The sequence below is a fragment of the uncultured Brachyspira sp. genome (genome assembly GCF_949287625.1).
Lineage (GTDB): Bacteria > Spirochaetota > Brachyspiria > Brachyspirales > Brachyspiraceae > Brachyspira.
The window spans coordinates 1-49,294 of the sequence record NZ_CASEGO010000015.1 but is presented as its reverse complement, the minus strand read 5'-3'; the positions used below and the strand labels follow the sequence as shown (position 1 = coordinate 49,294).

Genomic DNA, 49,294 nt, shown 5'->3' with positions numbered 1-49,294 from the left:
ATAGATAAAGGTGCTGATATAAATGCTAAAGATGAATTTGGTAATTGGACAGCTTTGATGTTTGCTTCAGAGAATGGGCATTTGGAAGTAGTGAAATATTTGATAGATAAAGGTGCTGATATAAATGCTAAAAGTAATAATAATGTAACAGCTTTGATGGTGGCTTCTGAATATGGTTATTTAGAAATAGTGAAATATCTACTAGATAAAGGTGCTGATGTAAATGCTAAAGATAATGATAATAGAACAGCTTTGATATATGCTTCAGAGAATGGGTATTTGGAAGTAGTAAAATATTTGCTAGATAAAGGAGCTGATATAAATTTTAATGATAAAAAGGGTATAACTGCTTTTGGATATGCTATCAAATATAGTCGTTTAAAAGTAGCAGAATTTTTAAAATCAAAAGGGGCTAAATAATAAAATATATTTAAAATTTTGTTCTTTGACAATTTACTTTAATACTAGTATAATAAGCATACAACTATTTTTAAAGGCTGGTATGGAATATTCAGAGTATCTTGAAAAACTTAAAAAAGAAATTATCACTGTTGATAATATGAACAGAATAAATGACTGCTATATAAGGTATTTATTTTCAGAGAAAGGTAATGAGAGAATAATACTTAGTTTTATAAATTCTGTTATGAAAAATATGAATTTCAAAACTTTTGTAAAAGCTGAGATTCTTAATCCCTTTAACCTAAGCAAATATTTAGAATCTAAAGAGTCTGTGATGGATATAAGGTGTACCACTGACAGCGGAGAAGTTGTTATTATAGAGATACAGTCTCAGGGCAATATTGAGTTTATTTACAGGAGTTTGTTTTATTGGGCTAATGGTTATGCTGTTATGTTAAATAAGGGTGATAATTATAATAATTTATGTCCAGTAATAAGCATTAATATTTTGAATTTTAATTTGATGTATGATATAAATGATATTCATACTTGCTATGTTTTGAAAGAGATTAAACATAACAGAATACTTACTAATCATTGTCAGCTTCATTATATAGAGCTTCCTAAATTTAATTTTAATTCAAGTTATGATGAAGCAGAGAAGAAATTTTTATCTTGGTTAAAATTTTTTAAGGGGGATAAAATGGAAAATTTATTGAAAGAAGATACTATATTTGAAGAGGTAAAATTAAAATCCGAATCGTTTGTACATACTAATCCTTTAATAGACAGTTATAGAAGAAAAGAGGCTGATGAATATTTTAATAAAAGAATGCTTGATTATGAATTAGCAGAGGCTGAGAGAAAAGGCATATCAAAGGGTATAGAAAAAGGTATTGAAAAAGGTATCGAAAAAGAAAAATATGTTTTGGCTAAAAATATGAAGAATGAAAATCTTGATATAAATTTAATAAGCAAAATAACAGGTTTAAGTACCGAAGAAATTTTAAAATTGTAATTTTGTAATTAGTTATTATTTAGAACATGAAATTATTAGAGGCTGTTAAAAATAATGATTTTGAAAGAGTAAAATATTTAATATCATCTGGATATGATGTTAATACAGAAGATGATTATTATAAAACGCCTTTGATGTATGCTTCTGAAAATGGCTGTTTAGATATAGTAAAATATTTAATTGATAATAGAGCGGATATTAATATAAAAGATTACTATTACAAGACAGCTTTAACTTATGCTTCAAAAAATGGTCATTTTGATATAGTTAAACTGCTTATAGATAAAGGTTTAAAATTCAAAGACGACAGATATGCTTTGATGTATTCTTTAGAAAAAGGATATAAAAAAATAGCAAAGTATTTATTAGAAAAAGGATACGAAGCATCAAATGACCGACATGCATTAAGTTCTGCTGCCAAAAATGGTAATTTAGAATTGGTAAAACTGCTTATAGATAAAGGGGCAGAATTTAAAAATGATAGACATGCTTTAATGTATGCTTCTGAAAATGGTTATTTAGATATAGTTAGATATTTAATAGAATTAGGAACTGATGTTAATATGAGAGATTATTCCTACAGAACTGCCTTATTATATGCTTCTGGAAATGGACATTTGGATATAGTAAAATATTTAATTGAGAATGGAGCAGATATTAATATAATAGGTGATAAATACGCAGCTACAAGTTTAAGTAATGCCTCAAAAAACGGACATTTAGAAGTAGTAAAATATTTAATTGATAATGGGGCAGATGTGAAAAATGACAGGCATGCTTTTAAATATGCTTTAAAAAATAGTCATTTAGATGTAGCAGAATTATTAAAAGCCAATGGTGCTAAATAATTAAATATGCTTCTAAAAATATTTTTTTATGTTATAATATTTGGCAATAAAATTGAGGCGGTAAAGTGAAAAATAGTTTTATAGCTTTTATTAAAAGAAAAAATGAATCCATTCATACAACAGAAACTATATATATAGCTTCTATACTTACTTTGGTAGGCGGATTTGTAGATGCTTATACTTATGTTACCAGAGACGGAGTATTTGCTTATGCTCAGACTGGTAATATGATATTTTTTGCTATGCATTTGGCTAAAAAAGAGTTTGCTCTTACTATGCATTATTTGATACCTATTTGTGTTTTTATTATTGGAATTTGGACTGCTTTATATATTAAAAAAGTTTTGAATAAAAAAAAGTTAATGGAATTGGAATATGTTATTATATTAATGGCAGCTGTTATACTTTTTATAGTTGGTTTTATGCATAAAGGTATTTCAAACATTATAGTTGTAAGTGTTATATCATTTATGTCGGCAACTTTAATGATAACTTTTAATAAGGTTGAAGGACTTACTTATGTTACTAATATGTGTACTGGTAATTTAAAGTCAGCTTCAGATAATTTATTTAGATTTTTATTTAATAGAGATAAAGTAGGATTAAAGAACGGACTTATATATTTAACCATTCTTTTTTCATTTACTTTGGGAGCTTTTTTGGGCAGTTTTTTTACTAGGATATTTGGTATTAAATCTATATGGATTGCTTCAGGGTTATTATTTATTGTTGAGAGTTTGATGTTTTTTGATAATTAGAAAATAATATAAGGATATATTTATTATGGATAAAGATTATTATGCAATACTTAATGTTAATATATTTTCCAGTAATGAAAAAATAAAAAAATCTTACAGAGAATTGGCTATGAAATATCACCCAGACAGAAATGCTGGAGATGAGAAAGCTAATCGTATGTTTATAGATATAACAGAGGCTTATGAGGTTTTATCAGACAAAGAAAAGCGTATGCAGTATAATATTTTATATATAGCCTCCAATAAATATGTTGTTGGGGCTTTAGCTGCTGCAGGGCTTGGATTAGGTCTGATATTAAGCAGAAGAAAAAAATAATTTTAATTTAATACAGAGGATATAGTAAATGGCAGAAAAAAGAGATTATTATGAAGTATTAGGAGTGGCAAAGACTGCTACTAATGATGAAATAAAAAAAGCATATAGAAAATTAGCTATGCAGTATCACCCAGACAGAAACCCCGGAAATAAAGAGGCTGAAGAAAAGTTTAAAGAAGCTGCTGAAGCCTATGAGATATTATCTGATGAGAAAAAGCGTGCTCAATATGATCAGTTTGGTTTTCAAGGTGTTCATAGTGATTTTGCTGATGCTTACGGCAGAGGCGGTTTTGATTTCTCTCAGATGTTTGGAGGTTCTGGCGGATTTGGAGATTTAGACGATATATTCAGTTCATTTTTTGGAGGAGGATTTTCTGGAAGATCTTCAAGGTCTCAGAGAAGGGGAAATGATTTAAGACATGATATTACTCTTTCTTTGGAAGATGCTGTTTTTGGTAAGAAAATGGAAATCAAACTTGACAAAAATGATATATGTGATGTTTGTCATGGTACAGGAGCAGAGCCCGGAACTAAAACTCAGACTTGTCCTACCTGCGGAGGAAGCGGAGAAGTGAGAATGGCTCAGGGATTTTTCAGTGTAAGAAGAACCTGCAGTAAATGTAATGGAAGCGGTTCTATAGTAACTACTCCTTGTAAAAAATGTCATGGAACTGGAACTGTTAAGAAAAATAAAACTATATCTGTTAATATACCTAAGGGTATTGAGGATAGTACTCAGCTTAGAGTAAGCGGAGAGGGTGAAGCAATAGGCGGAGGAGTGGCAGGAGATTTGTATTTATATATACATGTAGCTCCTCATCAATATTTTGTTAGAGACGGTATAGATTTAATAACTGAAGTAGGAATTAATATAGTACAGGCTGCATTAGGAGCTGATATTTATATACAGACTTTGGATAAAAAGAAAGTTAAAATAAAAATACCTGCAGGTACTAATAGCGGTCAGGTATTTAAATTAAAAGGAAGCGGTGCTACTCATATAAATAGATCTGGAAGAGGCGATTTATTTGTAATAGTAAATATAGATGTTTCTTCAAAATTATCTTCAGAAGAAAAAAGATTATTTAATGAGCTTAAAAAAGTTATACCGAATAATGATGAACCTGCTTTAAGAAAACCTAGCAGAAATAATTGGTAAAATTTATAATAATTATTATTTAGGGGCTTTAAAAAAGTCCCTTTTTATTTGCATATTTTTAATGAATTAAATATTTTAAATATATTAATTTTAATGTTATAATTAACAATAAAAATAGGAAGTAAATATTATGAAGGGATTGGTTTATTTAGGTAATAAAAAAATAGATTTAAAAAAAATAGAAAATCCTAAAATATTAGATTTAAAAGATGCAGTAGTAAAAGTAACATTATCAAGCATATGTACAAGTGATTTGCATATAATTAACGGTGCTGTTCCTAGAGCAAAAGAAAATATTGTTCTTGGACATGAATTTGTAGGAGAGGTGATAGAAGTAGGCAAGGATGTAAAAAAAATAAAAATAGGCGATAGAGTGTCATGCAACTGCATTACTTTCTGCGGAGAATGCTATTACTGCAAAAATGGTTTTATAAATAATTGTGAAATAGGCGGCTGGAAAATAGGATGCCGTATTAATGGCTGTCAGGCTCAATATGTGAGAGTACCTTTTGCCGACACAGCATTAAATATACTTCCAGAAAATGTAACTTATGATAGGGCTTTGTTTGTAGGAGATATTTTAGCAAGCGGGTATTTTGGGGCAGAGCTTTCAGAAGTAAAAAATAATGATACTGCGGCTGTTATAGGAGCTGGACCTGTAGGACTTTGCTCTATGATATGTGCCAGAATATTTGGAGCAAAAAATATAATAGCTATGGATATAGATGAAAATAGATTAAATATAGCAAAAGAAAAAGGATTAGCAGACTTTTTTATAAATCCAAACAAAACAGAAAATATTGAAGAGTTTATAAAGGATATAAATAATGGAAGACTTGCTGATAATGTTATAGAGGCTGCTGGAGGAGATAATACATTTGAATTAGCTTGGAAAATTGCACGTCCTAATTCAGCAGCTGCTTTAGTTGCTATGTATGAAAAGCCTCAGATACTTCCGCTTAATATAATGTATGGAAAGAATTTAATATTTAAAACTGGGGGAGTTGATGCCGTTCATAGCGATGAAATATTAAAACTTATATCAGAAGATAAAATAAATACCGATTTTCTTATAACTCATAGAATAAAATTAGATAATATTCTAAAAGGATATGATATATTTGAAAGTAAAAAAGATAACTGCATGAAAATAGCTGTAGAATATGATTAATTTATACCTAAATAACTATAATTTTTTAAAGTTATTTTTTTAAATTTAAAATATTAGACTTGTTTCAAAAGTATTTGACAAGATTATATATAAAATTTTGATAATTTATAAATTATCAAAATAATGTTTTATATGTTGTATAACTTATTGTTTTAGTATATAAATATGCAGTCCTTTTGCTTCTTTGGGTCACCAAAAGAAGTGTGGTCTGGGGCAAAGCCCCAGTTATAAAAAGAAAAATACTAAAAATCAAAATAGTATAAATATTTCTTAATTTAGTTTTGAAACAAGTCTAATGTTTTACATGTTGTATAACTTATTATTTTAGTAAATATGCAGTCCTTCGCGATTATCTTTTAGTTTTTCCATTAGGGTTTTTTGAAGTTACATTTTTATGTACTGTTTTTTTAGCTGGCTTTAATTGTTTAAGCTGATTAATTTTCTCTCTTATCTCAATAGCTTTTTCAAATTCTAAACTGTCTGAAGCCCTTTTCATTTCTTTTTCTAATTCTTTTATATAGTCATCGCTTTGCTGTTTAGGATCGATTTTTACTCTTTCATTAAAGCGTCTGAAATCAAAATGAAGCTCATAAGAAGTTTCAACTTTCTCTTCTCTTTCTATAATATCCTGTATTTTTTTGATAATAGTTTTCGGAGTAATATTATGCTCTTTATTATACTCCATTTGTATTTTTCTTCTTCTTTCTGTTTCTTCTATTGCTACTTTCATAGCATCGCTTATACTGTCAGCAAACATTATAACTCTGCCGTTAGCATTTCTAGCAGCACGTCCTATAGTCTGTATTAGGGTAGTGGTATTTCTCAAAAAGCCTGTTTTGTCGGCATCAAGTATTAATATCAAAGATACTTCTGGTACATCAAGCCCCTCTCTCAAAAGGTTTATACCTACAAGTACATCAAAAGCTCCAAGTCTTAAATCTCTTATTATCTCTACGCGTTCAACAGTTTGAATATCTGAATGCAGATAACGTGTTCTAACTCCGTTTTCATTTAGATATTTTGTGAGGTCTTCAGCCATTTTTTTTGTAAGAGTTGTTATAAATATTCTTTCATTATTTGAAACAGTCTTTTTTATTTCTTCAAGTATTCTGTCAATTTGTCCGTCAATAGGATATACTTCTATAATAGGGTCAAGAAGTCCTGTAGGTCTGATTATCTGCTCTACAACCTGACTGCTTTTTTTAAGTTCATATTCTGCAGGAGTTGCACTTATATATATTGTGTCATTAGTAAGTTTTTCAAACTCTTCAAAAAATAAAGGTCTATTATCAAGTGCTGAAGGAAGTCTGAAACCGTACTTTACCAAAGTTTCTTTTCTGCTTCTGTCGCCGAAAAACATACCTCTAATCTGAGGCACGCTTACATGCGACTCATCTATAATAGTCAAAAAATCTTTTGGGAAATAATCTATTAAACAAGCAGGTCTGTCTCCTTCTTTACGTCCTGATAATGGGCGTGAATAATTTTCTATTCCAGCACAGTATCCAACCTCTCTAAGCATTTCCAAGTCATATTTAGTTCTTCCGTATATACGTTCTGCTTCTACTAATTTTCCTTCAGATTTGAACTTATTATACTGTTCTTCAAGTTCCTCTTCTATTAATTTGATGCCAGCAGCTAGTTTATCGCTTCCAGTAACAAAGTGCTTGGCTGGATATATTACAACTCTGTCTTGCTCAGCTATTTTTTGTCTTGTTACAGGATTAATTTTTACTATTTTTTCAACAGTATCTCCAAAAAACTCTATTCTTATAACCTCATCAGAATAAGCACTCATTATTTCTAGCGTATCGCCTATCACCTTAAATCTCGCACGCTCAAGTACATCTTTAACACGCTCATACTGAATAGAAACTAATTTTTCAATAATTTCATCTCTGTCATATTCACCGTCTTTTTCTATTGAAATATAGAGCTTTCTGTAATCTTCAGGAGAACCCAAACCGTATATGCATGAAACAGAAGCTACTATTATGACATCACGCCTTTCAAGAAGTGAAGTTGTTGCTTTAAGTCTTAATCTGTCAATTTCATCATTAACCGAAGCGTCTTTATCTATATACAAATCTTTAGCTGGAACATATGCTTCAGGCTGATAGTAGTCATAATATGAAACAAAATATTCTACAGCATTATTAGGGAAGAAATCTTTAAGCTCTCTATAAAGCTGAGCCGCCAAAGTTTTATTATGAGACATTACAAGAGTTGGTCTATTAGCTTTTTCTATAACATTGGCTATAGTAAAAGTTTTTCCGCTTGCTGTAACTCCCAAAAGAGTTTGATATTTATTTTTATTTTCAAGACCTTTTACCAGAGATTCTATTGCTGTTACTTGATCTCCTGAAGGTTTGAAGTTGGATTCTAATTTAAAATTCATGCATACTATTATACTATATTTTTAATAATTAGTAAATTAGCTAAATATTTTTTATTTTTTAATGAAATTCTGTGCATATGCAGTATGTACTATATAACATATTTTATATATTTAATAAAAATTAACAGTCCTAGTTAGTACAACTGTTTTATTATCAAAGTCAGTAACTTCAGCTTTGAAAGTATATTTTCCTCTTTTAGGGGTGAATACTCCTCCTCTGTAAAAATGAGAGTCCACTCCGTATACTTCTTCAAATCTATAATTCGGAGCTATATAATATACATTATCTCTTTTTATAAAGTATGTGAAGTCATAATCTCTTACAAGTTCATCATTCATATATATTTTTACTCTTTTTAGCCCCATAGGTATTCCGCCTAATAAGTCATAAGCCTTTACGAATAGTTTGATTTCTCCGTTATAGCTCATAGGCATTTTATCTTTTATTTGTATAAGTCTGTTTTCAGTTCTTAAATAAATACCATGAATTAAAGGAGGCTGAGAAGAACCTTTATCTATGTTAAGATATTCTAATGGGTCTACAACCAAACCTTCTTTCATATTTTCTATAGTAAGATGCAGATGTGCTCCTCCAGATCTTCCGCTGTTTCCAGTAAGAGCTATAACATCTTTTTCTGTTACTTTGGCATAAGATTTTTCTATAGTACCTGGTTCTATATGATAATAATAGCTTCTTAAATTATCAGGGTGCTCTATCATAACTACATTTCCAACTCCATAAAGCGGTCTTGTAGGGTCTTCGTCTTCATCAAGATAATAAACTATCTCACCATCTTTAACAGGATATATTTCCATTCTGCTGCCGCCGAAATCTACTCCGTTATGGAAATGATCTGTTCTAAACTCTCCGAATGTGCTTGTTATTCTTATTCTGTTCTCGTCGATAGGCACTCTTGCAAATAATAAAGATGATATTATAAATAATATTAATATATATTTTTTCATAGTTTAACTCTCTTATATGTATAAATCATTTTGTCGCTTACTATCATATATTCATTTTCTAAACTGGATATATCAAGATTATACACCCAGCCGTCTAAATATTTTTCAAAAACTATTTCTTTAGCATTATTATCATATATTAAAACTACGCTCTTAGCATCTTTTGATACACTCATAATTGTAGAATTAGTTTCACTGTTAAGTTTCATATTAACGGCATTCATCATATTATACTTTTCTAAATTAATCCTGTCAATTTCTTTACCTTTGTTTAAAGTGTATAGTATAATGTCTCTGTCAGCAAGCATAAAAGCAGTCATTGATTTTTCGCTTACATAACTTGATACATGGCGTCTTCTGTTTAAACCTGTTTCTAAATACCACATAGTGCTTCCGTTTGCATCATAGAGTGTCATATATTCTGGTCTTATTCCGCTTACTGACATAGCAAAACTTCCATATTCGCTTATAGCTACTGATTTTACTATATTTATCTCGCTTAATATTGTAGATATAGCGAATGATAGATTTCCGTTTCTGTTAATATATGCTATATCTCCGCTTGAAAAACCTGCTATATAATCTCCAGTATTAAGAGCGAAAGCTCCGTCAGTAATAATTTCTCCATATTGTATATGTCTGCTTAATGGGTTATTATTAAAATCAAACATCTGTATTTTTGAATTATCGCTTGAATGATATATTATTCTCTCAGCATAAGGAGCTATTTCTGGATAAATAGATGTATTTGTACGCCATATAATAATTCCCATATTATTATATGCATCTATATAGTTACCGTATCTTTTATATATTATAAAGTTTTGATTATTGGCTGTTGCTAATTCCCCTCTTGCTAAGTTGGTAGAGTATATCGTATCTCCATTAAAATCAAAATAATGTACTATGCCTTCTGGTTTTGTGAAAAAATTTTGTTTGAATATGCCGTCTATATTAAAATTATTATCATGTGAAGGAGGTTCTATAGACTGAGTTTCTTTATTCCAAACATTTACTGTATTATACTCTTCATTAAGTCTGTTAGTACCAAAGAAAAATATAAATAAAATCAATAAAATAACAGAACTTATTATAGTTAAATATCTAATAAAGAAAGGCTCTATTTTGTGTATATTTTCTAATTCTATTATTGATTTTTCTTTTAATTGCATATTTATATTGTATCTCTTAATATAATAATTTTTATTATTTTATTTGTGTCAGCACTTTTGTGTTGAAAGAAACAGGCTTTTCTAGTATGCTTAAAGGATCAAAAGTCATATTTCCAGCTCTCATTTCCCAATGACAATGCGGACCAGTTGACATTCCAGTAGAACCTATTAAACCTATAACTTCTCCTTTTTTTACATACTGTCCTTCTTTTGCTATTAATTTAGACATATGAAAGTATGAGCTATATACTCCTTCACCATGATCTATAACAACGCAGTTTCCTCTTACAAATAATTCTCTTGATACTCTTACAACTCCGTTATTGGCTGCTATTATAGGAGTACCATTTGTATTTGCTATATCAAAACCCTGATGATATCTTGCATAGTCTTTTGTGTATCCCCTGAAAGCTCCGAAACCTGAAGAGTATCTTCCTTGGGAAGGCATTATATATACTTTGTCGGCATAATTAGTAGGGGTGTAGCTTATATAAACATTGCCATTTAAAAGTTCTTTTTCTTCTCTTGATTTTTGAGGATTGCTTATAATATTTTTCATAGTAGAAGTAACGCCCGGTATTTGTTTTGGTTTTGGTGGAGGCGGAGTGAAATCAAGTTTTATATCTATAGCTACATTAAGAGTGGTTTTATCTTTTAATTCTATATTTGATACAAACTGATATTTTTCATCTTGAGCACCTACATATATTCCAAATATGCTTTTATATACTTTTAAATTTCTATCAGCATCTTTAACTTCAAAGAATTTAACTATAGGTCTTGCACTTCCAAGAAGTTTTGAGTTTTCTATTTTTATTTCATCTTTAGAGGTTATGAATATAGTTGATACTTTACCTGCATAAAAAGGAAATGGGTCTGCATATATTTTTATGTCTTTATCATAATCTTTAAAATCATCTAAAGAATCAAAGTTTTTATCTCTAATATATAAAGCACCATTAATAACTTGAGCATTAGAAGAAGTTATTTTTATTTTACTGTTTGGAGCTATATAATAATATTTATCATTTATATTTATTTGAGCAAAAGAGTCTTTTTTGGTTTCTAATATATCATTATTTTTAAGTTCAGGCATTTTATTTATAGTTTGACCGTCTCTCACTATTGATATATTATTTCCCAAATATTCAGCTTTGTGCTGAGAATATAAGCTAAAAGAAAAAATATAAAATGATAATATAATTGCTATTATATACTTCATAACTCCCCCTAATAATATTTTTTATATAATATATTTATTTTGATTATTATTTTTTAAATGATAATTGGTCTAGCTTTAATAAATGTTCTTTTATATCTCTGTTTGTAGGAGCTAGTTCAAATGCTTTTGTTAAATATTCTTTGGCATGAAGCAAATCATTTTTTTTAAGGAAAGCCCAGCCCAAAGAATCTAAATATGCTGGATTATTAGGATCTATTGATATGGCTTTTTTTATTTCTTCTATTCCTTCATCTATATTGGTTTCAGTATCTGCTAATATAAAACCTAAAGAGTTTCTTGCATTTGCACTTTTAGGGTCAAGATTTACCGCCTTTTTTAAATGCTCTATTGCTTTTCTAATATTTCCCTTTTTGTAGTATACATAACCCAAAGCAGCATGTATCTGAGTATTTTCTACCCCAGAAGATAATGCGTCCATAAGTTCAAATTCAGCTAGATCATACATCTCTTTTACTGCGTATATATATCCAACAATAATATGTGCCTGCATAAGTCTTAGAGGGTTATCCAAACGTCTCATTATTTTATCAAATACCTGAAGAGTATTATCATAATCCTGAATTTGGGCATAGGCTAATGCTAAATGATATCCAGACTCTACATCATTTTTCTCTGAAAATATTTTTTCTAATGAGTCAATAGCTTCTTTATAGTTTTCATTTCTAAAGAATTTTATACCGTCTTCTAATTTGCTTCTGCTAGAGCCTATACTCATATATACTCCTAATATATATTTGATTTTATCTATATTGTATATTTATAATTTAAAAATCTCAATATATTTTATATAAAACTTTAATAAAAAAATTATGTAAAGTTTTTATAAAAAATTAGACTAGGCTTTTGATTTCTGTATATAATTATAAAATATGCAATTTTGTAAAGTTTACAGCAATTTTGTAATTAAATAAAAAACTATATTTTTTTTATAACATATTGACTTTTTATTTGTTTTGATATATTATTACTAAATCCAAAATACGGCGGCGTCGCCAAGTGGTAAGGCAGGAGTCTGCAAAACTCTTATCATCGGTTCAAATCCGTTCGCCGCCTCATTTTTTAATTATGAATGAAGTTCGTATAAAAAAACTATATTTATTTCTTGTATGTTTTCTCATAGTAACTATTGCTATATTTTTTAGATTATTTAATCTTACAGTAAAAAATAGAAAATCGCTTACTTCTTTAGATGGTCTTGATAAACCCAGAGGAACTATATACGACTCTAAAATGCGTCCTCTTACAATTAATATCCCAGCTTATACAATATACCTTGATACAGAATCTGTTTCATTAGATGGAAATGAAAATACTGATATTAATGAAGCATACAGTCAAATTTTTAGTATTATTGGTATTACAAAAGAAAAATTTACTGATTTGATATCTACAAGAAGGAGAACTATAAGATTAGCTCAAAATATTAATTTGGACTCTTATAAAAAGATAAAAGAAATAAAAGACAAGTATACAGTAAAAAGTATTTATGGTATAGAAAGCTACAAAAGATTTTATCCGTATGAAGATGTTTTTGCACATGTGATAGGTTATATGAACAGAACTGAAACAGAAGGATATGCAGGACTTGAAGCTACTTATGAATCAATTTTATCATCAGAAAATGATAATCCAAAAGATATAGTATTAACATTAGATAGAGATATTCAAACTATAGTACGAAACGAAGTATTGAAAACTGTGGCAGAAAGATCTCCTCAGTCGGCTACAGTCATAGTATCAGATGTTAATACAGGTGCTGTTATAGCAAATTATTCTTATCCTTCTTTTGATCCTAATAATCCATTTATTTATGTTAATAATGAAAGAATGGATAGGAGTATAATGAGTACAATATATCCAGGCAGTACAATGAAAATATTTGCAGAACTTGCTGCTATAGAACAGGGTGTTGTAAATAGTGATGAAGTTTTTCATTGTAAAGGGTATTATGATTACAGCAGACAAACACGCATACATTGTGATTATCCGCATGGAGATGTGGCTTTTAATGATATATTAAAATACAGCTGCAATTATGCTATTGTTACTATAGCTGAGAGAATAGATAAGCAGTTTTTTTATGATTATTTAAAAAGATTTGGTTTCGGAGAGCCTACAGGAGTAGGACCTTATAAAAATGAGTGGAGCGGTATATATCACCCTTTAAATAAATGGCATAGATTTTCAAGAGGATATTTGGCTATAGGATATGATTTGAGTGTTACTCCTATGCAGATAGCAGCATCTTATCTTCCGCTTCTTAACGGAGGCTGGAAAGTACCTATGCATGTAGTTGATTCCATTTATGACGGAATAGAAAAAATAAGTGTTACAAACAGGCTTAAAAAGACTAGAATTATAGATGAACAGTATTCTCAAATAGCAAGAGTACTTCTTAGAAAAGGTGTTGAATCTGGTTCTACAGGATACAGGGCTAATCTTCTTAATATTGATGTTGTAGGCAAAACTGGTACTGCTATAACTGAAGTTTATAGAGACAATGAATCAGAAAAACCAGAAAAATATTATCAGTCTATATTTATCGGAGGTTTTCCTCTTGAAGACCCAAAAATATCAATACTAGTTCTGCTTGATGACCCTCAGGGAAAAGGTACGCAGTCAGCTGGAAGGGTAGCGGCTCCTTTATTTGCTAAAATTGCAAATCAGATAATACCTTATTTAGGGCTTGTTGACGGTGATATTTATACTATAAATACGAATGACTTTTTATCATTAGTGCCTCCTTCTAATAGCTATTACAGTGCCGCTAATAATATTATGCCGAATATAATGGGGCTTTCTTTAAGAGATGCTTTGAATAATATATCGTATATAGTATCAAATAATAATGCCAAAATAGCCATACAAGGTGAAGGATATGTTTATGATTATTCACCTCAGGCAGGATTTGAGATAACAAATAATTCTATAGTAAGACTGTTATTAAAAGCACCTATTGAGAATAAAGAGTAAAGATTTATTTAGGAGTTTATTTATGAGTAATATACTTAGTTTCGGAGAGCTTTTATACGATGTATATGATAATGTTTCTGTAATCGGAGGTGCTCCATTTAATTATTCTCTTCAGCTTTCTAGGCTTATGGGACATGATGACAGACTTAAATTTATAACGGCATTGGGTAATGATGATTATTCTAAAGATGCATTATCATTTATAAATAATGAAAATATAGACAAGTCATTGATACAGATATTAGATAATTATGAAACAGGTAAAGCTACAGTATTTCTTAATGAGAAAAAAGTTCCAGATTATATTATACATGAAAATGCAGCATGGGATAATATAGAATATAATAAAGATATAGAAAATGCTTTAAATGAAAATTATGATTTATTTTATTTTAATATACTCTCAGAAAGAAATGAAAAGTCATATACTACATTAAAAAAAATATTTCAAAATATTAAATCTAAATATAAAGTGTGCGATGTTACTTTTAGAAAAAATTATTACACAAAAGAAAAAATAAAAGAATCTTTAGAGTTTGTCAATATATTAAAAATTAATGATGATGAGCTTGCTGTAATAAAAGGGCTTTTTTATCCTTCATTAGAAAATGATAATGAAACTTTACTCAAAGCCATTAATAAAGATTTTAATATTGATTATATATTTCTTACACTTGGATCTAAAGGTGCTAGTGTATTTTATAATAATGACTATATATTTAAGCCTTCAAATAAGGTTAATGTTATTGATACAGTAGGGGCAGGGGATAGTTTTTGTGCTGCTTTAAGTTATGCTATACTAAGAGATTTGGATATAAAAAATGTATTAGAGTTTGCTTCTGATGTTTCTGAGGAGATGATTCAGGTAAAAGGCGGAACAGCTAGGTATGATATTAAAAAAGTAAAATCTAAATTTAATTTATAATAGACTTGTTTCAAAACTCAATTTCTTAATATTTATAGTTTTTTAATTTAATATTTTTTTAATTATAGTTGGGGCTTTGCCCCAAACCCCACTAAAACGATAATTTATATAACATATAAAACATTATTTTTATAATTGATAAATTATAAAATTTTATACATAATCTTGTCAAGTACTTTTGAAACAAGTCTAATAATTATAATTTATGTTCTTCCAGTATAATATTTAAATTTTTCTTTGGTGATAAATAGAAGTGAAGTAAAGCGTCCTGTGTACTTTTCATTTAATATAATATTATTTCTTATATCATCATAAAACTGCTGCAAATTATTCTGCATCATATTATCTATATAGCTTGACGGATATTTAGCAATGTAGTCATATAATTGTCTATTTATCAATAGAGTTATAAATTTTTTTGGAGGAGTATTATAAGCTAAAAGTCCTTTATATATTCTGATATTCTGATTTAACTGCATTTTTTCTTCTTGAGTTTGGGCTTTATCAAGTTTTTCTTCTAAATCGTTTAAAGTTGTTTGAATATTATATATATTATTGCTGTATATAGCTTTTCCTTCTTCAGTAAAAATATAATTAGCGTCTATATAAAAAACATATTCTTTATTATCAGAAGAGAGTAATTTATCAAATTTTTCTATTACTCTAAATTTTACATTCAAATTATAATCAAATGAGTTTTGAGGGTATAAAAAACTAAAATATGCCGTTATTATTAATAATGTAAAATAAATTTTCATATACTATTAATCGGCATTATTTTTTTATTATTTTGGTATTGAAGACAATAATTTAATAAAATCCCTGTCATTTGGAAATAATTTTAAAGCCTCTTCAGATATTGTATTAGCATTATTATATCTTCTTTCATTATACTCTGTAACAGCATAATTATAGTATGATACTTTTAAATTTCTTTTTAATACGCTTGCATCATCGCCTAAGTCAGATATTCCAATTTTGTATATTTGTATAGCATTAGGGTAGTCTTTTTGGCTTAAATAAGAAGTACCTATTGTATTATAATAATGTATTCTATTATTTTTAGTCATAGAACTTGAAGGATCAAATACATATGCTTCTTCCAAAGTTTTATATGCAACTTCATAATCATTTTTTTTAAGATAATCTAATGCCAATCTATTATAGGCATTAATTAAATTTTTATTGTATATTTCAGTGTTAGGCGATAAATAATATGCTTTTTTTGCCATAACAAGCTGTTTTTCCAAATCTTTCTCTATTTTTTTTAATGATATAGAGTTGGGATAAAGTGTTGCTATTAATGTGAATACATCTACTTCGTTTCTGTCTCTATAATTGCCTTGAGGAACAAAAGTAACTATTGTAGAATTTCCTGTATTTCTAATTTCTTTCTGACCTGGGTTAAATCCTCTTGATATAGTTGTTTCTATGTCTATTTTTCCTTGCTCAGTGTATACTGTACAGAAAGCATGACTTGATGTTAATACACCTGTAACCTTAAAACCAAATTCTCTGTATAATAAAGAATAGAGTATACTTGAACTTAAACAGTTATATTCACCTTTATATATTAAATCCTGAAATAGAGTAGAGGTTTCAAAATATTTTTTTAATACGCCGCTTGAATAAAGCCAATTTAATAATCTTTTACCAAATGCATAGGCTCCTTCTTCAGTATAATGAGAAAGATCTTTTTTAGCAAGATTTCTTATTTCATCTAATTTTCCTCTGTAAAATTTAAACTCTTCTTCATCAGTTATACCAGAAGCTATTATAAATCCATCATAATGAAGTTCTAAATCATTAGTTTCTCCATTATCAATTTTAGTAAAAAAATCGTATTCCAATTCTGTAAGTTCATTAGAATCAAACCTTATTTTATCAGACGGTTTTGCATATATGATAGAATATGTAAGAATAAAAAAAAGTAAAATAGTTTTTATACAGTGTTTCATTATAACCTCTATGTAATCTCTAGGAATATAAAAGTTATTATTTTATTATTCACTTAAATTATCAAGCTCATCTCTGTATTTTGCAGCATCTTCATATCTTTCTTCTTTTACTGCCTGATCCAATAATCTCTGCAGTTCTTCTTTATTTTTTTTGCTGTCTTTAGTATTTGTATTAATATTATTATATTCTTCAGGTTCTTTTTTTGTAAATATATTTTCGCTGCCTGTTTCTTTAAGATCTTCTCTGTCAAATCTTTGATATGTGAAAGGTATGCTGTCTTTCACTTTCATAAGGCTGTCATTATCTTCAAGTACAATACCAGCTTTATCTACAACATGCTCTTCTATAAATATTGGAGCTTTAGATTTTAGAGAGAGTGCTATTGCATCAGAAGGTCTGGAATCTATAAATATATTTTTTCCGTTATGTTCTATAACCAGTTTAGAAAAGAATGTATCTATATGTACATTGTCAATTATGACATTAATTAAACGTATACCGCAGTTTTGAAATATACTGCTTACAATGTCATGAGTGAGAGGTCTTTCAATTTTGTATCCTATAAGGCTTGCCATTATAGACTGAGCTTCTAAATATGCTATTGATATAGGAACAACTTTATCAGACTTTTCCGGCTTTAATATTACAACAAAACCTTTGTCAGTTATTGCTAAATTAAGTATTTTTGCTTCAACCACTTTTAAAACCTCTTTATTTTATATACTACCTATTATTATAATATTAATATATATATATTATTTGTCAAGGTAAATTTTTTTTATTAATTTACTTGTAGATAATGAAAAATAGTATATTATAATTTTTACTATTTATATTGAAATATAGTTTATTTATAGTTATAATTATCTGAAAAAATCTATAAATTTATAATATGGAAGCTATGGAAAAAAGAATATTTTTTATTTTTGCATTAATATTTGTTTTTGCATTCAATTTATTTACACAGACAGAAGATTTGCCTAAAACCCCTCCAGAAAATCCAGAGGTTATTCCAATAAGCGAGATTTATGAAGGAATGGAAGGCGTAGGCTATACAGTTATACATGGTACAAATGTAGAGCCTTTCAAGGTAAAGGTATTATCTATATTAAAAAAGAGATGGCATAACAGCGATGCTATACTTATACAGTGCGAAGGTCTTAATTTGGATCATTCAGGTACAGTAGCAGGTATGAGCGGTTCGCCTATATATTTTGACGGAAAAATAGCAGGTGCTTTGGCTTTCGGCTGGAATTATGCTAAAGACCCTATAGCAGGAGTAACTCCTATAGAAGAAATGTACAAATTATACGAAGATACTAATGCTAAATCGCCTGCTTTAGGTTTTGCTGATAATAATTCTCTTCAAACACCATTAATATTTTCTGGTATAAGCAGTAAGGCATTTGATGAATATTCTTCTTCATTCAAAAAAAGCGGATTTTATCCTATGCAGACTGGCGGATCTATTTCCGACACAAATCAGGCGACTAAATTTTTATTTGGTGATTCCGTTGCTATAGTGTTGGCTGACGGAGATGTTTCTATGGCTGGTATCGGAACAGTTTCGCATACTGACAATGAAAAGTTTTTGCTTTTTGGGCATTCAATGTGGTCTAAAGGAAGATTAAGAGCTCCTGTTTCTAGGGCTTATATTAATCATATAGTAGCTTCAGTAGATTCTTCTTTTAAACTCGGTGCTGCTTATTCTAATTATTTGGGATATACTGTTTATGACGGAGTATTCGGAGTGTCTGGAGTTTATGGTGAAGTTCCAGAAAACACTATGGTGCCTGTAAAATTAGAAATAGAAGATCAAACTTTCCTTACAAGAGATTATAATTTTAGAGTATTAAATGATCCTACTTATTTTTCTGATATACTTTCTATGGCTATATACAGTGCTATAAGTTCTACTGCAGGCGGAGAGGAAGAGGGAGTATTCAGCATAAGCTATGAAATAGAAACTGATTATTTTAAAGAACCTTATAAAGTAAATGACAGAATATTAGCTTATTCTTCAACAGATGCCTTTAAATCTGCTATAGAACAGCTGATATCTCCTATAGATTTCTTTATATACAATAATTTTAATAGAGTAGGAATAAAATCTGTTAAATTATCGATCAAAAGAAATAATCTTGAATATGCTTTCTTGAATGATATAACTTTGGTAGAGCCTAGAGCTGTAGCAGGAGAAACTATACATTTAAGAGTAGGACTTACACCTTATGGTAAAGAGAAACAGTACATAGATATACCAGTAAAACTTCCTGTTAATTTGAAGACAGATGTTTACAGTATTTATGCTGCTAATGAATATATTTATAATTATGCAGAACAGCTGTTTATGCCTAATAAATATGAGATAAGAAGTTTAGATGATGTTATGCGTATTTATGGAAAGAGTTATGATGACAGTTCTCTTAGAGTATGGCTTTATTCATCATCAAGAGGCGTACAGATAGGAAAAGACTTATATCCTACACTTCCGCCTTCCAAATATGGTATAATGGCAAAAAATGCCACTTCTGATAAGGCGGCTGTTATTACTGCTGTTGACGGAAAATATGAAATGCCATGTTCTACACTTGGATTAATTAAATTAGATATAATAATTGAAGGGGCTAGAAAATATGAAAATCGCTAAGATTATTTTTATACTGCAGTTTATACTAATATTAACTTCTGCTAATGTTTTTGCAGTTGTTACTAGGACATTGTCTAGTACAAAAAGAGGCTTTTATGACAATGGTATATATGACGGAGTTATGCTTACAGAACAGGGCAGTTTAACATTAGCCCCTGTTATAGAGCAAAACGGAGCTATTTCTGGAAAGGATATTTGGAAAATTTATCCTGCTAATGACGGCGGTATGTTTGCTGCCATAAGCGGAAGCGGTGCTGAACTATACAAAAGAGATGCAGCATCCACAAATTTTACTTCTTTTGCTTCAGAAAGTAAAGAAAGTGCTTTTACTGCTGTTATAAGCGACAGTCAGGGTAATGTATATGCAGCTGTCGGACCTTATGCTAAAATAATAAAGTATGACAGTAACGGTAAAGAACTTTGGAGAAAAACTTTAGATGATACTTATATATGGGATATGAAGTTTGATAATAATGGAAATCTTTTTGCTGCTGCAGGCGGAAATAATGCCAGAGTAATAAAAATATCATCAGAAGGTGAAATTAAAGAGATATTAAAAACTGAAGAACAGCATGCTATGTCATTGTATTTTGACAGTAAAAATAATAAAATGTATGTCGGTACTGCTGGAAGAGGTTTGGTATTATGTATAGATTTATCTACAAACTTAGAAAATCCTTCATACAGTGTAGTTTATGACACCGCTGAAAATGAAGTTTATGCTATTACTATGGATAATGTAGGTAATTTATACTTTGGTACAGCTACTAGACAGCCTGCTTATTTAATACTTCCTTCTATTATAGACGGAGATAAAAGACCTGATGAAGCTGATAAGGAGTTTAGAAACTCTCTTTACAGAGCTGATACTAACGGAACAGTTCAAAGATTATTCTTCCTAAATCAGACATTAGTTTTGGCATTAAGCAGCGATAAAAACAATAATATATATTTTGTTACTGGAGATACTGCTGATATATATAAAATTAACGGAGATGACGGACTTTTATCATATATAGGCGGATTAAAAAATAAAATACTTTCTACATTTGCAGTTTCTGAAGACGGACTTTATTTTGCTATATCAAAAACAGGTGAGATATACAGAATAAAACATGGTTATCCTAATTATGGAAGTTTTACAAGCGATACATTGGATTTAAAACTTTTAAGCAAATTAGGAAGTTTTAATTCTATGAGTACAGTTCCTCAAGGCGGTAATATATCTGTTGAAGTTAGAACTGGAAATGCTGCTAGAGTTGATAAAAGCTGGAGCGATTTTGTCCCTATTGATGCCAATGGTAAAGTAAATGCTCCAGAAGGCAGATTTATGCAGTTTAAGGTTACAATGGAGACTTCTGATACTGAAATAACTCCAGTATTAAATTCTATGGATTTTACATATGTTGAAAACAATTTGGCTCCTGAAGTATTAAACGGAGGACTTACTACAAGATACCGTCAGCAGAATGATTCTTCTGAAACAGCTAAAAGCCCTCAATTAGAAGAAAATGAATCTATGGTATATTGGAAAGGCTCTGACCCTAACGGTGATAAATTATCATATGATTTGGAATACAGATTAAAAGGCGAAAAAAATTATAGAAAATTAGCTTCCAATTTGGAAACATCATATTATAAATTTAATTCCTATTTAATGCCTTCTGGTATATATGACTTTAGAATAACAGCAAGCGATAAATATGATAATCCAGTAGGCGAGATAAAAACAAAAACTTTAGAAGTGTTTAATGTTAAATATGATAATGATTCTCCTGAAATTTTTGATTTTAATGTTACTGGAACTGGTGCAGATAGAAAAGTTACATTTAGAGTAGAAGATAAATTATCATTCATTAAAACTGTGAGATATTCTACTATAACAGGAGAATGGAGATATATAGTTCCAAATGACGGATTATTAGATTCTATGAACGAAACATTTACTATTAATATAGATGATGCTGAGGCTGGTTCTGTTACTATAGAGGTTATGGATACTGAAGGAAACACTAAATATTATTCATTTATTATATGATTTTAATTAATTATTAGTGATGTTTAATTGTAATAGGAGTAAATTTAATTATTTGCTCCTATTTTTTATTGTTATGATAATTTATTTTTAATGAGATAATTAATTATAGTATACTTGTTTCAAAATTACTTGATAAGATTATATATAAAATTTTAGCAGTTTATTTGACAAATTGTAGTCGTTTATGTATGTATGTATTAATAGTCAAAAAAATTATTCATATCATTAAAAATCTCTCTCATACTAGCCTTTATCACTTTAGCATTAGGAAGAGATTGAATGAATTGAATGCCGTAATTTTTGGTATATAATCTTTTATCGAGAACAAATACAACTCCTCTGTCATCTTTGCTTCTTATAAGGCGTCCGAAACCCTGTTTAAACTTTATAACAGCAAATGGCAGAGCATAGTCCAAAAATGCATTTCCGCCGTTTTCTTCAATGTATCTGTATCTTCCTTCGCTTATAGGGTCGGTTGGTACGGCAAATGGGAGTTTTGGTATAATAACTACTTCCAAATTTTTGCCTGCTACATCAACTCCTTCCCAGAAAGAATCTACTCCGTAAAGCACATTATTTGAAGACGATTTAAACATATCGAGAAGAGTATGTCTATGTACTGATGCTGTTTGTGCCAAAGCATTTATATTTTTACTCTTTAATTTTTTAGCTGTATTTTCATATACACTCATAAGCGATGAGAAAGATGTAAATAATATAAAAGCTCTTCCTCCAGTAATATCGCATACATCTAATAGTACTTTTGATGTAAAGTCATTAAATGTATCTGAGGCAACATCAGGCATATCAGCTGCTATATAGAGCCTTGCATTATCCTCGTAATTAAAAGGAGACTCCAAATATATTTCTATTTTTTTATTTTTTTCGATATAATCAAAGCCTAGTCTGTTTGAGAAAAAATTAAAACTTTTTGATACGGTTAAAGTAGCAGAGTACATTGCAACTGTATCAAATCTTGAATATAGAAAATCATTTAAATTTTTTGCCACTGTTACAGGAGTTAAGTGCCAGTTTAGTATAAGACTTCCTTTTTTTGTGAGTCTTGTTTCTATCCATCTTATATATTCGTCTTTTTTATAATCTATTACAGCATTCAAAGATACTAATTGTCTTTTTAGTCTCTCTAAATATGCATTTGCCATTTGTGCTATTTCTTCATAATCAAAATCTTTTTCAATAGCTATATCAAAAAACTTTTTATATAATTTATCGCAAATATTTACAAGAGAAGTCATTGAAAGCACCATCTCTCTGAGAGGCTTTAATCCGTCATTTTTCCAATGATTAGTACTTACAAGTTCTGGGCTTATTCTGAATTTATAGCCCAATCCTTCTTTTGTCTGAATATTTTTATGGCAGTAATTCATAAACTCTTTTGTTTTATCTTCAGTAACATTTCTTACCCTTGAAGTTAAATCATGAGCTTTATTTATTAAATCTAATATTTCATCATATTCATGCTTTTCAATTAATGATTTTTTTTCATTAAGCATAATATTAATACTTTCTATAATGCCAAGTCTTTTATTTTTCTTTATTCTTGAAATATAAAAAAGTGCCTTTGATATTCCGTTTTTACTTCCTTCATCTCCGAAGTAGCTTGAAGCAGAGTTTTCAAAATTATGTGCCTCATCAATTAAAACTTTTGTATATCTTGGAAGAAGGCTGTATCGTCCTGCTGTTTCTGCATATAAAGATAAATCCGCACACAGTATATGATGATTAACTATTAATAACTGAGCAGCATTTAACTGTTTACGCATTTTATAAAAATAACAGTCTTCTAAGTATTCGCATTTTCTATGAGTACATGTATCGGTATCGCAGGCAACCATTTCCCATAATTCACTCTGAGGTTTATATCCCAAATCTGTTATAGAGCCGTCTTTAGTTATATTAAGCCAATTATTAATATCTTCAAAAAATCTTACCTGTTCTTCAAAGTCAAGTCTGTCAGTATCGTTTAGAGCATCTTTAACTTTTTTTATGCATACATAATTGTTTCTGCCCTTAACCAAAGCGTATTTAACATTAGGAGCAATTCCTCCTATAATAGAAGGTATATCCTTTGATATAATCTGTTCCTGTAAATTTATAGTGTTTGTAGAAATTACTATTCTAGTTTTATTTTCTTTAAGCCATAATAAGGCTGGTACTAGGTATGCAAAAGATTTTCCTATTCCAGTGCCTGCTTCTGATATTAAATGTTTATTATTATTAAATGATTCAATGGTAGCTTCAACGAGTTCTGTTTGTTCTTGTCTGTATTCGTACTTTTTTAATAATTTGCTCAATGTTCCGTTTTCTGTGAACATATATAAAGCGTCTGGTACATCTATTGTTTTGATATTTTCTGCTTTTATAGGTTTTACTACTTCATAATACTCATCAACATCATTATTAACTATATAAAAACCTACGCCTGCATTATTTCCAAGTTCGCTTGCTATTGCCAAATCTGGTCTTGAAGGAGTAAGCTGTCCAGACGGGTGATTATGAATTACAGCATCAAACTCTAATGATAATGATATTATAGCAGGTACAGAGTCTTTGTTTCCTCTAGCCATAACTTCTATATAATCGAGTATTCCGTAGGCATTAAAATTTATTCCAAAGTATACTTCATTACCGTAAGCATCTACTATTGCTTTTCTCATGTAGCTTATTGCGTTTGTGGAAAATACGCTTTCTATTTCTCTGTCATAATTATTACTCATATAGGTATAACAATATAGTATATATTGAAATCTTTGTCAATGATTTTTTAATTATAAAAATTAAATAATATAAGTATTCTTAATTATAAGCCAAACTTTCATTAGAAACTGTATTACTATAATTAGTTGCATCGAATGTAAACATAGTTTTTACTTTTTCATTTGTTAAAGGAGAGTAAAAATTGTGTATGAGTTCATATCCTTTTTTAATGGCATTGGTATCATAAGTACTATAAACATAATTGCTTGAGAGAGTAGGCATACTAATATTAGGGTCTTCTTTTATAGGCTTTATTACTACTTCAAATCCTTTTTGTTTGAAGAAAGCATAATAAGTTGGAACATATGAGAAACTAATTTCTCTGTTTTCATTTATATTTAATGAAACCACTGTACCTATATCGAGATAAGGATACCTTCCTTTATGATTTGCAATGAAGTTTCCAAGAGAATATATTATTATACCGCTGTGATTAGTGCCTTCGTATATTTCTACAGGTCTAGGTACATGCGGATGATGACCTACTATTATATCAACACCGTTTTCTATCAAGGCTCTTGCAGTTTTTATTGTTGCTTCTTCTGGAGCTGTTGTATATTCTAATCCAAAGTGAAGAGATATTATTTTTATTTCATTGTTTGTAGCAAGTGCCAAATCAGACTTTACTTTTTCTATTAAATCTTCTTGTTTTGGAAAGAAATTCATAAAGTAGAAATAATCGTTTTTATTAGTTTTATGGCTAAGTCCGTTATCAAGCATTGTATATGCAGATATAAAAAGAGGTATGTTATTAATATTTGTTATGATTGGTGCTATATTTGGAGAGTTAGTAGAGCCTCCTAAAGTTAATTTATTATTTCTATGAAGTTCTGCTACAGTTTCAGCTTCAGCCTGAGCTCCTTGATCATAGGCATGATTATTGGCAATAGAAAATGTATTAAAATAATTAAAGAAATATTTTAAATAATCTAAAGAGCCGTTAAACTCTGGATAAGGCATAGGAGGTTTATTTGTATTAACAACAAACTCTAAATTTGCAAAAACAATATCACCTTGAAAATACTCTTTTAAATCTATTAATACATCATTGCTTTGAAATGCATTTACTATAGTAGGATGCGTCATTATATCGCCAGTAAATACCAGCTGAATACTTTTCGGAGGTTCTGGTATTTTTTGTTCTTTATCATTAGTTTTATCAGAACATGATAATAAAGAAAATATTAATAGTATAGTAATGATTATTGTTTTTATCATAGTTTAGCCTAATTTTGAATTGTTTATTTATATTATTTATTATCTTATTCATTTACAATTTCTAAATCATTTTTTTCTATATCATGAACATCTTGAGTTTCATTATTTTCATTGTTATCATTAGTATCGCTGCTTCTTGTATATTTTAGAGGAGTGAACTCTATTTCTACTATTCTTCTGTCTTCAACTTTCATTATTCTTCCTCTATAGCCTTTTAATATAAAACGTTCATTAGTTTCAGGTATATGATCCAGCATATCAAGTACATATCCAGCTATAGTCTGATATTCTTCATGTTCCAATTCTAATTTTAAAGTTTTATTAACATCTTCTATAGAGGCATTTCCATTTATAATAATTCTTTTTCCCTTAAATCTTATAACATCAGCTTCTTTTTTATCGCTTTCATCTTCTATATCACCCATAATCTCTTCAATAATATCTTCCATAGTAACAAGCCCAGCAGTTCCGCCGTATTCATCGATTGTAATTACCATTTGAAGTTTTTTCTTTTGCATATCAGTAAATAAACTGCTTATAGTTTTAGTTTCAGGTACAAAGTATGGGAGCATTATATAGTCAATAGCTTTCTTTTTTAATTTACTTTTTTTAGAAGAGCCTTTAACATATTCTTTAAATAAAGCCCTTGTATGAAATATTCCTATTATATGGTCAACAGTTTCTTCATATACAGGAAATCTTGAAAGCCCTGTTTCTACAGCAAGTCTTATAATTTCATCAACATCGGTTTCAGCCTCTATACATACCATATCTACACGAGGAGTCATAATTTCTTCTACAGTCTTATTTCTAAAATCTATTACACCAGTTAAAAGTTCATGAGTGTATTCTTTTATTATACCTTCTTTATGTCCTAAATGAATTATAGTTGTAATATCGTCCATACTTGATAATGCACTTCTTTTTTCTGTATTTCTTAATTTTTTTGGAACAAAGTAGTTCATTATAAAAGTAGTTATTTTATCCATTAAAAAAGTTATAGGCTTAAATATAAAATGGCAGAATTTCATAAAATAAAGAAGATAAGGCATCATCTTTTCAGCATTAACTCTCATAAGAACTTTAGGCAGTATCTCTCCGAATATAATAATAAGCACAGTTATTGTTGCAGTTGATATAGTAACCATTAAATTAGTAGATATATGAGACAATGCTTCAGCAAGCCTTATTGCAAATACAGTTATGATGGAACTTGCTGTAATATTCACAATATTGTTTCCTACTAATAGGGTAGCTATCATAGAACTAGATTTTCCCCAATATTTTTTATTTTCTTCTTTAATTTTTTTCTCTCTAACCAAACGCATTAATGTAACATCGTCAATAGATGTGTATGCAGTTTCGCTTCCAGAAAATAACGCTGAAAGCATTATAAGTACAATAATTGTTAATATTTCAAATAAATAAACTAACACTATTTCCATAATTTTTAACCTTATATATTTATATTCTTTTCCTTAATTCCTGCATAAAGTTTGTTCCAGGATCTTTTTTGCTTGGATTAATATATTTTGTATTAAGCTCTTTGTATAGAGAATAATGGGGCAGAGTTTTATCTTTATATTCATAATGAGCTATAACATATTTAATACTTTTGTATTTGTTTTTGAGATATTTTATTAATTTAACATTTGCCTCTAACTGCTCTTTTGTGAGTTTATCAGCATATCCTATATTTTCAATACTAATTGCTGTATAGTTGAATCCTACAGTATGTCTGGCTATATATTCAGTAGGGGTGTTTGCATATATAGTACCGTCAAAATCCACCATAAAATGAGTGCCGACATTAACTTCTCCTCCAGCCTCTATGTCTGGTCTGCCGTAAAGCACATCATTTTGAAAAATATTTGCTGTAACTTTCAGGTTAGGTGTCTCTGCCGAATGAACAACAATTATCTGAGGATTTTCTAAATATATTAAAGGCTGTCCATAATGCACTTTTGTATATTCGGATAATAATTTTAGCCTAAGTGAATTTGGAGTTATTTTGTAATCATCATTAATAATTAATTCTTGCGTATTAGTTTGTATATTATAATCATTAGTATATTTTACACTTCCTTTTATAGTATTATTGCATGATAATATACATATTATGATAAATATACCGATTATATTTTTTAGCATTTAATTATCAATTAGGCGTCCATAGCAATATTAACGCTTACAAATCCTAATGAAGATTGGAATGGTATAATGATAGTTTGTAAGTTTTTAGGTATTATTTGTATTTCTTTACCGAAATAAAGTATAGGAGGAGTTATATCGCAGCTAATTCCTTCTTCTGCTAATTTAGTTATAGCAAGACCGCTTATAGTGTTTCCCATCTCATTAATAACACTTCTCATCATATCTTCAAAATCATCTTCAGAGTCATATTCACCGCGTTTTTTATCAGTAAGATTTTCAGTTAGAAGCTGCGAAAAGTTTTCTGGAAATTCATATAAAACCTGTCCATTAACATCACCCACAATTCCTATAGCAACACCATATCCTGAGAAAAGTTTACGTCCCTGACCTTTAACAAGTGTACCCTTTTCCATAGTAAGACCTGCCATTTCTTTGAATATTGATACTAATGATACTATGAATGGATTGATAAATCTTACATCCATAAATTTTATAGGAGTTGTAGCCATGTTTGTTTCCTTAATTTTTTATTTATTTACTATTAATTATAACATAGTTAATTTTTATTTCAATAATAATTAACTCTAATTAAATTATATTATTTAAAACAAAATTGTCAAATTTAAGGATTAAAAAATATTTCTTATTTATCTAATATTATGTAAACTTAAAAATATTATTTTTTCAAGATATGAATTAAGAGGTTATTAGTGTTATATGGTTGAACTTAATTAAACTATTTTTAGGATATTTTATTTTTTTTACAATGATAAATTTTATAATAAATATACCGTAAATATTTATAGTAAAAATATAAAAACTATTTATATATTTTTTATGAATTTAACTTGATATTTAACTTAAATGATATAGAATAAGACAAGTAAATAGGGGTTTAATATGTCATTTGTTCACTTGCATGTACATACACAATATTCAATACTTGACGGAGCTTCACGTATAAAATCTCTTTATTCTAAAAAAGATAAGAAGAAAAGACTTATACCGGGTTTGATAGATAGGGCTGTAGAGCTTGAAATGCCTGCTATAGCAATAACCGATCATGGTAATATGTTCGGAGTTATGGAGTTTTTCTCTGAAGCTAAGGATAAAGGTATTATACCAGTAATAGGCTGTGAGCTTTATGTAGCCCCTAAAACTAGATTCGATAAAAAAATAGAAAACTCTGAAGAAAAAAGTGCTATGCATCTTATTCTTCTTGCTAAAGATAAAGAAGGATATGATAATTTATGCAAACTTGTAACTTTCGGATATACTGAAGGTTTTTATTATCGCCCTAGAGTAGACCATGAACTTATAGAAAAATATAATAAGGGATTAATTTGTTTATCTGCTTGTATGGGCGGAGAGATACCTATTGCTATAAGAAAAAAAGATTATAAGCAGGCATCAAAACTAGCTGAATATTATAAATCTATTTTCGGAAATGATTTTTATATAGAGCTTCAGGATCATAATATCCCTGAAGAAAAATCGTTAAATAGTGCATTATATAAATTAGCCAATCATCATAATATAGAAATGGTTGTAACCAATGATGTTCATTATGTATTAAAAGAAGATGCTAAGGCTCATGAGATACTTCTTGCCATACAGACAAAGGCAACTTTAGATTCTCCAAGAAGATATAAGTTTCCAAGCAATGAGTTTCATTTAAAAAGCAAAGAAGAGATGATGAAGTCATTTGCCAAACTCCCTAAAGCATTTGAAAACACTGTTAAAATAGCAGAGCAATGCAGAGACTTGAATATAATGACTAAAACTTATTATATGCCTAATTATGAACTTCCAAACGGGGAAACAGAAACTACAGCACTTAGAAATATGTGTATGGAAGGGCTTAATAAATATTATAACAATAATATTCCTAAAGAGGCTATGGAAAGGCTTGAAATGGAATTGGGCGTTATAGGTAAAATGGGTTTTGAAGGATATTTCCTTGTAGTTCAGGACTTCATCAACTATGCAAGAAATCATGATGTTGCTGTGGGACCTGGAAGAGGAAGTGCTGCTGGATCAATAGTTGCATTTGCTACTGGAATTACTAAAGTTAATCCGCTTGATTATAATCTGCTTTTTGAAAGATTTTTAAATCCAGAAAGAAAGAGCATGCCCGATATAGATGTTGACTTCCAAGATGATAAAAGGGAAGTAATAATAGATTATGTAAAAGAAAAATATGGTAAAGACAATGTTGCTCAGATTGCTACATTCGGTGCTTTGGGCGGACGTTCTGTTATAAGAGATGTTTGCCGTGTTATGGGTATAGACTTAGCTACTGCCGACAGACTTGCAAAAGGTATACCTAATGATGTAAGCAGAGTAGTTGATATATATGATCACCCAGATTGTGCAGAGTTTAGAAAAGAGATAGAAAGCAGCAGAGAATTAAAAAATATGTATGAGATATCTACAAGACTTGACGGTTTGGTTAGGAATGTAGGTTTGCATGCAGCTGGAGTTATTATATCTTCGCACCCTATAATGGATTTAGCACCAGTATATCAGGATTCTAAAACAGGTACTAGGGCTTGTCAGTATGAGATGACTTATGTTGAAAGTGCTGGTCTCATAAAAATGGACTTTTTGGGCATTAAAAACTTAAGACTTATAAAAGATGCTATAAAAGATATAAAAGAAAGATACGGCATTGAAATAGATATTGATAAAATTCCTTTAGATGATGAAGCGGTTTATGATATATTCAGAAAAGCTGATACTGGAGGAGTATTTCAGTTTGAAAGTCCAGGTATGCGTCAGATGCTTATTAATATACAGCCTACAGGTTTTGACGATTTGGTTTCCAGCGTTGCATTATACCGCCCTGGTCCTTTAAACTCTGGTATGGATAAAGATTATGCCGACAGAAAAAATAAAAGAAAAGAGATAGTATACAAACACCCAGATTTAGAGCCTATACTTAAAGAAAGTCAGGGAGTATTAATATATCAGGAACAGATTATGGCAATAAGCCGAGTTATAGGAGGCTTTACTGCTGCTGAAGCTGATGATTTAAGAAAGGCTATGGGTAAAAAGATCGTAGAGAAAATGAACTCTATGGAAGAGAAATTCATTAACGGCGGTCTTGAAAGAGGTTATGATAAAGAGTTATTAACTTATTTATTTGACACAATGAAAGGTTTTGCCGAATACGGTTTCAATAAATCGCACTCTGTTTGCTATGCTTTAATTGCCTATCAGGAAGCATACATTAAAGCACATTATCCTATGGAATATTATGTTGCACTTCTCAATACTGTTATAGCTGATACTGATAAAATATCTCTATACCTTAATGAAGTCAAACAAAAAAACATAGATATAGTTACAGCAAGTGTTTTTGAAAGCAATGCATTATTCTCTCAGAAAAACGGAAAGATAGTTTATGCCTTGCATGCTGTTAAAGGTGTTGGTCTTCATGCTGCTTTGGCTATTGAAGAAGAGAGAGAGAAAAACGGACAATTTAAAAACTTGGAAGATTTTGTTAAACGCGTTGATGTTCATTTGGTTAATAGAAAAGTTTATGAAACATTAATTAAATGCGGTGCTTTCTCAGAGTTCGGACATACTGAAAGTGCTTTGCTTGCTTCTCTTGATGCTATACTCGCTCATGCTTCCAATTATCAAAAAGAAACTTTATCAGGTCAGACTATGCTTTTTGATTCTATGTCTGAAGATGACAGCGGAAGTGCTTCGCTTGTTATAGAAAAACAAGTAGAATATGCTTCTAATATTTTAATGGAAAATGAAAAAGAAGTTTTGGGCTTTTCTTTAAGATATCATCCTTTTGCAAGATATATTAGTAAAATTGATTATAAATATTTTAATAATACTTTGGATATTGATAATTTAAAAGATAAAGATGAGTTCTCTCTTCCTTGTGTAGTTATGTCTGTAGCAGAATCAACTACAAAGAAAAATACTCCTATGCTCACATTAAAAGTAATAGATTTATTTACTGAGTATGTATTTTATATTACAGCAAAAAATCAGATAGATAAATATAAAGATGTGCTCTCTGAACAGGCTGGAATATTAATAAAAGGACGCAGAGAAAAAAACAGATTCTCTGATAAAATATATAATAATATTTCAGATATAAAATTATTGGATAGTTATTTAAATGATAAAAATCTCAAACTCAAAGAAGTTAAAAGAGATAATATAAAAAGAGATAGTGTATCTGAAGTAGTTTCTGATAGTAAAAATAGTAATGATATTAGAGATAATAAAGCAGTTCAGTTAAATAAAAATGATTCTCCATTTAAAAATACTTCTAATAAAGAGAATGATATTAAACGCTCTGATAATGTTGTTTCTAATGCAGCATTTACAAGCAGACCTAATAACAGTATAGCAGTTAAGCATACTAACAGCGGTAAAAAGCAATTGGCTCTTTATGTTAATAAAAATATATTTGATGATATGGATTTGTTATGTCTTCAAAATGCTATATCTTCAAATCCTGGTGATTATACTATATTCTTAAAGTTAAAATCTGAAAGCGGCACTGAAGTATTTAAAATAGGTGAAAATTACAAAGTTGATCCTAATCAGAGATTTTTAAATGAAGCTAAAAGTGCATTAAGATCATTAATAGAAATTGAATATGCTTAAAAAATATTATACTTGTTTCAAAACTAAATTTATTAATATTTATAAATTTTTATTTAATATTTTTAAATTATAGTTGGGGCTTTGCTGCGAAGCACACAGTCGTGCCAAACCCCAGTTCTTTTATTGGTATAAAAGAACCAAAAGAACTGCATTTTTTAGCTTAAACATACAATTTATACAACATGTAAAACATCTAATTAAATCATAATTAATATTATTTAATTTAGCATAAAATCATAAACTCGTAAAATTGTTTGTCAAGTACTTTTGAAACAAGTCTATTTATAATTTTTATAGATTTTATGAATACAAAAAAGACTGCTAATTTTATCAATTAACAGTCTTTTCTTATTTGGAATACTTAAATATTATTTTCTTTTGTCGTCTACTAAGCCCATTAATTTTCTTACATCATATAAAGTTTTTTCTGCCGCTTCTGAAGCTTTTTTAGCTCCTTCTTTTAATACATCATAAACATAGTCTTTATCATTAGAGTATTTATTAATATTTTCTCTGATAGGTGCTAATTCTTTATTGATATTTTTAGCAAGCATTTTTTTGCATTGTACGCAGCCCATAGAAGCATTTTTACAGCCTTCGCATATTTCCTTTTGTTCTTCTTCAGTTGAAAATATTTTATGATAGCTGTAAACATTACATATATCAGGATTACCAGCATCAGTTTTGAGTTTTCTATTTGTATCAGTCATAGCCTTCTGCATTATTAATTTTTCAGTTTCTTCGTCAGTTAAAGACAATGCTATATGATTATTCAAAGATTTACTCATTTTATTCTGACCGTCCAAACCTAATATTCTTAAAACCTTACCATGGTAAGTATCTGGTTCTTTAAAATATTCTCCGTATCTGTTATTAAACTTTCTTACTATCATTCTAGTAAGTTCAACATGCTGTTCTTGGTCTTCTCCAACAGGTACAATATCAGGGTGATAAAGCAAAATATCAGCAGCCATCAAAGAAGGGTAGGTAAGAAGTGCTGCATTAATATTTTCTGCATTTTTTCTTGATTTATCTTTATACTGCGTCATTCTTTCTAGTTCGGCAACTGGTATAATAGAGTTAAATATCCAAGCAAGTTCAGTATGAGCTCTTACATCAGATTGTACAAATATAGAACATTTTTTAGGGTCAAGCCCGCATGCCAAATATTGTACTGCAGCATCCATTATTCTTTTTTGCATTTGAGTAACATCATATTCTATAGTAATAGCATGATAATCAACTATACAAAAAAATCCGTAATACTCATCAAGTATATTAACCCAATTCTTCAAAGCACCAAGATAATTACCTATATGAAGTGAACCAGTAGGCTGTATTCCGCTTAACATAACTTTCATAGTATAACTCCGTTTAATTTATTTCTAATAAAAACAGTATGCCTTATTGTAAACTTATTAAAGGCTTACAATTCTTATTATTATACATTTTATTCAGCCTTAATATTTGCAATTAAAAAACCTTCTTCATTGGTTTTTAAATCGCTCACACTAATATATAAAAGTCTCTTATCCTCTGTCTCTATTAATAATTTTTTATTTAAAGGATTAAGGTCTTTTATTACAGCAGGTACGCTGTTAAATACCAATTTAGTTCCAACTTTAGGAAGATCTTTTTTTAATGAACAATAAGCCTGATATTCATGTCCCAAACAGCACATCAATCTTCCGCATTGTCCTGATATTTTCATTGTATTTAAAAGCATTCCCTGTTCTTTTGCCATTTTTATTGTTATAGTTTCAAATTTTCCTCTTATTACCTTGCAGCATAATTCTCTTCCGCATATTCCGCAGCCGCCTATAGATCTGGCTTCATCTCTTACGCCTATTTGTCTTAATTCTATTCTTGTCTTAAAATGTGCTGCCAAATCTTTTACTAATTCTCTAAAGTCTATTCTCTCCTCAGCGATAAACTCAAATAAAAGTTTCGCTCTGTCTAAAAAATAATAAGAACTTATTAATTTTAAATCCAAATTATGATTATTAACTTTCTCTTTACATATTTTAAATGCCTCTGCAGCATCTTCTGTATTTATTCTATGCTGTTCTAAATCCTTTTCATCAGCTATTCTAAGTATATTAAATATTTTATTTTTATTATTTTTTGGTTTTACATTATGGCTTTCTTCAGCAGCTACAATATCTTTGAGTTCTTCTGATAATTCTTCATCAGCAGATATATTTTCATCATGTGAATGTTCATCATCATGTATTTCATGATGTTCTATGTTTTCATTATTCTCATTTTCTAATGAATCTACATCAATATCTTCAAAGTTTAATACATGACCTATTTCTATACCTTCATCTGTTTCTATAACACAGGCATCTTTTACCTTAATATTTTCTATATGTAAATGTTCAAATTTTCCTATATTAGAACCCCTAAATTTTATATGGGCTATATTTTTTATCATTAATACTCACTCCGAATTAAATAAAAATATTAAATTTATAGATATTATATTTTATTTTTAAGTTGATATAATTGCAAGTATTATTTTTTGATATACTATAAAAAAATATAAAAATCATTGATAAATATTTTATATAGTATATCATATATATTTTAGCAGAGTATTTAAGCAGTTTGTTATGAGGTTATTTTTATCGTTTATATTATTACTTTTTATGATTTCTTGTGCAAGTACGCCAGAAATTTATTTAAAAACTAATAATGCCTACTATTGGAAAGAACTTATAAAAAATAAAGTAGCCTCTGATGATTATCAAAATATATACAGATTTGATGAAAAAGGGAATATGACGCTTACAGTGTACGGTTATAAATCAAAAATTAAATACACATTATTTTTGATGAAAGAACATAATCAGGCATTTTATTATAAAAACTTTACTCTTAAAAATTATATTGTAGAAAGTCTTCCTTCATTTAATTTGTATGAAGATGCCGTTACAAAGAATGATTATTCAATATTGTATCTTGATTATTCATATTACTTTTCTAAAAACTTCCCAGACAGAAGTATTTATCTGCCTATAGGTTTGATGATAGAAGATAATAATTTGTATATAACAAAATCATATGATGCTGGTTATATGGACAGACTATCGCATTGGCTTAGGAAAAACGGATACGGCAGAGGCAAAGAGTGGATACCAGCTGTAAATGCCGATTGGGAAAGTTATCCAGTACCTACAGAGCATGAAATTGATTGGGAAAAAATAGAGCTTGTAGGCGTGCTGTTTTAATCAAATAATTCTGTAAATATATCAATTATTACCTAAAATTTCAAATATAGACAATTTTTTATATTTTAAGTATAATAGTTTTTATATGATTAATGGAGATAATATGCAGAAAATAATTATTAAAAATTTACTTGTTGTAAAAGATTTTGAAATGGAAATTAATAGATTTAATTTGATTATAGGCGAACAATCTTCAGGAAAAAGCACAATAAGTAAAGCAATATTTTTCTTCAAAGAAATAAATACTCAAATAAGATTTTATATATTTGCTTATAAAAATAAAATACAATATAGGATAAAAGAAATATATAATAATATAATAAAAGATTTTTTTATAAGTGTATTTGGGAAATTGGAGAATATAGATAATGATTTATATTTAAAATATGTATACAAATATAATACTTATATAGAAATTACAAAAAAAAATAATAATCTAGATATTAATTATAGTGAGAATATAATAATATTTTTTAATAAATTGGAAATAGATATAAAAAGACTTTTTGGGGAATATTTAAATGTTAATAGTGTGGTAAGATTTGAAGATATTTTTGAAAGAGGAATAGGTAAAGAAATAAATGATTTTTTTGAAAATGAATTAATAACTTATTATATACCAGCCTCAAGAAGTTCTATAGCATTATTGAATAATCAAAGAACTAGACTGGATTATAATACTATAGATTTTATATTTTATCCTTTTCTTACACTTGTTGAAAAAATAGAGTTCTTATTTAAGGACGGAGTTAGAAACTTTATAAAAAATGTCAATGATAATGACAAAAAAATAATTTTAAATGAAATGAATAAAAAAATAGAAAAATATATGGGAGGGCAGTATTTTTGTGATGATAAGTTTGGATATATAAAATTGGATAATACTAATAAAAAAATACCTGTAGATAAAATATCGTCTGGACAGCAGGAAATACTGTGGCTTTTAAATGTTTTATTAGGTATAACATGGCTTAATAAAAAAAATATTTTTGTTATAATAGAAGAACCTGAAGCACATTTATATCCTAATATGCAAAAAGAAATTATAGACTTCATTGTTAATTTTATGAATATAACCAATAGTAATATTTTAATTACAACTCATAGCCCTTATATATTAACGAGTGCAAATAATTTACTATATGCTGGAAAATTAAAAGAAAATTATAAAAACAATAAAGAAAAAATAGAAAAAATTAATAATATTGTAGGTGAATATGGTGCTATTAATCCTAATGAAATAAATGCTTTTAAGTTATATTTAAATGATTTTAGATATACAAATCTTCTTAATGAAGAAAATGAAATTAACTGCGAAGAGATAGATGATGTATCTAATACAATCAATGAAACATATACTAAATTATTTGATATGGAATTGAATAATGAAGAGTAATTATGAATTATTAAAAAAAGATGATATAAAAACTTTGTCAGATGCACAAACAAAACTTTATATAAAAGCAGATAATGATATTTTTATTATAAAAGTTGATAATGGTATATTTAGTGATGATGTAAAAAAATGTGATTATTTAGCATATAGGGAAAAAGAAGTTTCTAATTTTATAGAATTAAAAGGTCAAAAAATAGATAAAGCATATATTCAAATTATAGAAACAATTAAAAATATTTCAAATAATAGTAAGTTAAAACATTTAATAGATACTAAAGAACTAAAGTCTTATATAGTTAGTAAAGAAAAAAATAAAATTCCTAATGGTATAGAAAATAAATCAAAAGAATTAGCAAAAATTTTGTATGCCAAATCTAAAATAAAACCTGATAATATGTTTAATTTAATTTATTATGTTATTGTTGTTTCAAATAATGATAAAAGACAATCTAATGGAAATAAAATAATATGTTCGTCTAAAAATCCTATAATATTTTAAGATCATTATAAATATATATTATTTTTAACCAGATTTTAATAAAATAGTAATAATTAGCTAATGATAATCGCTAAACATAGTTATTTTAACTTATTTATTTTATTTAGATATTGTTTAGAATATCAAAAATAAAATAATAAATAACGGAGGATAAATATATGGCTAATACTTCAGCAGTTCAGTTAATTAATAGATTAGATAATGATAAATTAAAAATAGATAAAAAAAATAAAAAAATAGGCGAGCTTTACTCGGCAGTATCACATGGAACAGGTGCTTTGCTTGGTATAGCAGGACTTGTACTTATGCTTATAAAAGTTCATGGTAATCCTATGCCCGTTATAATTTATGGTGCGGGTATAATATTTTTATATACATTTAGTTCTCTATATCACTTTTTCCCAGACGGAAGGGTAAAAAAATTATTTAGAAAATTTGATCATATAGGAATATATATTTTTATAGCAGCGACCTATACTCCGCTTTGTATATTCTCTCTTCCGAAAAATATTGGTATATTGATTTTATCTGTTATATGGGGCTGTGCTTTGATAGGGGTATTGTCAAACACAGTTTTTAAATACAAAAATATATATTTAAGAGTGCTATTGTATGTATTAATGGGCTGGATAATAATATTCGCTTTCAAGCCCTTATTAAATTCTTTTGATGTGCTTCATTTAAATTGGCTTATATTCGGCGGTATATTTTATACTATAGGGGCTTTCTTATACGCATTGGGTAAGAGGTTTAATGATAAATCAAAACAGTTTACGCATGACATATTTCATATATTTGTACTTGCAGGTTCTTTTGCTCATTACTGGTTTTTGTACAGCTATGTTATATAGTTTATTTTTTGTTAAAAACCCTTTACATTTTTTATTTTATCTATACTATTATAAAGTTATCCTTTCAGTAATGGAGCATAAATGGTTAAGCGTATTAATATAGATGATTTTTTAAGAATGCAAAGAGAAGAGAATTTACCAATAATAGATGTACGTTCTCCTATAGAATATTCACATGCTCATATACCAGATGCATATAATGTTTATTTGTTTAATGATGAAGAACGTAAAAATGTAGGAACTATTTATAAGCAGGTAGGACGAAAGGAGGCTGTATTAAAAGGATTAGAATATGTATCTGTAAGAATGACGGATATATTAAAGAGCATAGACGATATAGCTAAAAATTATAACAATACAAATAAAATACTTATGCATTGTTTTAGAGGCGGTATGCGAAGCGAGTCTGTTGCTTGGCTTTGTTCCAGCTACGGATATGATGTTTATGTACTTGAAGGCGGATATAAAAGATATAGAAATTATGTATTATCTTCATTTGAAAAAAAATATAGAATATATCTTCTTACTGGAAGAACTGGAAGCGGAAAAACTCTTATACTAAAGAGATTAAAAGATAAAGGCTTTAATGTAATAGATTTAGAGAAAATAGCAAAACATAAAGGCTCAGCATTCGGCTGGATAGATGAGGGCGAACAGCCTAGTCAGGAACAATTTGAGAATCTTTTATCTTGTGAACTTTCTAAATATGATATTAATTCTGTTTTATGGTTTGAAGATGAGAGTCTGCTTATAGGAAAGCGTGCTATACCTAAATCATTATTTAATAATATGAGAGATGCTGAGAAGATAATTTATTTGGATATACCTCAGGAATGCAGGGCTCTCTATATAGTTAATACTTATGGAAAATACAGCATTGATGATTTAAGAGAATCTATATTAAAAATAAAAAAACGCTTAGGCGGAGAGAGATTAAAGGAATCATTAGAATTGCTTGATAATGGTAAAATGTATGAATGCGTACTAAATATGCTTTATTATTATGATAAGGCTTATAAACTCAGTATTACTAATGATGAAGAGAGACTTGTATCTATAGAATGTAAAAATCAGAACTTTGATGAGATAGTGGATTTAATATTATCAAGAGTGAAATGTTAATTTGGGCAGCAGCAGCAAAAAATTATGAATCAGGAAATTAAAAGTTATATACATGAAAAATTAAAACGTATTCCAGATAAGTCTGGAGTATATTTTATGAAAGACAGCAAAGAAACTATAATATATATAGGTAAAGCAAAATCATTAAAAAAAAGAGTATCATCATATTTTAATAATTCAAATAAAGACGCTAAAACTACGGCATTAGTAGAGCATATAAGAGATATTGATTATATACTCACAGAAAATGAAGTTGAGGCTTTGATATTAGAAGCAGAGATGATAAGAAAGCATAAGCCTCATTATAATATACTTCTTAAAGATCAGAAATCATTTCCTTTTATAGCTGTAACAAATGAACATTTCCCAAGAGTAATTAAAGCTAGAAATGTTATAGATAAAGAAAACGCTAAAAAATATAAAAAATATTACGGACCTTATGTTGCTGCTGAGAAGGCTGATAATATAGTAAAGTTTGTTGTAGATAATTTTAAGTTAAGAAGATGCAAATATGATTTTCCGTTAAAAAAGCCTATAAGACCTTGTCTTTATTATCATATAGGAAAATGTACTGCTCCTTGTGCTGATTTGATAAATGAAGAAGATTATGATAAAACTATTGATGATGCCGTTATGGTGCTTGAAGGAAATGTTGATGAGCTTTCTGCAAGATTAAGACAGGATATGTTTCAGCATGCAGAAAAGTTAGAGTTTGAGGCTGCAAAAGATTTGAGAGATAAAATTGATCTGCTTAAATATATAACAGTAGAGCAGAGCATATATATTCCAGAGAGCGATGATATTGATATAATAGGAGCTTATGGAGAGAATGGAAATTATATAATAGTTATATTATCAGTTAAAGGAGGAAAACTTGCAGACAGAAAAACTTTCAGTATGCAGTCTCCTAATAATGATGAATATTATGCAGAAAAAGGCGTATCAAAATATTCTGAGATACTTTCTGCCTTTTTTACTCAGTATTACACCCATGCTAATTTGATACCTGCATCCATATCTGTAGATTTTCCTATTATGGATATTGATATTATAAAAGATTATTTAAAACAAATATCAGGCAGAGAAGTTGATATAAAATTTGATAAAAGCAGAAAAGGTTTAATGGCTATAGCAAATGAAAATGCTAAACATATATTTAAAGAAAAAGCACTTATCAGAGAAGTTCCTCTAGGTATAACAAGGCTTCAGGAAATATTTAAACTTAAAAAAGCTCCTAGCATAATAGAATCTTTCGATATAGCCCATATTCAGGGAAGCTATACTATGGCTGGAATGGTGCGTTTTGTCAATGGAGTATCGGATAATAAAAACTACAGAATATTTAATATGAAAACAGTTACTGGAATAGATGATTTTGCTTCTATAAAAGAGGCGGTATATAGAAGATATAAAAGGCTTAGAGATGAGAATCTTACTTTTCCAGACTTGATACTTATAGACGGCGGAAAGGGACAGCTTAATTCTGCAATAGAGGCATTGAAAGAACTTGATATAAAAGGTCAGCCTATAATGGCATTAGCTAAAAAATTTGAAGAGATATATTTGCCCAATAGAAATGAACCAGTAAGACTTAATGATAATGAACCAGCAAGACTTTTTTTACAGAAGGTAAGAGATGAAACGCATAGATGGGTTAATACCAGTCATGGTAAGAAAAGAAGCAGAGAGATGCTTAAAAGCGAACTTGAAGGCATAAACGGATTAGGCAAAAAAGGAATAGAAAAACTATATGCCCATTTTATAAATATAGATAATATAAAAAATGCATCTTTTGAAAGCATAAGAAATATACCGGGCATTAGTTATAAAGTAGCTAATAATATTTACGAGCATTTTCATAAATAAGCAGCTATTATAATTTTTATCCTGATACAATTTTCCATATTTTTATTATATCATTTATACTATAATCAAGAAAATCCTTATATCCGCAGAAAGTTTTATCTTTACTATCTATATATATATTTTCTAACATTCTTTTGCATCCTAATCTGCATATTTTAAAATATCTGCATAAACGGCATAATTTATAATCATCATTATTTATTATCTTATCCTTTTCATTAATAAAATCTTTAGCTTTTTGATTGTAAAAAATATCATCAAAATCTTCGTCTGCTATATTGCCTAATTTATAATTATCCAAGCAGTAAAAATCACAAGGAAAAACATCGCCGTTGCTTTCTATTATCATCTGATTTGTACATATTCCGTTTATACCGCAGCTCATAGGATCATATCCGCCTCCCAATAATGGTATTATATTATCAAAGAACTGAATGCTGTAATAATTATTATTAAAAAAATCTTCCTTCCATAATGAAAATATTTCTTTATAGAAGTTTGAGAACTCTTTTGGTTTTATAGAATATTCATTACTGCATGAATTTATTTCAGATAGGCACGGTATGAATTGAGTATATTTTATATTGAGTTTTTTAATCTTTTTGTATACATCTTTAGGGTATTTAGATAGTTCAGATGTTAATACTGTGAGTATGTTGTATTCTATATTAAAGGCATCAAATAATTTTTTAGTTTCTAATACTTTATTGTATGTGTCATTTCCTATTTTGTCTGTTCTGTATTTATCATGAATATCTTTTATCATATCAAAAGAAAGTCCAACTAAAAAATTATTTTTTTTGAATAACTCACACCATTTATCATCTATTAATATACCATTAGTTTGTATGCTGTAATTTATATTAATATTTTTTTTATTTCTGTTATTTACATAATCTATAAACGAATTAAAATATTCTATTCCTGCAGTAGTGGGCTCTCCGCCTTGAAATGAAAACAATACATTTTTATCAGCATTTTGAAGTACTTTATCTATTATGGCTGTCATTACTTTTTCAGTCATAATACCGTTATTTTCTATTTTTCTATTTTTGGCTTCATCTATGTAAAAGCAGTATTTGCATTTTATATTGCATAAAGATGATGAGGGTTTGATTAATACAGATACATTATTCATAATTTTATCATAATATATAATTTTATAAATTTCAATATTTTATATATAATATAAAAAATATAAGAGATTATAAGTATGTTTTTTTAAATAAAAAAAATTACAAAAAACATTTAATATAAACTTATAATCTATTATATTTTTTGTATATAGTATAAAGTTTTTTTTGGAGGCTTAAAAATGAATAATAAAAACTATTATACTATAATACCTTCAAGTATAAGATACGATAAGAGATTAAAATCATTATCAAAACTCATTTACGGAGAAATAGCTGCACTTACCAATGATAAAGGATACTGCTGGGCTAATAATAATTATTTTGCAGAAATCTATTCTGTGAGTAAGGATACTATTTCAAGGTCTGTAAAACAGCTTGAAAAATATAATTACATAAAATGCGTATATGATAAAACTAAACAAAATAATGAAAAGAGAAAAATATATATAAAAAAATTTAACCTTGTACCAGCAAAAAATCCTATACAGTATAGTGAAAATTTCAGTGACGGTATAGACAAAAAAGCAGAAGATAATAATAAATATAATAACTTAAATAATAAAGACAGCGAACTAAAAAAAGATACAAATAAATTAAATAGTACAGATAATAAAAAAGATTCTCCCTCTCCTTGTTTTGAGTTTAATATATTTGTAAATGAGCTTATCGATACTTTTAATTTTCTTACTGGAAATAAAGCGAGTAAATTATATCATCTTCATTCTTTTAAGACCAAAGGCAGGCAGGAGGAGATTAAATCAATTTTTGAAGATAGGAGATATGATTGGAAAGGCTGTATTAATTTAGCAAAAAATAAAGTTAAGGATAAAGATAATTTATCAGGCATATGGCTTGATTTTTTAAGTTATTTAAAAATATATTTAATAAAAGGCGACAGAGAAAACACTATTAAAAGACATTACAGTAAAGAAGAATTGATAAAGAGAGAAGAGAAGCTTAAAGAAATAGAGCTAATTAAAATTCAAAAGGAACGAGAAGAAAAATTAAAATTGCTTGAAGAAGAAAAAAGACTAGGCTTTGATAAGATGACAGAAGATGAGATTATAGAGTTTACCAAAAGAAATTTGATGTTTTTGAAGCATGCTTGATTATATTTTTATTGAAACTATTATATAATAAAACTATAAAAGGATAATAGAATATGATTGAGAATAAATATAATGATGAAAAGTTTTTTAATAAATACAGCGAAATGGAAAGATCTAAATTTGGACTTAATGCTGCAGGTGAATGGGAGAGTTTAAAAAATATACTTCCTTCTTTTGAGAATAAAAATATTTTAGATTTAGGATGCGGTTATGGATGGCATTTGATTTATGCAATTGAAAATAAAGCTAATTTAGCGGTTGGTGCTGATATATCAGATAAAATGCTTGATGTGGCAAGAGAGAAAATTAAAAACATTAATAATATAAAATTGATACTATCTTCTATTGAAAGTATTGATGAAAATATAAAAAATGATGATGAATTAAAGAATATAAAATTTGATATAGTTTTAAGTTCTTTGGCTTTGCATTATATTGAAGATTTTGACAGAGCAGTAAAAACAGTAAAAGGACTTTTGAAAGATGACGGATATTTTGTATTTTCAGCAGAGCATCCAATATTTACAGCTTATGGCACTCAGGATTGGCTGTATAATGATAATGGTGAAATATTTTGTTTTCCTATTGATAATTATTTTTATGAGGGAAAAAGAAATACTAAGTTTTTAGGTGAAAGCGTTATTAAATATCATAGAACAATAACAACATATATTAATACTCTTATAAGTAATGGCTTTATTATAGAGAATGTTATAGAGCCTATACCTTCAGAAAAAATGCTTAAAGAAAATAAAGAAATGCAAAATGAATTAAGACGCCCTATGATGATTATAATAAAATCTAAAAAATATCGTTAATAGTAATTGAAATAATTTTATTTTGTTATATAATATTATAAAAAATTAGGGGAGCTTTAAAAGGCTGAGAGTAAGTTTAATTTATTAAGTTATATGAACTTAGACCCTTATAACCTGTTGGATAATGCCAGTGTAGGGAAATATTTTTGTACCAATTCATTATTGCATGTCTAAAAAATAATCCAATAAAGTTTTCCTAATAATTTTTATTTTTAAGGATTAATATATGACACAAGAAGAAATATCTAAAGCAATTACTGATATGAAAGCTAAAAGTCCATTAGTTCATAACATCACAAATTATGTTGTTATGCAGATTACAGCTAATGCCTTGCTTGCTGTTGGAGCTTCTCCAGTTATGACATTTGAAAAGGAAGAGTTTGAGGATATGCTTTCTATCGCTTCATCGCTTGTTATTAATATCGGAACATTAACTTCTATTTCTATAGAGGCTATGCATAGTGCATGCAAAATAGCAAATAAAAAAAATGTTCCTTTCGTGCTTGATCCTGTAGGAGCAGGGGCAACAAAACTTAGAACTCAAACTTCTATAGATATAATAAAAAATTACCGTCCTCAAGTAATAAGAGGAAATGCCTCTGAGATAATGGTGCTTGCTGGTGAGAGTATCAAAACCAAAGGAGTAGACAGCACCGCTAATGTTAATATGGCTTTGGAGGCTGGTAAACATTTAGCTAAAGAATATAATACTGTTGTAAGCATAAGCGGAGAAACTGATATTGTAACAGACGGAAATAGAGTTTTATATATAAGCGGAGGCTCTCCTTTGATGTCATTAAATACTGGTATGGGCTGTACTTCTACGGCAATTACTGCTGCTATGCTTGCGGTATCAAGTCCTTTAATTGCTGCTGCTTCTGCTATGTGCATAATGGCTGAGGCTGGAGAGACGGCTTCAAAAAAAGCAGATGCTCCTGCCAGCTTTGCTGTTTCATTTATTGATGAGCTTTATAAACTTAATATAAATAATGCTTCTTTAAGGGTAAGAGAATAATATTTTTATTGATATAATTTAATAAAAAATAAATGTTTCAAAGCAATATCTAAATTAATTGATTTTTTATTATTGGGAGTTAATAATAAACAATGGGCTTTAATATTAAAGTCCATTGTTTAAACATATACTTTTTTATTTTAGGTACTGACTATTATTGAACTCTTCTAAATCTATAATAGCTTTTAATATCATTTCTTTGTCAGCTTTATATCTGCTTATATTTAAGTCATCAAGAGCAAGTGTACCGTCCAATGCTGTATTAAAATCTTCATCTTCTAAACTAAAATTATTTATGCCTATATCTTTTAAGCATGTAGGAAGAGACATAAATTTATTAAACTTAAAAATATCCTCTCTTGCATCATATTGTTTGTCCATAGTAAGAAGCAGTAATATCCCATATGATACCAATTCGCCATGCAGCAGTTTTTCTCCTACTGCTTTTAATTTTGTTAATCCGTTATGTAAAGACATATGATAATTATCTTTTATCATTATAGATGTTAATCCTACTGTGTATATTATATGAAGTATAACTCTGTTTAGAGCATCTGTTGCTTTTTTATTTCTGAAATCATCTACAGCTTCTGAATAATATTTTAATATATCATTAGAGCAGTTTTTTATAACTTCTATACCTAAAAAATTTTTATAATTTAAGTTTTCATCTCTTGTGTATAATAATGCTTCATACTGTTTAGAAAGTGCATCTGATATACCAGTTATAAAATAATTTTCAGGAGAGTTTAATATAACATCAGTATTTATAAATGTATGTAAAGGAGGTCTTTTCAAATTAAATATTTCTCTAAAACTTCCGTCATTATAATATATAACAGATGAACAAGTTGCAGCAGCACAGTTTGAAGCTAATGTTGGAAATGTAAATATAGGCTTATTCATCATATCGGCTAAAACCTTTGATGTGTCTAATGCTCTGCCGCCTCCTACAGCAAATATCATATCGGCTTCCATAACTGCTTTTTTCTCTTTAAGGAAATCAACATTTTCAAAAGTAGAATTTCCTCCGTAATGAAGCATTCCAGTTATATTTATGTCTTTTATATTATGCAGTATAAGCTCTATTGATGCCTGAAGAGATTTTTTGCCCGATATTATAACAGCTTTGTTTCCATAATTTGAACATATATCATATATATGTTGATAAGCGTCTTTTCCTATACTAAAATTAGGTAAAAATAAATTTTCTGTACTCATTTTTCAATCCTTGTAATTAATATTATTATTTAAATTTTAAGTAAGTTGTTTTTTAATTTATTAAATTATTTTTATTGTATCTATTAAAATTAATAATCATATTTCTCTCCTTATAAAAATTTTTTTGTTTAAAATAAATTTAGTCTATGCTTATATCAGCTATAAACTAAACAATTTTTATCCTGGCTTAAAAGATAGGAACCAAGCAGTCTGTAATATTAATTTTTGTTATGACTTTTAGATTATTAGTGCTTTATTTGATGTTATAGTTAAGAGAATAAACTATAACATCAATTTGTTTTCATTAAAAATTATTTTAATACAGCACCAGTATTAGCAGACTGAACAAGTTTTCTATATCTTCCAAGCCAGCCTCTAATTTCTTCTAAAGGTTTAATAGCAATCTCTTTTCTTCTTTTTTCCATTTCTTCATCAGAGATTTCTAAATTGATTTTATGATTAGGAATGTCTATACTAATGATGTCATTTTCTTTTATAAAGGCTATTTCTCCTCCGCTTGCAGCCTCTGGAGAAACGTGTCCTATAGAAGCACCTCTTGAAGCACCAGAGAATCTTCCGTCAGTGATTAAAGCAACATCTTTATCTAATTTCATACCAGCAAGAGCAGAAGTAGGGTTAAGCATTTCACGCATACCAGGTCCTCCTTTAGGTCCTTCATATCTTATAACTACAACATCGCCTTTATTTATTTTTCCTGCATATATAGCAGATATTGCCTCTTCTTCACTGTCAAATACTCTTGCAGGTCCTTTATGTACAAGCATTTCATCAGCAACAGCAGAACGTTTAACAACACAGCCGTCCTTAGCTATATTACCCCAAAGTACAGCAATTCCGCCTGTTTTACTGTAAGGGTTTTCTATATTTCTTAAAACATTATTATTTTTATTAACAGCATCTTTTATATTTTCAGCTATTGTTTTACCAGTAGCAGTAAGAAGCGAAGTATTTATAAATCCGCCCTTATCAAGCTCTTTCATAACAGCAGGTATTCCGCCGGCTTTGTATAAATCTTCTATATAGTTATGCCCAGCAGGTGCTAAATGGCATAGATTAGGAGTGCGGTCGCTTACTTCATTGATAGTTTTTAAATCTATTGGTATGCCAGCTTCATTAGCTATAGCAAGTAAGTGAAGTACACTGTTTGTAGAACATCCTAATGCCATATCTACAGCAAGAGCATTTTTGAATGATTCTGGAGTTATTATATCTAATGGTTTTATATTGTTTTTTAATAATTCCATAACCTGTATTCCTGCTTTTTTAGCAAACAAAGTTCTCGCAGAATATACAGCAGGTATTGTTCCGTTTCCCGGAAGTGCTATACCTAAAGCCTCAGAAAGACAGTTCATGCTGTTAGCAGTGTACATACCAGCACAAGAACCGCAGCTTGGACATGTATTTTGTGCATATTCTTCTAATTCTTTATCATTTATAAGATTAGCCTTTTTTGCTCCTACAGCCTCAAATATATTTGATAAACTTATTTTTTCATCGCCATGATCGCCAGGCAGCATAGCTCCTCCGCTTATAACTATGCCCGGTATATTCATTCTTAAAAGTCCCATTATCATACCAGGTACTATTTTATCGCAGTTAGGCACTAGTACAACTCCGTCTAATCCATGAGCTATAACCATACTTTCAACAGAATCAGCTATTAACTCTCTTGAAGGAAGTGAATATTTCATTCCTAAATGTCCCATAGCTATACCATCGCATACACCTATTGAAGGTATAAGTATAGGAGTACCTCCTCCTATTAAAACTCCAGCTTTAACCGCCTGAGAGAGTTTATCAAGATGTATATGTCCTGGTACAATTTCACTATATGCAGAAATAATTCCAATCAGAGGTCTTTTTAATTCTTCATCTGTATAACCCATAGAATAGAACAATGATCTGTTTGGTGCTCTTTCATCACCTTTTAATACTCTGTCGCTTCTTAAAGAACTATTTTCTCTGAAACTCATAATTATTTCTCCATTTAATAAAATTGTTATTTATCGTAAAATTGTAATGCGTACATTCTATTAGCAGAATGATAAAAAATCAAGAGATTTTTGTATTTTTTCTTGTTATAAAGCAGATATAATTTATTAATTAAATTTGATTTTTTATAAAATTTTATTGACATTTTATATTTTTATGCTATTATTAAACTAGTATAATAAGAGGTATAATTTTTTTTTCATGAACAGAACAGAACAGAACAGAACAGAA

The 49,294-nt window shown here is 28.7% G+C and carries 39 protein-coding genes, 1 tRNA gene and 1 riboswitch; of the genes, 22 read left to right on the top strand and 18 right to left on the bottom strand.

Annotation, left to right across the window (positions count from 1 at the left end):
* The 7 genes from Q1X91_RS04625 to Q1X91_RS04595 form a co-directional block, all read left to right on the top strand.
* Nucleotides 1-420, top strand: a 420-nt coding sequence (locus tag Q1X91_RS04625) for an ankyrin repeat domain-containing protein (protein ID WP_300753820.1), incomplete at its 5' end; no start/stop codon positions are given.
* Nucleotides 421-502: 82 nt separating this feature from the next.
* Nucleotides 503-1,420, top strand: a complete 918-nt coding sequence (locus tag Q1X91_RS04620; protein ID WP_300753818.1) for an Rpn family recombination-promoting nuclease/putative transposase — start codon at nt 503-505, stop codon at nt 1,418-1,420.
* A 26-nt stretch (nt 1,421-1,446) separates the two neighbouring features.
* Nucleotides 1,447-2,268, top strand: a complete 822-nt coding sequence (locus tag Q1X91_RS04615; RefSeq protein WP_300753816.1) for an ankyrin repeat domain-containing protein — start codon at nt 1,447-1,449, stop codon at nt 2,266-2,268.
* A gap of 65 nt (nt 2,269-2,333) precedes the next feature.
* A complete protein-coding gene (locus Q1X91_RS04610; protein WP_300753814.1) occupies nt 2,334-3,026 on the top strand; it encodes a YoaK family protein in 693 nt (230 codons plus the stop codon).
* A 25-nt stretch (nt 3,027-3,051) separates the two neighbouring features.
* Nucleotides 3,052-3,342: a DnaJ domain-containing protein gene (locus Q1X91_RS04605; protein ID WP_300753812.1), complete on the top strand. Its 291-nt coding sequence runs from the start codon at nt 3,052-3,054 to the stop codon at nt 3,340-3,342.
* 28 nt (nt 3,343-3,370) lie between these two features.
* On the top strand, nt 3,371-4,501 hold the full coding sequence (gene dnaJ, locus Q1X91_RS04600; protein ID WP_300753810.1) for a molecular chaperone DnaJ: 1,131 nt from the start codon (nt 3,371-3,373) through the stop codon (nt 4,499-4,501).
* A gap of 130 nt (nt 4,502-4,631) precedes the next feature.
* Nucleotides 4,632-5,672 carry an alcohol dehydrogenase gene (locus Q1X91_RS04595; protein WP_300753809.1) on the top strand — a complete coding sequence of 347 codons (1,041 nt, stop codon included), beginning with the start codon at nt 4,632-4,634 and terminating at the stop codon, nt 5,670-5,672.
* Between the two features lie 349 nt (nt 5,673-6,021).
* On the opposite strand, the gene uvrB is transcribed toward Q1X91_RS04595, so the two are convergent.
* The 5 genes from uvrB to Q1X91_RS04570 form a co-directional block, all read right to left on the bottom strand.
* Entirely contained in the window at nt 6,022-8,070 is a 2,049-nt protein-coding gene (gene uvrB, locus Q1X91_RS04590; protein WP_300753807.1) for an excinuclease ABC subunit UvrB, read from the bottom strand.
* A 111-nt stretch (nt 8,071-8,181) separates the two neighbouring features.
* The gene (locus Q1X91_RS04585) at nt 8,182-9,036 is read right to left on the bottom strand and encodes a M23 family metallopeptidase (protein WP_300753805.1); all 855 of its coding nucleotides are present in this window, start codon (nt 9,034-9,036) and stop codon (nt 8,182-8,184) included.
* Nucleotides 9,033-10,208, bottom strand: coding sequence for a hypothetical protein (locus tag Q1X91_RS04580; RefSeq protein WP_300753803.1), 1,176 nt, complete (start codon nt 10,206-10,208; stop codon nt 9,033-9,035). Before Q1X91_RS04580 ends, Q1X91_RS04585 begins: the two co-directional genes overlap by 4 nt.
* A gap of 34 nt (nt 10,209-10,242) precedes the next feature.
* Nucleotides 10,243-11,430 (bottom strand): M23 family metallopeptidase, encoded by a 1,188-nt coding sequence (locus Q1X91_RS04575; RefSeq protein ID WP_300753801.1) that lies wholly within the window; start codon nt 11,428-11,430, stop codon nt 10,243-10,245.
* Between the two features lie 46 nt (nt 11,431-11,476).
* The gene (locus tag Q1X91_RS04570; RefSeq protein ID WP_300753799.1) at nt 11,477-12,166 is read right to left on the bottom strand and encodes a tetratricopeptide repeat protein; all 690 of its coding nucleotides are present in this window, start codon (nt 12,164-12,166) and stop codon (nt 11,477-11,479) included.
* Between the two features lie 267 nt (nt 12,167-12,433).
* On the opposite strand from Q1X91_RS04570, the gene Q1X91_RS04565 reads away from it, so the two are divergent.
* From Q1X91_RS04565 to Q1X91_RS04555, 3 genes are all read left to right on the top strand, one after another.
* Nucleotides 12,434-12,504, top strand: a tRNA-Cys gene (locus Q1X91_RS04565).
* Nucleotides 12,505-12,516: 12 nt separating this feature from the next.
* Nucleotides 12,517-14,424 carry a penicillin-binding transpeptidase domain-containing protein gene (locus Q1X91_RS04560; protein WP_300753798.1) on the top strand — a complete coding sequence of 636 codons (1,908 nt, stop codon included), beginning with the start codon at nt 12,517-12,519 and terminating at the stop codon, nt 14,422-14,424.
* Between the two features lie 22 nt (nt 14,425-14,446).
* The gene (locus tag Q1X91_RS04555; protein ID WP_300753796.1) at nt 14,447-15,349 is read left to right on the top strand and encodes a PfkB family carbohydrate kinase; all 903 of its coding nucleotides are present in this window, start codon (nt 14,447-14,449) and stop codon (nt 15,347-15,349) included.
* A 203-nt stretch (nt 15,350-15,552) separates the two neighbouring features.
* Here the strand turns inward: Q1X91_RS04555 and Q1X91_RS04550 are convergent, their stop codons facing one another.
* From Q1X91_RS04550 to Q1X91_RS04540, 3 genes are read right to left on the bottom strand one after another with little or no spacing between them, the layout of a single operon-like run.
* Nucleotides 15,553-16,107 (bottom strand): hypothetical protein, encoded by a 555-nt coding sequence (locus Q1X91_RS04550; protein ID WP_300753794.1) that lies wholly within the window; start codon nt 16,105-16,107, stop codon nt 15,553-15,555.
* A 27-nt stretch (nt 16,108-16,134) separates the two neighbouring features.
* Complete coding sequence (locus tag Q1X91_RS04545) at nt 16,135-17,307, bottom strand: hypothetical protein (protein WP_300753792.1); 1,173 nt, start codon at nt 17,305-17,307, stop codon at nt 16,135-16,137.
* A 45-nt stretch (nt 17,308-17,352) separates the two neighbouring features.
* A complete protein-coding gene (locus tag Q1X91_RS04540) occupies nt 17,353-18,006 on the bottom strand; it encodes a bifunctional nuclease family protein (protein ID WP_300753790.1) in 654 nt (217 codons plus the stop codon).
* Nucleotides 18,007-18,200: 194 nt separating this feature from the next.
* On the opposite strand from Q1X91_RS04540, the gene Q1X91_RS04535 reads away from it, so the two are divergent.
* Nucleotides 18,201-19,958, top strand: coding sequence for a SpoIVB peptidase S55 domain-containing protein (locus Q1X91_RS04535; RefSeq protein ID WP_300753788.1), 1,758 nt, complete (start codon nt 18,201-18,203; stop codon nt 19,956-19,958).
* The gene (locus tag Q1X91_RS04530) at nt 19,945-21,996 is read left to right on the top strand and encodes a sugar-binding protein (RefSeq protein ID WP_300753786.1); all 2,052 of its coding nucleotides are present in this window, start codon (nt 19,945-19,947) and stop codon (nt 21,994-21,996) included. Before Q1X91_RS04535 ends, Q1X91_RS04530 begins: the two co-directional genes overlap by 14 nt.
* A gap of 197 nt (nt 21,997-22,193) precedes the next feature.
* On the opposite strand, the gene Q1X91_RS04525 is transcribed toward Q1X91_RS04530, so the two are convergent.
* The 5 genes from Q1X91_RS04525 to Q1X91_RS04505 form a co-directional block, all read right to left on the bottom strand.
* Entirely contained in the window at nt 22,194-24,734 is a 2,541-nt protein-coding gene (locus tag Q1X91_RS04525) for a helicase C-terminal domain-containing protein (protein WP_300753785.1), read from the bottom strand.
* A gap of 79 nt (nt 24,735-24,813) precedes the next feature.
* On the bottom strand, nt 24,814-25,992 hold the full coding sequence (locus Q1X91_RS04520; RefSeq protein ID WP_300753783.1) for a CapA family protein: 1,179 nt from the start codon (nt 25,990-25,992) through the stop codon (nt 24,814-24,816).
* A gap of 44 nt (nt 25,993-26,036) precedes the next feature.
* Nucleotides 26,037-27,437: a hemolysin family protein gene (locus tag Q1X91_RS04515; RefSeq protein WP_300753780.1), complete on the bottom strand. Its 1,401-nt coding sequence runs from the start codon at nt 27,435-27,437 to the stop codon at nt 26,037-26,039.
* Between the two features lie 19 nt (nt 27,438-27,456).
* Nucleotides 27,457-28,143 (bottom strand): peptidoglycan recognition family protein, encoded by a 687-nt coding sequence (locus tag Q1X91_RS04510; RefSeq protein WP_300753778.1) that lies wholly within the window; start codon nt 28,141-28,143, stop codon nt 27,457-27,459.
* A gap of 11 nt (nt 28,144-28,154) precedes the next feature.
* A complete protein-coding gene (locus tag Q1X91_RS04505; RefSeq protein ID WP_008726787.1) occupies nt 28,155-28,655 on the bottom strand; it encodes a chemotaxis protein CheX in 501 nt (166 codons plus the stop codon).
* Nucleotides 28,656-29,046: 391 nt separating this feature from the next.
* On the opposite strand from Q1X91_RS04505, the gene dnaE reads away from it, so the two are divergent.
* On the top strand, nt 29,047-32,784 hold the full coding sequence (gene dnaE, locus Q1X91_RS04500) for a DNA polymerase III subunit alpha (RefSeq protein ID WP_300753776.1): 3,738 nt from the start codon (nt 29,047-29,049) through the stop codon (nt 32,782-32,784).
* Nucleotides 32,785-33,152: 368 nt separating this feature from the next.
* On the opposite strand, the gene trpS is transcribed toward dnaE, so the two are convergent.
* Together trpS and ricT are read right to left on the bottom strand one after the other, a co-directional pair.
* On the bottom strand, nt 33,153-34,145 hold the full coding sequence (gene trpS / locus Q1X91_RS04495) for a tryptophan--tRNA ligase (protein ID WP_300753774.1): 993 nt from the start codon (nt 34,143-34,145) through the stop codon (nt 33,153-33,155).
* An 89-nt stretch (nt 34,146-34,234) separates the two neighbouring features.
* On the bottom strand, nt 34,235-35,221 hold the full coding sequence (ricT, locus tag Q1X91_RS04490; RefSeq protein ID WP_300753772.1) for a regulatory iron-sulfur-containing complex subunit RicT: 987 nt from the start codon (nt 35,219-35,221) through the stop codon (nt 34,235-34,237).
* A 178-nt stretch (nt 35,222-35,399) separates the two neighbouring features.
* On the opposite strand from ricT, the gene Q1X91_RS04485 reads away from it, so the two are divergent.
* The 6 genes from Q1X91_RS04485 (at nt 35,400) to uvrC (ending at nt 41,751) form a co-directional block, all read left to right on the top strand.
* Nucleotides 35,400-36,017, top strand: a complete 618-nt coding sequence (locus Q1X91_RS04485; protein WP_300753770.1) for a hypothetical protein — start codon at nt 35,400-35,402, stop codon at nt 36,015-36,017.
* A 103-nt stretch (nt 36,018-36,120) separates the two neighbouring features.
* Nucleotides 36,121-37,413, top strand: a complete 1,293-nt coding sequence (locus tag Q1X91_RS04480) for an AAA family ATPase (protein ID WP_300753768.1) — start codon at nt 36,121-36,123, stop codon at nt 37,411-37,413.
* On the top strand, nt 37,403-37,912 hold the full coding sequence (locus Q1X91_RS04475) for a hypothetical protein (protein WP_300753766.1): 510 nt from the start codon (nt 37,403-37,405) through the stop codon (nt 37,910-37,912). Before Q1X91_RS04480 ends, Q1X91_RS04475 begins: the two co-directional genes overlap by 11 nt.
* A 158-nt stretch (nt 37,913-38,070) precedes the next feature.
* Nucleotides 38,071-38,763 (top strand): hemolysin III family protein, encoded by a 693-nt coding sequence (locus Q1X91_RS04470; RefSeq protein WP_300753764.1) that lies wholly within the window; start codon nt 38,071-38,073, stop codon nt 38,761-38,763.
* An 81-nt stretch (nt 38,764-38,844) separates the two neighbouring features.
* A complete protein-coding gene (mnmH, locus tag Q1X91_RS04465; protein ID WP_300753762.1) occupies nt 38,845-39,885 on the top strand; it encodes a tRNA 2-selenouridine(34) synthase MnmH in 1,041 nt (346 codons plus the stop codon).
* 24 nt (nt 39,886-39,909) lie between these two features.
* On the top strand, nt 39,910-41,751 hold the full coding sequence (gene uvrC / locus Q1X91_RS04460; RefSeq protein ID WP_300753761.1) for an excinuclease ABC subunit UvrC: 1,842 nt from the start codon (nt 39,910-39,912) through the stop codon (nt 41,749-41,751).
* Between the two features lie 16 nt (nt 41,752-41,767).
* Here uvrC and Q1X91_RS04455 read toward each other — a convergent pair whose 3' ends face one another.
* The gene (locus Q1X91_RS04455; protein ID WP_300753759.1) at nt 41,768-42,889 is read right to left on the bottom strand and encodes an SPASM domain-containing protein; all 1,122 of its coding nucleotides are present in this window, start codon (nt 42,887-42,889) and stop codon (nt 41,768-41,770) included.
* 177 nt (nt 42,890-43,066) lie between these two features.
* On the opposite strand from Q1X91_RS04455, the gene Q1X91_RS04450 reads away from it, so the two are divergent.
* The 3 genes from Q1X91_RS04450 to thiM all read left to right on the top strand — a co-directional run bounded on the left by Q1X91_RS04450 (nt 43,067) and on the right by thiM (nt 45,829).
* Entirely contained in the window at nt 43,067-43,996 is a 930-nt protein-coding gene (locus tag Q1X91_RS04450; RefSeq protein WP_300753757.1) for a helix-turn-helix domain-containing protein, read from the top strand.
* Nucleotides 43,997-44,049: 53 nt separating this feature from the next.
* Nucleotides 44,050-44,814, top strand: coding sequence for a class I SAM-dependent methyltransferase (locus Q1X91_RS04445; RefSeq protein ID WP_300753755.1), 765 nt, complete (start codon nt 44,050-44,052; stop codon nt 44,812-44,814).
* 37 nt (nt 44,815-44,851) lie between these two features.
* Nucleotides 44,852-44,970, top strand: a riboswitch (TPP riboswitch).
* Nucleotides 44,971-45,040: 70 nt separating this feature from the next.
* On the top strand, nt 45,041-45,829 hold the full coding sequence (gene thiM, locus Q1X91_RS04440) for a hydroxyethylthiazole kinase (RefSeq protein ID WP_300753753.1): 789 nt from the start codon (nt 45,041-45,043) through the stop codon (nt 45,827-45,829).
* 135 nt (nt 45,830-45,964) lie between these two features.
* Here thiM and Q1X91_RS04435 read toward each other — a convergent pair whose 3' ends face one another.
* Together Q1X91_RS04435 and ilvD are read right to left on the bottom strand one after the other, a co-directional pair.
* Complete coding sequence (locus Q1X91_RS04435; protein WP_300753751.1) at nt 45,965-47,050, bottom strand: iron-containing alcohol dehydrogenase family protein; 1,086 nt, start codon at nt 47,048-47,050, stop codon at nt 45,965-45,967.
* Between the two features lie 311 nt (nt 47,051-47,361).
* On the bottom strand, nt 47,362-49,044 hold the full coding sequence (ilvD, locus tag Q1X91_RS04430; protein ID WP_300753749.1) for a dihydroxy-acid dehydratase: 1,683 nt from the start codon (nt 49,042-49,044) through the stop codon (nt 47,362-47,364).
* Nucleotides 49,045-49,294 lie beyond the last annotated feature (250 nt).

What these genes read in the sequence shown, in the direction of transcription:
- Q1X91_RS04620 (WP_300753818.1), top strand. Translation starts at nt 503, where the DNA reads ATGGAATATTCAGAGTATCTTGAAAAACTTAAAAAAGAAATTATCACT.
- Q1X91_RS04615 (WP_300753816.1), top strand. Translation starts at nt 1,447, where the DNA reads ATGAAATTATTAGAGGCTGTTAAAAATAATGATTTTGAAAGAGTAAAA.
- Q1X91_RS04605 (WP_300753812.1), top strand. Translation starts at nt 3,052, where the DNA reads ATGGATAAAGATTATTATGCAATACTTAATGTTAATATATTTTCCAGT.
- dnaJ (WP_300753810.1), top strand. Translation starts at nt 3,371, where the DNA reads ATGGCAGAAAAAAGAGATTATTATGAAGTATTAGGAGTGGCAAAGACT.
- Q1X91_RS04595 (WP_300753809.1), top strand. Translation starts at nt 4,632, where the DNA reads ATGAAGGGATTGGTTTATTTAGGTAATAAAAAAATAGATTTAAAAAAA.
- uvrB (WP_300753807.1), bottom strand. Translation starts at nt 8,070, where the DNA reads ATGAATTTTAAATTAGAATCCAACTTCAAACCTTCAGGAGATCAAGTA.
- Q1X91_RS04585 (WP_300753805.1), bottom strand. Translation starts at nt 9,036, where the DNA reads ATGAAAAAATATATATTAATATTATTTATAATATCATCTTTATTATTT.
- Q1X91_RS04580 (WP_300753803.1), bottom strand. Translation starts at nt 10,208, where the DNA reads ATGCAATTAAAAGAAAAATCAATAATAGAATTAGAAAATATACACAAA.
- Q1X91_RS04575 (WP_300753801.1), bottom strand. Translation starts at nt 11,430, where the DNA reads ATGAAGTATATAATAGCAATTATATTATCATTTTATATTTTTTCTTTT.
- Q1X91_RS04570 (WP_300753799.1), bottom strand. Translation starts at nt 12,166, where the DNA reads ATGAGTATAGGCTCTAGCAGAAGCAAATTAGAAGACGGTATAAAATTC.
- Q1X91_RS04560 (WP_300753798.1), top strand. Translation starts at nt 12,517, where the DNA reads ATGAATGAAGTTCGTATAAAAAAACTATATTTATTTCTTGTATGTTTT.
- Q1X91_RS04555 (WP_300753796.1), top strand. Translation starts at nt 14,447, where the DNA reads ATGAGTAATATACTTAGTTTCGGAGAGCTTTTATACGATGTATATGAT.
- Q1X91_RS04550 (WP_300753794.1), bottom strand. Translation starts at nt 16,107, where the DNA reads ATGAAAATTTATTTTACATTATTAATAATAACGGCATATTTTAGTTTT.
- Q1X91_RS04545 (WP_300753792.1), bottom strand. Translation starts at nt 17,307, where the DNA reads ATGAAACACTGTATAAAAACTATTTTACTTTTTTTTATTCTTACATAT.
- Q1X91_RS04535 (WP_300753788.1), top strand. Translation starts at nt 18,201, where the DNA reads ATGGAAGCTATGGAAAAAAGAATATTTTTTATTTTTGCATTAATATTT.
- Q1X91_RS04530 (WP_300753786.1), top strand. Translation starts at nt 19,945, where the DNA reads ATGAAAATCGCTAAGATTATTTTTATACTGCAGTTTATACTAATATTA.
- Q1X91_RS04525 (WP_300753785.1), bottom strand. Translation starts at nt 24,734, where the DNA reads ATGAGTAATAATTATGACAGAGAAATAGAAAGCGTATTTTCCACAAAC.
- Q1X91_RS04520 (WP_300753783.1), bottom strand. Translation starts at nt 25,992, where the DNA reads ATGATAAAAACAATAATCATTACTATACTATTAATATTTTCTTTATTA.
- Q1X91_RS04515 (WP_300753780.1), bottom strand. Translation starts at nt 27,437, where the DNA reads ATGGAAATAGTGTTAGTTTATTTATTTGAAATATTAACAATTATTGTA.
- Q1X91_RS04510 (WP_300753778.1), bottom strand. Translation starts at nt 28,143, where the DNA reads ATGCTAAAAAATATAATCGGTATATTTATCATAATATGTATATTATCA.
- Q1X91_RS04505 (WP_008726787.1), bottom strand. Translation starts at nt 28,655, where the DNA reads ATGGCTACAACTCCTATAAAATTTATGGATGTAAGATTTATCAATCCA.
- dnaE (WP_300753776.1), top strand. Translation starts at nt 29,047, where the DNA reads ATGTCATTTGTTCACTTGCATGTACATACACAATATTCAATACTTGAC.
- trpS (WP_300753774.1), bottom strand. Translation starts at nt 34,145, where the DNA reads ATGAAAGTTATGTTAAGCGGAATACAGCCTACTGGTTCACTTCATATA.
- ricT (WP_300753772.1), bottom strand. Translation starts at nt 35,221, where the DNA reads ATGATAAAAAATATAGCCCATATAAAATTTAGGGGTTCTAATATAGGA.
- Q1X91_RS04485 (WP_300753770.1), top strand. Translation starts at nt 35,400, where the DNA reads ATGAGGTTATTTTTATCGTTTATATTATTACTTTTTATGATTTCTTGT.
- Q1X91_RS04480 (WP_300753768.1), top strand. Translation starts at nt 36,121, where the DNA reads ATGCAGAAAATAATTATTAAAAATTTACTTGTTGTAAAAGATTTTGAA.
- Q1X91_RS04475 (WP_300753766.1), top strand. Translation starts at nt 37,403, where the DNA reads ATGAAGAGTAATTATGAATTATTAAAAAAAGATGATATAAAAACTTTG.
- Q1X91_RS04470 (WP_300753764.1), top strand. Translation starts at nt 38,071, where the DNA reads ATGGCTAATACTTCAGCAGTTCAGTTAATTAATAGATTAGATAATGAT.
- mnmH (WP_300753762.1), top strand. Translation starts at nt 38,845, where the DNA reads ATGGTTAAGCGTATTAATATAGATGATTTTTTAAGAATGCAAAGAGAA.
- uvrC (WP_300753761.1), top strand. Translation starts at nt 39,910, where the DNA reads ATGAATCAGGAAATTAAAAGTTATATACATGAAAAATTAAAACGTATT.
- Q1X91_RS04455 (WP_300753759.1), bottom strand. Translation starts at nt 42,889, where the DNA reads ATGAATAATGTATCTGTATTAATCAAACCCTCATCATCTTTATGCAAT.
- Q1X91_RS04450 (WP_300753757.1), top strand. Translation starts at nt 43,067, where the DNA reads ATGAATAATAAAAACTATTATACTATAATACCTTCAAGTATAAGATAC.
- Q1X91_RS04445 (WP_300753755.1), top strand. Translation starts at nt 44,050, where the DNA reads ATGATTGAGAATAAATATAATGATGAAAAGTTTTTTAATAAATACAGC.
- thiM (WP_300753753.1), top strand. Translation starts at nt 45,041, where the DNA reads ATGACACAAGAAGAAATATCTAAAGCAATTACTGATATGAAAGCTAAA.
- Q1X91_RS04435 (WP_300753751.1), bottom strand. Translation starts at nt 47,050, where the DNA reads ATGAGTACAGAAAATTTATTTTTACCTAATTTTAGTATAGGAAAAGAC.
- ilvD (WP_300753749.1), bottom strand. Translation starts at nt 49,044, where the DNA reads ATGAGTTTCAGAGAAAATAGTTCTTTAAGAAGCGACAGAGTATTAAAA.